At 41.9% G+C, this 57671-nt stretch carries 51 protein-coding genes and 5 pseudogenes (2 of these 56 only partly in view); 28 read left to right on the top strand and 28 right to left on the bottom strand.

Going from position 1 to position 57671, the window contains the following annotated elements:
* The 10 genes from BTA30_RS05245 to BTA30_RS05200 all read left to right on the top strand — a co-directional run.
* Positions 1-551 carry the 3' portion of a two-component system regulatory protein YycI gene (locus BTA30_RS05245; protein ID WP_076760110.1) on the top strand. The gene continues 298 nt to the left of window position 1, outside the view, so only the last 551 of its 849 coding nucleotides appear in the window; its start codon lies beyond the left edge, outside the window; the stop codon is at positions 549-551.
* A gap of 14 nt (positions 552-565) precedes the next feature.
* The gene (locus tag BTA30_RS05240; RefSeq protein WP_076760108.1) at positions 566-1360 is read left to right on the top strand and encodes an MBL fold metallo-hydrolase; all 795 of its coding nucleotides are present in this window, start codon (positions 566-568) and stop codon (positions 1358-1360) included.
* Positions 1361-1442: 82 nt separating this feature from the next.
* A complete protein-coding gene (locus tag BTA30_RS05235; RefSeq protein WP_076760106.1) occupies positions 1443-2657 on the top strand; it encodes a S1C family serine protease in 1215 nt (404 codons plus the stop codon).
* A 336-nt stretch (positions 2658-2993) separates the two neighbouring features.
* A complete protein-coding gene (locus BTA30_RS05230; RefSeq protein WP_076760104.1) occupies positions 2994-3848 on the top strand; it encodes an SAM hydrolase/SAM-dependent halogenase family protein in 855 nt (284 codons plus the stop codon).
* A 256-nt stretch (positions 3849-4104) separates the two neighbouring features.
* Entirely contained in the window at positions 4105-4575 is a 471-nt protein-coding gene (locus BTA30_RS05225; RefSeq protein WP_076760101.1) for a hypothetical protein, read from the top strand.
* Positions 4576-4605: 30 nt separating this feature from the next.
* Positions 4606-5124 (top strand): GNAT family N-acetyltransferase, encoded by a 519-nt coding sequence (locus BTA30_RS05220; RefSeq protein WP_076760098.1) that lies wholly within the window; start codon positions 4606-4608, stop codon positions 5122-5124.
* A 420-nt stretch (positions 5125-5544) separates the two neighbouring features.
* Positions 5545-6021 (top strand): hypothetical protein, encoded by a 477-nt coding sequence (locus tag BTA30_RS05215; RefSeq protein WP_076760096.1) that lies wholly within the window; start codon positions 5545-5547, stop codon positions 6019-6021.
* A gap of 195 nt (positions 6022-6216) precedes the next feature.
* Positions 6217-6375 (top strand): CxxH/CxxC protein, encoded by a 159-nt coding sequence (locus BTA30_RS05210; RefSeq protein WP_003177948.1) that lies wholly within the window; start codon positions 6217-6219, stop codon positions 6373-6375.
* Positions 6376-6455: 80 nt separating this feature from the next.
* Complete coding sequence (gene rlmH, locus BTA30_RS05205; protein ID WP_076760093.1) at positions 6456-6935, top strand: 23S rRNA (pseudouridine(1915)-N(3))-methyltransferase RlmH; 480 nt, start codon at positions 6456-6458, stop codon at positions 6933-6935.
* Positions 6936-7083: 148 nt separating this feature from the next.
* Positions 7084-9027, top strand: a complete 1944-nt coding sequence (locus BTA30_RS05200; RefSeq protein WP_076760090.1) for a hypothetical protein — start codon at positions 7084-7086, stop codon at positions 9025-9027.
* Here BTA30_RS05200 and BTA30_RS05195 read toward each other — a convergent pair.
* The 3 genes and pseudogenes from BTA30_RS05195 to BTA30_RS05185 form a co-directional block, all read right to left on the bottom strand.
* Positions 8996-9343 (bottom strand): annotated as a pseudogene (locus tag BTA30_RS05195) (ATP-binding cassette domain-containing protein); the annotation flags it as partial. The gene BTA30_RS05200 and the pseudogene BTA30_RS05195 sit on opposite strands and share 32 nt — an antisense overlap.
* 282 nt (positions 9344-9625) lie before the next feature.
* Complete coding sequence (locus BTA30_RS05190; protein WP_076760088.1) at positions 9626-9937, bottom strand: nucleotide pyrophosphohydrolase; 312 nt, start codon at positions 9935-9937, stop codon at positions 9626-9628.
* Positions 9938-9939: 2 nt separating this feature from the next.
* The gene (locus BTA30_RS05185) at positions 9940-11577 is read right to left on the bottom strand and encodes a DUF2075 domain-containing protein (protein WP_076760086.1); all 1638 of its coding nucleotides are present in this window, start codon (positions 11575-11577) and stop codon (positions 9940-9942) included.
* Between the two features lie 158 nt (positions 11578-11735).
* Here BTA30_RS05185 and BTA30_RS05180 point away from each other — a divergent pair, with 158 nt between their 5' ends.
* On the top strand, positions 11736-12953 hold the full coding sequence (locus BTA30_RS05180; RefSeq protein WP_076760083.1) for a YecA family protein: 1218 nt from the start codon (positions 11736-11738) through the stop codon (positions 12951-12953).
* A gap of 7 nt (positions 12954-12960) precedes the next feature.
* Positions 12961-13102, top strand: a pseudogene (locus BTA30_RS05175) (23S rRNA (pseudouridine(1915)-N(3))-methyltransferase RlmH); the annotation flags it as partial.
* Positions 13103-13306: 204 nt separating this feature from the next.
* Here the strand turns inward: BTA30_RS05175 and BTA30_RS05170 are convergent.
* From BTA30_RS05170 to BTA30_RS05155, 4 genes and pseudogenes are all read right to left on the bottom strand, one after another.
* Positions 13307-14311, bottom strand: coding sequence for a FecCD family ABC transporter permease (locus BTA30_RS05170; protein WP_076760081.1), 1005 nt, complete (start codon positions 14309-14311; stop codon positions 13307-13309).
* Entirely contained in the window at positions 14308-15318 is a 1011-nt protein-coding gene (locus tag BTA30_RS05165; protein ID WP_076760078.1) for a FecCD family ABC transporter permease, read from the bottom strand. Before BTA30_RS05165 ends, BTA30_RS05170 begins: the two co-directional genes overlap by 4 nt.
* 86 nt (positions 15319-15404) lie before the next feature.
* Positions 15405-16325 carry an iron-hydroxamate ABC transporter substrate-binding protein gene (locus BTA30_RS05160; RefSeq protein WP_076760075.1) on the bottom strand — a complete coding sequence of 307 codons (921 nt, stop codon included), beginning with the start codon at positions 16323-16325 and terminating at the stop codon, positions 15405-15407.
* Positions 16276-16890 (bottom strand): annotated as a pseudogene (locus tag BTA30_RS05155) (ABC transporter ATP-binding protein). Before BTA30_RS05155 ends, BTA30_RS05160 begins: the two are co-directional and overlap by 50 nt.
* 240 nt (positions 16891-17130) lie before the next feature.
* On the opposite strand from BTA30_RS05155, the pseudogene BTA30_RS23685 reads away from it, so the two are divergent.
* Positions 17131-17449 (top strand): annotated as a pseudogene (locus tag BTA30_RS23685) (thioredoxin reductase); the annotation flags it as partial.
* A gap of 241 nt (positions 17450-17690) precedes the next feature.
* On the opposite strand, the gene ahpF reads toward BTA30_RS23685, so the two are convergent.
* The 12 genes from ahpF to BTA30_RS05095 all read right to left on the bottom strand — a co-directional run bounded on the left by ahpF (position 17691) and on the right by BTA30_RS05095 (position 31742).
* On the bottom strand, positions 17691-19220 hold the full coding sequence (gene ahpF / locus BTA30_RS05150; protein WP_076760073.1) for an alkyl hydroperoxide reductase subunit F: 1530 nt from the start codon (positions 19218-19220) through the stop codon (positions 17691-17693).
* 13 nt (positions 19221-19233) lie between these two features.
* The gene (gene ahpC, locus BTA30_RS05145; protein WP_076760071.1) at positions 19234-19797 is read right to left on the bottom strand and encodes an alkyl hydroperoxide reductase subunit C; all 564 of its coding nucleotides are present in this window, start codon (positions 19795-19797) and stop codon (positions 19234-19236) included.
* Positions 19798-20044: 247 nt separating this feature from the next.
* Complete coding sequence (locus BTA30_RS05140; protein ID WP_076760067.1) at positions 20045-21340, bottom strand: chloride channel protein; 1296 nt, start codon at positions 21338-21340, stop codon at positions 20045-20047.
* 13 nt (positions 21341-21353) lie between these two features.
* Complete coding sequence (locus tag BTA30_RS05135) at positions 21354-21971, bottom strand: DUF421 domain-containing protein (RefSeq protein ID WP_491523022.1); 618 nt, start codon at positions 21969-21971, stop codon at positions 21354-21356.
* A 146-nt stretch (positions 21972-22117) separates the two neighbouring features.
* The gene (gene adhE / locus BTA30_RS05130) at positions 22118-24721 is read right to left on the bottom strand and encodes a bifunctional acetaldehyde-CoA/alcohol dehydrogenase (RefSeq protein WP_076760062.1); all 2604 of its coding nucleotides are present in this window, start codon (positions 24719-24721) and stop codon (positions 22118-22120) included.
* Between the two features lie 418 nt (positions 24722-25139).
* Entirely contained in the window at positions 25140-26546 is a 1407-nt protein-coding gene (gene gnd / locus BTA30_RS05125) for a decarboxylating NADP(+)-dependent phosphogluconate dehydrogenase (protein WP_076760060.1), read from the bottom strand.
* 61 nt (positions 26547-26607) lie between these two features.
* Positions 26608-27954: a GntP family permease gene (locus BTA30_RS05120; RefSeq protein WP_076760058.1), complete on the bottom strand. Its 1347-nt coding sequence runs from the start codon at positions 27952-27954 to the stop codon at positions 26608-26610.
* Between the two features lie 22 nt (positions 27955-27976).
* The gene (gene gntK / locus BTA30_RS05115) at positions 27977-29518 is read right to left on the bottom strand and encodes a gluconokinase (RefSeq protein ID WP_076760056.1); all 1542 of its coding nucleotides are present in this window, start codon (positions 29516-29518) and stop codon (positions 27977-27979) included.
* Positions 29511-30242 (bottom strand): GntR family transcriptional regulator, encoded by a 732-nt coding sequence (locus BTA30_RS05110; RefSeq protein WP_076760053.1) that lies wholly within the window; start codon positions 30240-30242, stop codon positions 29511-29513. Before BTA30_RS05110 ends, gntK begins: the two co-directional genes overlap by 8 nt.
* Before the next feature lie 232 nt (positions 30243-30474).
* Positions 30475-30897: an EVE domain-containing protein gene (locus tag BTA30_RS05105; RefSeq protein ID WP_076760270.1), complete on the bottom strand. Its 423-nt coding sequence runs from the start codon at positions 30895-30897 to the stop codon at positions 30475-30477.
* A 5-nt stretch (positions 30898-30902) separates the two neighbouring features.
* A complete protein-coding gene (locus BTA30_RS05100; protein ID WP_076760051.1) occupies positions 30903-31295 on the bottom strand; it encodes a rhodanese-like domain-containing protein in 393 nt (130 codons plus the stop codon).
* Positions 31296-31307: 12 nt separating this feature from the next.
* Positions 31308-31742 (bottom strand): MarR family winged helix-turn-helix transcriptional regulator, encoded by a 435-nt coding sequence (locus tag BTA30_RS05095; RefSeq protein WP_239695194.1) that lies wholly within the window; start codon positions 31740-31742, stop codon positions 31308-31310.
* A gap of 142 nt (positions 31743-31884) precedes the next feature.
* On the opposite strand from BTA30_RS05095, the gene BTA30_RS05090 reads away from it, so the two are divergent.
* Positions 31885-33057 carry an ROK family transcriptional regulator gene (locus BTA30_RS05090; protein ID WP_076760047.1) on the top strand — a complete coding sequence of 391 codons (1173 nt, stop codon included), beginning with the start codon at positions 31885-31887 and terminating at the stop codon, positions 33055-33057.
* A 33-nt stretch (positions 33058-33090) separates the two neighbouring features.
* Here BTA30_RS05090 and BTA30_RS05085 read toward each other — a convergent pair whose 3' ends face one another.
* The 5 genes from BTA30_RS05085 to ald all read right to left on the bottom strand — a co-directional run bounded on the left by BTA30_RS05085 (position 33091) and on the right by ald (position 39877).
* Positions 33091-34578 carry a UDP-glucose--hexose-1-phosphate uridylyltransferase gene (locus tag BTA30_RS05085; protein WP_076760045.1) on the bottom strand — a complete coding sequence of 496 codons (1488 nt, stop codon included), beginning with the start codon at positions 34576-34578 and terminating at the stop codon, positions 33091-33093.
* A complete protein-coding gene (gene galE / locus BTA30_RS05080; RefSeq protein ID WP_076760043.1) occupies positions 34575-35576 on the bottom strand; it encodes a UDP-glucose 4-epimerase GalE in 1002 nt (333 codons plus the stop codon). Before galE ends, BTA30_RS05085 begins: the two co-directional genes overlap by 4 nt.
* Entirely contained in the window at positions 35573-36760 is a 1188-nt protein-coding gene (locus tag BTA30_RS05075) for a galactokinase (RefSeq protein WP_076760040.1), read from the bottom strand. The genes galE and BTA30_RS05075 overlap by 4 nt, the downstream gene beginning before the upstream one ends.
* Before the next feature lie 321 nt (positions 36761-37081).
* Positions 37082-38593 carry an alpha/beta hydrolase family protein gene (locus tag BTA30_RS05070; RefSeq protein WP_076760269.1) on the bottom strand — a complete coding sequence of 504 codons (1512 nt, stop codon included), beginning with the start codon at positions 38591-38593 and terminating at the stop codon, positions 37082-37084.
* A gap of 153 nt (positions 38594-38746) precedes the next feature.
* Positions 38747-39877 carry an alanine dehydrogenase gene (gene ald / locus BTA30_RS05065; RefSeq protein ID WP_076760037.1) on the bottom strand — a complete coding sequence of 377 codons (1131 nt, stop codon included), beginning with the start codon at positions 39875-39877 and terminating at the stop codon, positions 38747-38749.
* A gap of 316 nt (positions 39878-40193) precedes the next feature.
* Between ald and BTA30_RS05060 the strand changes: the two genes are divergently transcribed.
* Both BTA30_RS05060 and BTA30_RS05055 read left to right on the top strand, forming a co-directional pair.
* On the top strand, positions 40194-41621 hold the full coding sequence (locus BTA30_RS05060) for an alanine/glycine:cation symporter family protein (protein WP_192855966.1): 1428 nt from the start codon (positions 40194-40196) through the stop codon (positions 41619-41621).
* A 235-nt stretch (positions 41622-41856) separates the two neighbouring features.
* Positions 41857-43542, top strand: a complete 1686-nt coding sequence (locus BTA30_RS05055) for a methyl-accepting chemotaxis protein (RefSeq protein ID WP_076760035.1) — start codon at positions 41857-41859, stop codon at positions 43540-43542.
* A 61-nt stretch (positions 43543-43603) separates the two neighbouring features.
* On the opposite strand, the gene BTA30_RS05050 is transcribed toward BTA30_RS05055, so the two are convergent.
* On the bottom strand, positions 43604-43969 hold the full coding sequence (locus BTA30_RS05050; protein ID WP_076760033.1) for a YxeA family protein: 366 nt from the start codon (positions 43967-43969) through the stop codon (positions 43604-43606).
* A 185-nt stretch (positions 43970-44154) separates the two neighbouring features.
* On the opposite strand from BTA30_RS05050, the gene BTA30_RS05045 reads away from it, so the two are divergent.
* From BTA30_RS05045 to BTA30_RS05025, 5 genes are all read left to right on the top strand, one after another.
* Positions 44155-44862, top strand: coding sequence for a response regulator transcription factor (locus BTA30_RS05045; protein ID WP_076760031.1), 708 nt, complete (start codon positions 44155-44157; stop codon positions 44860-44862).
* The gene (locus BTA30_RS05040) at positions 44859-45866 is read left to right on the top strand and encodes a sensor histidine kinase (RefSeq protein ID WP_076760028.1); all 1008 of its coding nucleotides are present in this window, start codon (positions 44859-44861) and stop codon (positions 45864-45866) included. Before BTA30_RS05045 ends, BTA30_RS05040 begins: the two co-directional genes overlap by 4 nt.
* Positions 45867-45957: 91 nt before the next feature.
* Positions 45958-46722, top strand: a complete 765-nt coding sequence (locus BTA30_RS05035) for an ABC transporter ATP-binding protein (protein WP_076760025.1) — start codon at positions 45958-45960, stop codon at positions 46720-46722.
* Entirely contained in the window at positions 46697-48580 is a 1884-nt protein-coding gene (locus BTA30_RS05030; RefSeq protein ID WP_076760023.1) for an FtsX-like permease family protein, read from the top strand. Before BTA30_RS05035 ends, BTA30_RS05030 begins: the two co-directional genes overlap by 26 nt.
* Before the next feature lie 583 nt (positions 48581-49163).
* On the top strand, positions 49164-49502 hold the full coding sequence (locus tag BTA30_RS05025) for a hypothetical protein (RefSeq protein ID WP_076760021.1): 339 nt from the start codon (positions 49164-49166) through the stop codon (positions 49500-49502).
* Between the two features lie 40 nt (positions 49503-49542).
* On the opposite strand, the gene BTA30_RS05020 is transcribed toward BTA30_RS05025, so the two are convergent.
* The gene (locus BTA30_RS05020) at positions 49543-50682 is read right to left on the bottom strand and encodes a hypothetical protein (RefSeq protein ID WP_076760018.1); all 1140 of its coding nucleotides are present in this window, start codon (positions 50680-50682) and stop codon (positions 49543-49545) included.
* Between the two features lie 76 nt (positions 50683-50758).
* On the opposite strand from BTA30_RS05020, the gene BTA30_RS05015 reads away from it, so the two are divergent.
* The 6 genes from BTA30_RS05015 to BTA30_RS04990 all read left to right on the top strand — a co-directional run bounded on the left by BTA30_RS05015 (position 50759) and on the right by BTA30_RS04990 (position 56511).
* A complete protein-coding gene (locus BTA30_RS05015; RefSeq protein WP_076760015.1) occupies positions 50759-51877 on the top strand; it encodes a DNA cytosine methyltransferase in 1119 nt (372 codons plus the stop codon).
* A 73-nt stretch (positions 51878-51950) separates the two neighbouring features.
* On the top strand, positions 51951-52373 hold the full coding sequence (locus BTA30_RS05010; protein ID WP_076760013.1) for a very short patch repair endonuclease: 423 nt from the start codon (positions 51951-51953) through the stop codon (positions 52371-52373).
* 472 nt (positions 52374-52845) lie between these two features.
* Complete coding sequence (locus BTA30_RS05005; protein ID WP_076760011.1) at positions 52846-53931, top strand: acyltransferase family protein; 1086 nt, start codon at positions 52846-52848, stop codon at positions 53929-53931.
* Positions 53932-54099: 168 nt separating this feature from the next.
* Complete coding sequence (locus tag BTA30_RS05000; protein WP_076760009.1) at positions 54100-54327, top strand: FeoA family protein; 228 nt, start codon at positions 54100-54102, stop codon at positions 54325-54327.
* Positions 54324-56336, top strand: coding sequence for a ferrous iron transport protein B (gene feoB / locus BTA30_RS04995; protein ID WP_076760007.1), 2013 nt, complete (start codon positions 54324-54326; stop codon positions 56334-56336). Before BTA30_RS05000 ends, feoB begins: the two co-directional genes overlap by 4 nt.
* 16 nt (positions 56337-56352) lie before the next feature.
* Positions 56353-56511 (top strand): FeoB-associated Cys-rich membrane protein, encoded by a 159-nt coding sequence (locus BTA30_RS04990; protein ID WP_076760267.1) that lies wholly within the window; start codon positions 56353-56355, stop codon positions 56509-56511.
* 15 nt (positions 56512-56526) lie between these two features.
* On the opposite strand, the gene BTA30_RS04985 is transcribed toward BTA30_RS04990, so the two are convergent.
* Positions 56527-56901 (bottom strand): VOC family protein, encoded by a 375-nt coding sequence (locus BTA30_RS04985; RefSeq protein ID WP_076760005.1) that lies wholly within the window; start codon positions 56899-56901, stop codon positions 56527-56529.
* A gap of 167 nt (positions 56902-57068) precedes the next feature.
* On the opposite strand from BTA30_RS04985, the gene BTA30_RS04980 reads away from it, so the two are divergent.
* Entirely contained in the window at positions 57069-57500 is a 432-nt protein-coding gene (locus BTA30_RS04980) for a DUF6773 family protein (RefSeq protein ID WP_239693598.1), read from the top strand.
* Positions 57501-57541: 41 nt separating this feature from the next.
* Here BTA30_RS04980 and BTA30_RS04975 read toward each other — a convergent pair.
* A pseudogene (locus BTA30_RS04975) lies at positions 57542-57671 on the bottom strand (glycosyltransferase family 8 protein); its annotated part runs 374 nt beyond the window's last position; the annotation flags it as partial.

Here is a 57671-nt window from a genome sequence, read left to right as displayed (position 1 = left end):
AAATAAAAATGGAATTTGACAAACCCATTGCACTTCCGAAAACGGATATCAAGACAAAGGCAAGGGAAATCGTCAACCAGGAGATCATTGACGGCAGCAAGTATAAGTTCTGGAAGATCGATAAGGCTCAAAATCAGATCATCTTCTTCCAAACTTATAACGGAAATTACATTTTTCAGGATCGGCAGAATAATGCCAACAATGAAATGGGCGAAGTCGTTCTTTATTTCAATGATAAAAACGAAGTCGTTTCCTATAAGCAGTCAATGCTGCAAGAAATAAAAGAAGTCAAAACAGAAAATCTGATTTCTGCAGTCGGTGCGGTTGAAGCTTTATACTACCCGGATTATCTGAAGAAGTACAGCAAAATTAAATCCGCTGAGCTTGGATATTTCACGCAGTATCCTTTGGCAAGCGCACAGATTTTCGTGCCGGTCTGGAGAATCGAAATCCAGCGCAAAACGGACGACAAAACGATACATGAAGAATTTATCGTGGATGCACGGGACGGCGCTGTTCTTCAAACACAGGAGAAAAAGGAAAAATCATAATGGAGTGAGAAACCATGAGCCTGCAATTTAGCGTACTTGCGAGCGGGAGTACCGGAAATGCATTTTATTTGGAAACCGATGACCACGCTTTTCTAGTTGACGCAGGACTTAGCGGGAAGGCAATCGAAGGGCTGATGGCGCAGATTGACCGCCATTTGGACAAGCTCGACGGTATTTTTGTCACTCATGAGCACAGTGATCATATTAAAGGTCTCGGCGTGCTGGCAAGAAAATATGAGCTGCCCGTCTATGCCAATGAGAAAACGTGGACGGCGATGGAAGGGCATATCGGTAAAATAGACAGCGGCCAAAAATTCGTATTTCCAATGGAATCGGTAAAATCGTTCGGTTCCCTTGATGTTGAATCTTTTGGCGTCTCCCATGATGCCGCAGAGCCGATGTTCTACGTGTTTCATTACAATGGACGAAAGCTTGCGCTGATTACGGATACCGGCTATGTCAGCGACAGAATGAAAGGCATTATTCGATCAGCCAATGCCTTTGTCTTTGAGAGCAATCACGATGTGGGTATGCTGCAAATGGGCCGTTATCCATGGAACATTAAGCGTCGAATTTTAAGCGACATCGGCCACGTGTCAAATGAAGACGCAGCACTGGCTATGACAGATGTAATCGGAGATGAGACGTCTCGCATTTACTTAGCCCATTTAAGCCAGGATAACAATATGAAGGAACTGGCTAGAATGTCAGTTCAGCAAACCCTTGCAGCTAAGGGTTTGCTAGCTGGAGAAACGTTTGATTTATTCGATACAGATCCCAAAAAGCCAACACCTCTTGCAGCGGTGTGAATTTTCCTGAATCAGTGATTATTCTGGCGGCATATGATCCACACTATATACATATATCGTTCCTTGAAAGGATTTGAATATAGTGGAGTTTAATCATGATGAGGAAAAATACGTTCGGGAAAAGCCGCAAAGAAATTGGAGAAGCTTTTTATTTTCAAGTTTGATCGGTGCTGTGATCGGCGCCCTGCTAACAGTTTTTGCACTGCCTTATCTGTCAGAACAGGGGATGCTGCCATACAGCCTCCAAGTGATTGAGTCGCGGGGAGGACAGAGGGCGGCTGAACAAGGCGGTGCTGTTCGTAATGTTTCCGTCAATGTGAATAATGAGGTGACTCAAGTCGTCTCCAAAGTATCGGATTCCGTTGTCGGCGTCATCAATATCCAAAAAACAGGGGTTTGGGATGAGGACAGTGAAGCGGGAACCGGCTCAGGTGTCATTTACAAAAAGAACGGCGCAACATCCCATATTGTGACAAACCACCATGTGATTGAAGGAGCATCTCAAATTGAAGTCAGCTTGAATGACGGGACAAGAATTCCTGCAAAGCTGATCGGCAGCGACAAGCTGATGGATCTTGCCGTTCTGCAAGTCAACAGCAATAAAATAAAAGCGGCTGCTGATTTTGGGAACTCCGATAAAGTCAAAACGGGTGAACCGGTTATTGCGATTGGAAATCCGCTCGGTCTGCAGTTCTCGGGGTCTGTCACACAAGGTATCATATCGGGAACCGAACGGGCTGTACCCGTCGATTCGAATGGAGACGGGCAGCCGGACTGGAATGCAGAGGTTTTGCAGACAGATGCCGCTATCAACCCGGGAAACAGCGGAGGCGGGCTGTTTAATATTGATGGAAAAGTAATCGGCATCAATTCGATGAAGATTGCAGAATCGGCCGTTGAAGGAATCGGACTGAGCATACCAGCAAACCTTGCGATTCCGGTTATTGATGATTTAGAAAAATACGGCGAAGTCAGACGTCCGTACCTCGGAATCGAGATGAAGTCACTTGGTGACATCGCCAGCTATCATTGGCAGGAAACGCTTAAACTGCCGAGCAATGTGACTTCAGGTGTTGTTGTGATGGGAGTGCAGCCAGTGTCGCCTGCAGGAAAAGCGGGGCTGAAAGAGCTTGATGTGATCGTTGAATTTGACGGCGACCGAGTATACGATATCGTTGATCTGCGCAAAAAGCTTTATACCAAGCATGTCGGCGATACAGTCAAAATAAAATATCTGCGCAGCGGCAAAGAGAAAACGACAGAAGTGAAACTGTCGCTATCCAAATTGGGCAGTTGATCAAAAGCAGTCTGGCGTATGCAGCCAGGCTGTTTTTGTATGTGTTCATTATGATCTGGTCAAAGAATTTCGTCAAAGCGCTAAAAACAGTTTTTTAACAGCAAAATAAGAGGGCGGAAGACTCAACTATCGTTTTTTGCTTAAGCAATTTATCATTTCAAGTCTTTAAAAAGCAATGATTAAGAAGAAATGGACAAGCGGCCGTATTGCGTTTCACTTCTTCGTACTGTATGATGATCTTAATATTTCGACATGGGAACGAGTCCCCATGCCGATACCGATTTAATGAGAGCGTTATGGAAGGCTTTATGAAATCAGGATGGAAAGGGAGATGGGATGAGTCAGCATGCACTAGTGTTACAGTCGGATTTTGGCATTGACGACGGGGCGGTCAATGCCATGTACGGAGTGGCCTATTCGGTTGACAGTTCGATCCGGATTTTCGATTTAACGCATAATATCCCTGTCTTTCACATTTGGGAAGCTTCATATCGGCTGCTGCAATCCGTTTCTTATTGGCCTGAAGGAACGGTATTTGTGTCCGTCGTCGACCCTGGTGTCGGCTCAGAGCGGAAAAGCATTGCAGTCAGAACCTCAACAAATCAATATATCATCACACCGGACAACGGTACACTCACCCATATCAGCCGGCAAAACGGCATCGCCGAAGCCCGCCAGCTCGACGAAGTGCAAAACAGGCTTCCGAGATCAGGTGAATCACACACGTTTCATGGCCGTGATATATACGCATTTACCGGAGCCAGGCTTGCAGCCGGCGGCATTTGCTTCGAGCAGATCGGCCCGGAAATTTCTCTGGATTCTCTGATTACACTCCCTGTCATGGACGCTTACATAGAAAATGAGTGGATAACAGGAACGATTGATATTTTAGATATACGCTTCGGGAATCTTTGGACGAATATCAGCCGGACACTTTTCAAAACATTAAAGATTCATTACGGTGATGCCTTAGAAGCCGTCATTATGAATAATGATATCGAAATTTACCGCCAAATCATTCCATTTGTACGTTCATTTGCCGATATATCAGTGGGCAAACCGCTTGTGTATGTCAACTCATTAGACAATTTAGGCATTGCAGTCAATCAGGGATCTTTTGCAGAGGCGCACCATATTGGAACTGGAATCAAGTGGCGGATTTCACTTCGCAAAAAGAAGTCAAAACATTGATAAAACCGTTATGTAACAACTTGGAAGGAATCCAGGTTGTTTTTTTGTCGTTCTAATTTCATAAAAAATCAAAAAACAATTTTTTCAGCTGATCAAGAAGAGAGGGAAAACTTCAAAAAATGGGTCAAATGTCATCTTAGTACATAAGACTTATTGTCTAACATCCGAGAAAAGAATATATTGGTGGGGTGTGCCGCTATTATGAAAATATTCATTCAATTCATTTGTTTGGAAAAAGAATATCCGGAGGAATGATATGAACGACAAATTGCAAATGGCCGTGAAAACGCTGTCTAATGAGAAAAACAAAAGTATAATGTCCGTTTTTGTACTGTGTCTTGTCACTCTGGGGATTTACATCCCATACTGGTTTCTGTCCAGAAAAAAAAGCTTCGATTTGCTGCCTTATCATGATATTCCCTACACCACGTTAAAAGCAATTATATTTTATCATTTATTTTCTATCCCAATGAGAATATCAGCTGCAATCACATTTTCGGAGATACACTACAGCCTCTACATACTGATGGACAGAATCATTTTGATCTTGTCCGTAGGCGTTCTGATTTACTGTGCGCTTGTCGTGACGGCTTCTTTAAATAAGCTCTCAGGAAAGGAACCTGCAAAAGGCTCTGTCTTGGCGTTTCTTTTAAATGTCGTATACATTCAGCACAGAATCAATAAACTCTCTGAACCAAAACACGAATATTTAACAAGAGCTTCGTAATGAACAAACAAGGAAGTGAAGTACAAATTGATGTTGAAGCCGAAATTAAAAATAGACTTGAATAAACAAAGAAAAAAGCCGGCGATTCTTCTGACTCCGATGTCACAAGAAGATTTTAGAACCTATCAAACATACTCAATCGAACATTACGCCATTGAAAAAGTAAAAGCGGGCACATGGACGGTGGCGGATGCTCTGGAGAAGTCGGAAGAACAGTTTAAATCGCTATTGCCGGACGGAACTGCGACCATCAATCATTACCTTTGGTCGATCGTGAATGACAACAAGGACGTTATCGGCTGGCTTTGGATCTACGCTGATCCGCATCACCCCCAAAAAGAAGCGTTCATTTATGATTTTGGACTTTATGAAGCATACCGCGGACAGGGAAACGGCCAGCAGGCTTTAAAAGCGTTGGAAGAAGAGGCGCAGCAGCTGGGAATCAAAAAACTGTCCCTTCATGTATTTGCCCATAATAAAACGGCAAAGCGCCTATATGAAAAGATGGATTTTGAGATCACTGATTTGCAAATGAGCAAGCGGCTCTAAAGAAAGGATCAAAGCTTTTAAAGCTTTGATCCTTTTTCATGCCGGGAAACGGCAAGTCCTTTATTCCTATTTAAAGCTGCTGAAACATAACGAAAAAAAGACAAAATGATCATAATGAATCACTTTATGTTACAAAAAGCAAAATATAATATTACAAAGTAAAAAATATGACGATCAATGACCTATTGATTGTCAGTTTCCGAAAAATAAACATGAAATAAGAATCGATCTAAAAGGCCTGTTTTATTTATCACTATCAAAAAAAAGAATAAATATACCTAAAATTATTCCATTTTATAACTTGGACTGGTTTTGATTTATCAATTGCTTTATAGTACCTTTTGTTAAGGAAAGTGGAAAAGTATAGATGTAAAGAATAATCTGGAAAGCCAATGTATTTAAAGAAAGAAGTGTTTAACAATGAATGAAGAACGATTAGGAGACTTTCCGAGACTGAAGGTCATATCAGCCATTTTATTAACGATCTCAACTTTTGGAATGTATATCCCATATTGGTTTCTTTCAAGAAGACAAGCGCTTGAAAAATGCCGGATCAAACTTCCGTATGTTGCAATTAAAGTAACGGTGCTCTTATTTGCTTTTACAATACTTGAGTCATTCTGGGTATCATTTTTATCTTTAGGAGATCCTTTGCCGTATCATCATATCCTGCTTCTCCCTCTGCATCCGGAGCGCAGTTTTTTGCCGCAGTTCTCATTTCTTCTATTCTGCTCCGTCAACATATTCAGCAGCTTTAGAATTCGAAAGGCTTTTCAGAGGAATCGCTTAAAGATAAATGGATTATGGACCTTCTTGTTCAACATATCTTATTTACAGCACATCATGAACAAGCATATTTCTGCAGCCGGACTTGATGAGACAAGAAAAGCGGTATAAAGTGTGAAGCATTGACTTTAGCGGTCATTGCTTTTTATTTTGAGGATAAAATAAGTTATCCAGAGAAATCATTTTACCTGTGGATAAATAAGCTAAAGAAGGATAAAACCTATTAACATGTGCATAAATAGGGTATATTGGATAAGGAGCTTTTTGATAAAAGAGCCCAATGATACAGATATTGGAGGGACTTTTATGAAGTCTTGCGAGGAACATATTGAAACCGTCATCGACATGTATGTAGATGAGGAAGAATTGGCCCCGGAAATCAGAAAAATCGAACATACACACAGTTTATCCACAACCTGTGAATTGTGTGATAAGCCTGCGGTATATATAGTGGGGAACGAATGATCGGACACAAAATACACAATCTTTATCCACAGTTGTGGATAATGCATATGAATAACTTGTTCTTAAAGTGGGGATGACCTGTGAATATATCAATCGTAGCAATCGGAAAACTGAAAGAAAAATATTTAAAACAAGGAATCGACGAATACATCAAACGGCTTTCGGCATATGCAAAAGTCGAGATCATCGAACTGCCCGACGAAAAAGCGCCGGAAAACTTAAGCGAACAAGACATGAAAATCGTCAAAGACAAAGAAGGCGAACGAATTCTCTCCAAAATCAGCCCCGACGCCCACGTCATCGCCCTGGCAATCGAAGGAAAAATGAAAAGTTCGGAAGAATTAGCCGATAATATGGATAGACTCGCCACATATGGAAAGAGCAAGGTAACCTTCGTCATCGGCGGCTCCCTAGGCTTGAGCGACGCCGTCTTGAAGCGCGCGGATGAGAAGCTGTCGTTTTCGAGGATGACGTTCCCTCATCAGCTGATGAGGCTGATTTTGCTGGAGCAGGTATATCGGGCGTTTCGGATTAATCGGGGGGAGCCGTACCATAAGTAAATGAGGTTTTTTTGGCAAAGAATTTATTTGCTAATAGGAACAGTAATGACGAAAAAAGAATCTTCCCGATTCGACTTTGGAAATCAAAAGAGAAGGCAACGTAGGAGTTTGTAAAAGAATATTAAAATTAAAGAAAGAAGAGGGAAGCATGGTAAAAAAAAGATATAGAGGTGTGGAGTACTACAAAGGGCCAGATTTGGCAAAAGGATATATGCTAGATAAGGCTAAAGAAGTTTATGAGGAGTTGGCGATAGGTCTTGCAATAGAGAATATCAATGATGCTTTAGAATTATATAATATAATCAAGTATGTGAAGGACGATACGTTCCTATTATATCTTGGTGAAGATAAAGAGGAATGGATTAAAGAAAAAAATGGTATAGCTGATTCGTTAGTAGGTAAATATATCAATCAGCATTCAGACATATTAGCTGAATATGAAGAGGTAGATTTCAGGTATAAGGAATCCTTTTGGGAAATAATAGAAAAGAGAAAGTTGAGTGATATTACAGAAAGCAGATTTAAGATGTTTCTTGATAAACTTGATGTATTTGCATGGCAAATATTTAAGCAATATAAACTTGTGATGAAATATGATGTGGAATTAAGAGAATACATGCTTATTTATCCAGAAGGAAGTACAAATTTACTTTTGGATAAATATTTATTAAAGCATAGGAGCGAACGAGAGGAATCTTATTTGCCACAATCATTAACTATAGAAGATAAAGAGCAGATTATTAGCACCTATATAGATTTAGACAAGCCTAATTTAAATTACACCAGGCTTCTTAGTAATGTACAGAATACGAAAGAGTTTGCTTTGGATACTAGAGTTAAACTGAAAGCGAAAAGAGTAAGCGAAAGACTTGAGAGAGAACTCTTTAAAGATGGTAGTGGGCAGGGAACGGATATAGTAGTCGAGTTCAAAGAAAATGTAGAGGGTACTGTAAAGCAACATTTCACATTAAGTAAAGTTGGAACAGAAGTTGATAAAGAATGGTTAGAATCAAATCTTGATAACCCAACATTATTGAACAACTTTATATACATATTTGAGTTCGTAAATAATGATATGGTCTCTAAATTCCCATATAATGAAATATATGCAAGTATTTTTGAAAGATTTGGTTTTGCTCATGAAAAAGAATACAAGACCTGTACAACTTTCTCAATAAGAGAATCTTTATCCTTAGCACAAATGCATGTATATTGTTCATTTTTAAAGAGTAAAAACAAAGATTTAGAAGCAATAATTGAATGGTTCTTCAAGGTTTATCTAAAAGAGGAATTCTATATTGAGGACTTCAACATTAAGCTACCGCCTATAGATAATCCGAATTTTGAAAAGTGCAAATCTATATTTCCAACTATTGAAAGCATAATCAAGAAGTATAAGTTTTATTTAGAGGATGGTTACATTGATGAAGAGCTTGTACAAATGGAAAGCAAGCCTTTGCCATTTTCTGAATGCCCAAGCATGACAAATGACAGATACGTGTATATAGCGCCAAATAATGATGAGGCTAGAATATTGAGAAGTATTATGTTTTCTGACCAAAGTAATATTACTTATTTCCCGAATTATGGTGATAGTCAATATAATACGCTCTTTGAAAGGTTGGATGCTGATAAGCTGTATTTACATGACATAGAGGACTATCAAAAATCGTCTTTTGATTGGCTTGTTGAAAATGATTATGTAACGTTAAACGACGATAATGAAGTAGTGTTGGTCAATAGGAATCGAACACTTATATATTATTATATCCATATAAACGGTGTAGTTGTAACTAGTAAGCTATCTAATGCTCTAAAGCAAGAGGTTGATAAGTTATTAAATGAAAGAGCTTTAGTTTCTGAAAATACATTATTAACAAGGCAAGAATCTGATTATATAGATTACTATCTGAATAAAAGAAATTTTATCAATGGATATGACTTGAGGAACAAGTATTTACATGGTACATCTTCTGGCTATGAGAATGAAAATGAGCATTATGTGAATTATCTGCATGCTCTTAGATTATTAATAACGATTATGATAAAGATAAATGATGATCTTTGCACAGCGAAGGTTGAGGGTAATTAATATGAAAACAGTAGCTCCGGATGAGTTCAATGATTTCACCTGCACGCAAACCAGGCATGACGCTGACTTCTTGGAGCATCGTGCCGCTTTTTTCACGCACCCGTTTTTCATGCGGCATGGAATCGAATAATGTGATGTTGCCTGCCGTCGGTTTTAACAGCCCCAATATCATTGAAATCGTTGTTGTTTTCCCGGCTCCGTTTGGCCCTAGAATGGCTACAATTTCTCCTTTTTTAATTGAAAAACCTATCTGATCAACCGCCGTTTTTTGGCGAAATGTCTTTGTCACATTCATCAAGCTCACAACATTGCTCATGGCTTACCAACCACCTCCTGATTTACTCATTTCATTGTATAAGCTGAGGGAGGCGGATTTTAGTAAGTGATGTCATGAAAATCGGATGACAAATGTCATTTTTTTAAATATAACAGGAAGCTAGCGAACGGTGCAGAAAGAATCGAAGGGGGTTAAAGCAAATGAAGTAGGGGGATTACGGTAAGATAACCGAGCAGAGCGCCATAATAATCAACGCATCATGGAGATAGAGAGAGCGGTCTTCAATTGTGAAAGAAGCTCTCTCTACTTAAAAGGAGAGTCTTAACCATTATTTTTAACCGGATACTTCCTCCCATTCTTCACAATCTTCTCTTCCACAATCTCTTTGACATCCAGTCCAAGATCGTTACATAACATGAATGAGTAGATTAAAACATCCGCGATTTCTTCACGGATGTTTTCTTTATTGGTTTTGAGTGCTTCTTCACTGCTGATCCATTGGAAGTCTTCGAGCAGCTCGGCTGCTTCGATAGAGATTGAGATGGCGAGGTCTTTTGGGTTATGGTATTGTCTCCAGTTTCGTTCATCTCTGAATTCGTTGATTGCGTTGATTAGGCTTTGGATATCATTCATGATCATTTTCCCCTTTCTAACTCGAGTAGTCTCTTTCTTAATTTATGGTCTGTCGCATAAATATAGAGGCCGTGTATGCCCCGTTTCATCAGGACATTTATTGAATTTAAGATGATTTGTTCTTTGATTTGTCCATTCTTTTCTGGCGACAAATCTGTACGAGAAATGAATGCCCCTGTATCTTTGTATTTAGAAGTATCAATTACTAGTTCGTCGTTGTCTTCATCATAGCTTACGGAAGGGCCGAGAACGACGCCGACGTAATTTAGATCAAACCCTTGAACGGTATAAATGGAGCCGACTTCTTTAATAGAATTCGGGTTTTCGGCCCATGTCACTTTATCCTGGGTGCTGTTCCAGGGCATGTTAATCCCTTCTTCATCAACAATGTAAGTCTTTTTATCTTTTTTATGTAAATAATCAAAGGTCGAGACAATCCGAGAGAGCCCGTCTTTGTTATTTTTACGTTCAATAGCCTTTTTAAACGCAGCAGCATCTTCGAATATTTTAAGCTGGAAGGAGGAGTCTTCAGTCGGCAAAGAAAGAATTTTCTTTTCAACAAAGCCGTCAATCCACTTCATCGTTTCTGGATTGGCGTTCATTCTCATTTGGTCTGTAAGTTTTACGGTTTTCGCATCATACTGATTGATGATTTCTTCGAGCAATCTTTCGTTCCAATAACTTTTAATCTTTAGGACTTGTTTTGGATCAAAGATCACAACAGTGATTTTACTTCGCTTAATGATCTCATCCAGCTGGTTTTGGTAGCGGAAATGGTTATAAGAATCTTCCTTTGTCAGAAGCAGGTGAGCTTCGTCTACTAATACGATATCCGCTGTTGCTCCCGTCTTTGTTTTCTCGTTAATAAATGGTGTTGGCTTCATGAGACTCTTTTTCTTCAAATTCGGTAAGCTGTTGGCGATGCTTTTATAAGTCTTCAGCATTTCGCTGTGGTTTACCAGCAAGTAATTATCTGTTTCTCCCAAAAAAGGGTCTTCGCTGTTAGCCGAATCTTGAATCGTATTAAACAGAGAGCTTAATAAGACACTTTTACCTGTGCCGGCGTCTCCTTCAATAACAATGACATGATTTCCTTCTTTTTGTATATGTTCTTTACAGAAATCAAGGATCTTATTTTTTATATCAAGCTGCTGAGGCGAGAGCTCTTTATAGGGAGATAGTTTATAAATGTCTTTGTTCCTAAGATTTTCAAGGGGATCGCTGACAATTTTCTCTTCTCTAAGTTTCTCCCAAATGACTTGAAAGATCTCTTCATTATAAAAGGGTTTCTGATAGTAATTGTGCATTTCCCTAGACCTGGTCTGGCTCACGTTTTGAAGCTGATAGCGGTTATCGGCGATAAAATAGTTAATTAGATTCGACTCGATATTGTACGTCGCAGACTGATGAAATTTCTCATGGCCGATTAAAATAAAGCGATTCAAACTTTTTCGCTTTTTATCATCTATATGATTCTTCAAACGCCGTGCAGCTTGAACCGTTTGCCCAATATATGCAGTCGGTTTCTTTTTCTCATTATAAAGAATATACAGAATCGGATAGTTATTTATATGCATTGCTTTTACAACATTCACATGGTCTGGAGTAAATTCTCTCTTTTCAAACACAAGTTCATTCATTGTTTTTAGCCTCTGAATCTCTTTTTTAAAATAATAGTACCATATTTATGGTAGCCTATTTATATAAGTTTGCAAATATCTTCCGGAGGAAAGGTCCGAAAAATCAACGTTTTTGTTAAAATGAAACGAGTAGCAAGCCTAGATAGGAGGTGGCTGTATTGGATTCTAAAACGTTGAATAGGATCAGAAATGCATTGGATCAAGGAATTAAACATGACCGTGAGCTGCGGGAAAAAAGGGATCAGAAGTTGTGGAAGAATGTTAGTGAGCCGTATCAATTGGAAAGCTTGCTCCATTCTCTCTCAAAAATTGAATTGGATCAAATACGTAAGAGTCTTGAGTTAAAAGGGATAAGCAATTTAAAAAAAGCGGATTTAATACAGGAACTGGTTGTCGCGATTCCAAGTCATTTACGCAGAATTCTTTCGACATTTGACCGGGAAAGGTATGGTCTTTTTAAAAAAATCGTCAGTCATTCAGGTAAGATTCAGGTGCCAAGGAATGTATCCATTGAACAAATTAAGTCATTGATGGATTGGGGAATCATCTTTCCGATTTGTTTAGATGGGAAGCAGGGGTTAACCGTTCCTATAGAACTTGTGGAACAGTTATCTGCTGTAGAGGATCAGGAATTACACAAAATGATTGATCGAAATACGGAGTGGATTCAGCTCACTCAGGGTTTACTATATTACTATGGGGTTGTGCACACGTCAGTTCTAGTTGATATGGTGAGTGACTTGTTGAAGCAGGAAATAGATTTCCAAGAATTTTCAGATATATTGACCAGTGCGAGCGATTATTATCAGCAAATGGCTTATTCACTTTATGGTTTAGTAGATAAAAGGGTGTACAACGTGAAGAAGACTTTTGAAGAAATCAAAAAGCGGTCAAGCATTGGATATTATCCTTTTACAAAACAGCAACTTTTAAAAGCGGGCAAGCCAGGGTACGTGGAAAAAACGAGAGACATGAAAAACTTCATTCAGTTTTTACAACAGTATTATCATTTGACTACTGAGGATATTGAGGATCTTACAAACCAGTTAAATACCATGATCCTCAATGATGCCAGTTTGAACCAAGCTGTAGAGTATTTTCAGCTTCAATTTGAATTTCCGGATCTTGAATTTATTGATGAGATCACCTATCATCTGACAGAATTGTTTAATCACTCTAGAAGGTGGATGTTGAAAGGTCACACACCAAAGGAAATTTCTCAAGGAAGAAAATCAATGAATGACTCAGCTTCAGTTCATCCTCAACCATCATCCAATGTGATCGACTTCAAAAGCCGAAAAACGATCGGCCGTAATGATCCTTGTCCATGCGGAAGCGGAAAGAAATATAAGAAGTGTTGCTTGAATTCATCATGATATGGTCGGCTCGCTCGGCCTGAGTGATGCCGTCTTGAAGCGTACGGATGAGAAGCTGCCGTTTTCACGAATGACGTTTCCCCATCAGCGCATGCAGCTAGGTTTATCGGGCATTTCGGATTAATCGGGGGGAGCATTATCAAAAGTAAATGAGGTTTTTATAGATTTCACTTTAATAGATAAAAGAGGTCGTCTGAAAAGAGAAAACTCCTCCCTTTCATACCACCTCCGCAAAATGGACTTTATGAAGATCAACAATACCAAGGGGTTTGATTTAATGGGTCCATTTTGTCATCAAATATAAAAATGAATTTTTAGAGACTTATTGGGACAGCCTCGTTTTTATGGATGTTTTACTTTTTCAATAACAAATAAATAAAGTAAGGTGCCCCGATTAATGAGACCATAATTCCAGCTGGTATAGTGGTTTCAATGATATTACGTCCGATTGTGTCGGCGAATAATAATAGCCAACCGCCAAGTAGAATAGCAACAGGGATAAATTGTTGATTTCTGGGTCCTACCAAAGTTTTTGCGATATGTGGGGCCATTAATCCGATAAAGGTAATACCTCCAGTGACAGAAACAGCAGCAGCCGCTAATGCGACAGCTGTTAAAAGTAAAACGATCCGCTCCCTTTCAATGGAAACCCCAACTCCAATGGTAACAGGCTCGCTTAATCCTAATAGATTTAGTCGATTTGCTTTGTACAAAGTAAACGGAATCAAGATGACTAACCAAGGAAGGAGAGCCCAAATAAATGGCCAATCTGTTCCCCAAATATTTCCTGCCAGCCATTTGGCGATGAAATCAACTTTTGTTCGTTCAGCAGAAGAAATAATGACAATCATAGCTCCGGAAAGTGCAGTTGAGAATCCGACTCCGATGAGGACTAAGCCTATAGGCTGCATACCACTATTTTTGTTATAGGCTAACAGATAAATGAAGAAGCCCGTTATAATTGCTCCTATAAAGCCAACAAGCGGAATCATATAAACAAATGATCCGGCTTCAGCTGGGAAAAATAAAAAGAAAACGGCAATGGCAACCCCAGCACCGGAATTAATCCCAATAATGCCTGGATCAGCTAAATCATTTTTTGTGATTCCTTGCAAAATAGCACCTGACATAGCTAGTGCCATCCCAGCTAATAAAGTAATCAATATTCGAGGCAATCGAATAGAATATAATATAAATTCCTCTTTAAAGGTTCCTTGACCTAGTAGAGTCTGGATGAGTCTGTCAAAAGATAAACTAGCAGACCCTATCCCCATCCCAATTATAGCTGTAGCTATGATAAGTATTAGAGAAATCGATAAAATAATTCGCTGTTTTTTGATTAATGCTGAATGTATCATGAGAGTGTTTTTCCTCCCTTTCGGACAATGATCAGGAAGAACGGTAAACCAAGCATAGCGACAATGGCTATAACAGGTGTTTCATATGGTGCATTTAAGGTACGGCCAAGTGTATCAGCAAATAGCATAAAAGTAGCTCCGCAAGTTGCAGACATTGGTAAAATAAAACGATAATCGGTTCCAACAATTGCCCGAACAATATGAGGAATCATAAGACCGATAAAGGTCATATTCCCAACCAGAGCAACAGATGCTCCCGCGAGAATGATAATGACAATAAATAGAAGGATTTTAATTCTGATGATATTTTGGCCTAAGCCAACTGCAACTTCTTCATTTAAGCTGAGAATGGTAAGTTGTCTCGAAAGGAAGAAGGAAACAACAATTCCAATTATAATAAAAGGTACGATGATTTGCAGTTGATTCCAAGTCGTTCCGACCATCCCTCCTGCTGTCCACATCGAGATATCTTTAGAAATTTTAAAATAAAGGCCAAGCCCTTCAGCAATGGCGTATAAAAAGGCGGAAACAGCAGAACCCGCTAATACAATACGGAAAGGAGAGAATCCGCCTTTTTTCATCGAACCAATTCCAAAAACCAACAAGGCACCGATTGCGGCTCCAATAAAACAGGCAACCATCGTCAAAAAGTAATTGGCTGATGGAATGAAAGCGATCGTAACAGCCAATGCTGCATAAGCCCCGGCAGATAATCCTAGTAAACCTGGATCAGCAAGTGGGTTTCTTGTTATACCTTGCATGATTGCACCAGAGACAGCAAGAGCTGCGCCAACAAAAATGGCAGCTATTTCACGAGGTAACCGAATATCACGGATAATCGAAATATGGTCACCGGTTGCAGAAGACGAAAGAGCCAACCATACATCTTCAACTGAGACGGCTGCAGCTCCAAATACCATTGCCATAAAAAACATACCAATAAAAACTAGAATTCCTAAGATCAGTTTGAAGGCAAATGGGGTAAAAGATTGAGTTTTTCTTATCATAAAGCTCGTAATTTTCCTTTCTTAGAATGGGAAAGGGGCTGCCCTTTCCGGTCAACCCCTTTCAATAGACCTCTACTTTTCTAGTTTTAGTTTCCTAGAAACGCTTTTTTAAAGAATGCTAGTTGCTTTTCAAGTGTGATTGGGTCAGTGAATGATGCGCCTTCACCTTGCATTTCAATGACATGTCCGTTTTGGACAGCAGGAATGTTCTTGTATGTGTCTGTTTCTTGGAAAGATGTATTCGCATCAGAGTACTTACTTAAAATGACATAATCTCCCGCATATTTTGGAAGCACTTCAGCTGATAACGTATAATACCCTGCTTTTAACGCGTCTTCCTTTACTTTTTCAGGCATATTTAGTTTCATTGTTTGATATAAGATTTCTGTACCGCGCGCCCAGTTATTACCGTAAACATAAAGGTCTTTCCCATATGCTTCAATAACAGATACAGTTGAATCCTCGCCAATTTTTGTACGAATATCTTCTCCAATTTCTTCTGCCCGGTGTTTAAAGTCATTAACCCATGCTTGGGCTTCTTTTTCTTTGTTTAGTAGCTTGCCAATTTCCACGTGTTGAGTTAAATAATCTACTTTACCCCATGTATAAGTAACAGTAGGTGCGATTTCATTTAATTTGTCTAAATTTTTTACCGTTGATAACGCGATGATTAAATCTGGCTCTAATTCAATAATTTTTTCTAGGTCATCTTCTGAAACTTCTTGAACATCTTTTAACTTTTCTTTAAAGGTTGGATTGTTTTTAGACCAAGTGTCTACACCGACAACGTTGACTCCTAAATCTAAAACATTTCCAGTGTAGCCTGAAAGCATAACAACTCTTTGTGGGTCAGCTGGAACTTCAATTGGCCCTGTTTCCGCTTGGTATGTAATCGTTTCAGATTCTTTTTTTGTTGAGCCGCTATCCTTTGTTGTTGACTCTTCATTGCCGCATGCACTAATAATAAGAGTCAGCAGTAGCAAAAACGGGATTAATAGTTTCTTCATGCTCATTTTCACCTCTTAATAAGTTGTAAGTAACACACATCGGGTTATTTGTTCTCGGGTCACGGCCAATAACGGCATCAATTTGAAAGACTTCCCGCAGTACTCATCTCTTCACAAGCCCGGCCTTCACGACTTCGCCGCCTTTTAATGCAATGATATAATCTGAAAAACGAGCAGCTCGATGTAAATCATGAAGTACCATCATCAAGAAAAATAATGCCCGTCTCCCGTACAAGAGCCATAGCAATTCAAACACGTTGACGCTGACCTCCGGAAAGGGTGTCGATCAGGCGATATTTATAGTCCGATGTGCCAGTATGGCCATTTTTCGCCAAGGCTTTTGTGTCTTCTTTTGAAATGTCTTTTCCATCTAAAAGGACTGAGCCTGATTGATGTGGAATAATATGCGTAATGGTCTTCAGTAGATGTTGATTTTCCACAACCATTGGATCCGAGAGATGGTTTTTACCTTTTATCTGGAATCGTTACACTGAGATTTTTTACAATCAAATGTTCCCCATAGCCAGTACTTTAATTCTTCAGTAAATAGCCAAATTACCTTTATGGCCCGCAGAATGAAAAACAAATAAATGATCGATAATGATTATCAATATCAATAATAAATATATATTTCATTTTTCAATATGTCAATACAGCAATTCGATGTGTCCTTATCATAGTACCCTCATGAAAATGAAAACTTTTAGAAAGATAAAATTAATTATTATGAAAATAGGTTTAATAACTTATCATTGATAAGCAATTACGAATGATGTTTGGGAATGAACGGTGATGAATCAACAGGATGATTTCAACCTTTTATAGCGGGTTAAGAGAGATGAAGCTAATTGAATATTGGCCGAAACTTGGCGGGGAAATCCTTGTTTACCCGGAGAAAATAATTTGGGATGTTAGTTGATTGACCTTTGATCCAACAGCGGTGTTGAATGAAAAAATAGAATCGATACCCATTTTTGCTAAGCGCAGCGTCAGGTCAAAATCATTATACAAAGACAGTGATTATTGCTGTTGGGAGTTGAATTTTGCATTTTAAAAAGCTCGAAATTGAAGGAGCAGAAGAGCGGTTTAAAGTCGCTAATTTTCATTATACGATGACTTCGCTTTTATAAACATTTCGTCTCGCCTGAGAACGCTCCTAATTGAAAATGTTATGACTTGGCAGCAGTCCTTAGGTGAATTATTGAATCACTTTAGAGTGGTGAACCATATCAGGTCCTGTATATTGTGTATGATCATTACTTTTTAGAGGGGGAGGCAACTTAAAATGAACAACTGGACAAGGTTTATAGAAAGAAAAAAGCCGCCACACTGCCATTTAAGCAGTACAGCGGCTTTGTATACTAGTTAGTTGCGGATCAGGTAATCAAACGCGCCTAGAGCAGCGTTCGCTCCAGATCCCATCGAAATAATAATTTGGTTATACGGGCTGTCTGTGCAATCGCCGGCAGCGAATAGGCCAGGGATGGTTGTTTCGCCGCGTTTATCGACTGCGATTTCGCCGATGCGGTTGCGTTCGACGGTTTCAGGCAGCCATTCCGTGTTCGGCACAAGACCGATTTGGACGAAGACGCCTTGGAGCTCGACGTGTTTTTCTTCTCCTGTTTCACGGTCAACGTAAGTGATGCCGTTTACGTTTTCATCACCCGTGATTTCTTTTGTTTGGGCGTTTTTCACGACAGTCACGTTAGGGAGGCTGTAGAGACGTTTTTGCAGAACTTCGTCAGCTTTCAGCTCCGGTGCGAATTCAAGAACAGTAACGTGGTTGACGATGCCTGCAAGGTCAATCGCTGCTTCGATACCGGAGTTGCCGCCGCCGATGACGGCTACGTCTTTGCCTTCAAACAATGGCCCGTCACAGTGCGGGCAGTATGCGACACCTTTGTTTTTGAACTCTTGTTCACCAGGTACACCGACATTGCGCCAGCGAGCGCCAGTTGAAAGAATAACGGTTTTGCTTTTCAGCACAGCGCCGTTTTCGAGTTCTAGATGGAAAAGATCTTTTTTCTCGAGACCTTTTGCGCGTTGCAGGTTCATGACGTCGATCTCGTAATCCTTCACGTGTTCTTCAAGGCTTGCCGCAAGCTTAGGCCCTTCGGTGCGCTTCACGCTGATGAAGTTCTCGATGCTCATCGTGTCAAGGACTTGGCCGCCGAAGCGTTCGGCAACGATTCCCGTGCGGATGCCTTTGCGCGCCGCATAGATTGCTGCGCTTGCGCCGGCAGGTCCGCCTCCGACAACGAGTACATCGAACGGATCTTTATCAGAAAGCTCAGACGCATCTGTGCCGCTGCCCATCTTCGCAAGAATCTCTTCGAGCGTCATCCGGCCGCTGCCGAACGGTTCACCGTTCAAGTATAGGGTCGGCACCGCCATGATGTTTTTGCTTTCGACTTCTGACTTGTATGCCGCACCGTCGATCATCGTGTGCGTGATGTTCGGGTTGAGCACGCTCATCATGTTCAATGCCTGCACAACGTCCGGGCAGTTGTGGCATGTGAGGCTGATATAAGATTCAAAGCGGTATTCGCCGCTGATGTTCTTGATTTGATCGATGATTTTTTGATCGACTTTCGGCGGTCTGCCGCTTACTTGCAAGAGTGCCAGCACCAAAGATGTGAATTCGTGACCGAGCGGAACCCCGGCGAATGTCACGCCTGTTTCTTCTCCGGCACGATTGACGCTGAAGCTTGGCGTTCTGTCGAGCTGCGCCTTTTCAACAGTGATTTTTGATGACATGGAAGCCAGCTCTTCTACAAGAGCCAGCATATCCTTAGAGACACTGTCATCGCCTGTACTGACTTTAAGGACGATGTCATTTTCAATCATCTGCATGTATTGGTTTAATTGTGCTTTGATATTTGCTTCAAGTACCAATTGAATGCACTCCTTAGATTTTGCCTACTAGGTCAAGGCTTGGTGTCAGTGTTTCAGAACCTTCTTCCCATTTAGCCGGGCAAACTTCACCTGGGTTTTGGCGGACGTATTGAGCCGCTTTTACTTTATTGATCAGAATGCTTGCATCACGGCCGATACCGCCTGCGTTGACTTCAACCGCTTGGATGACGCCGTCCGGATCGATGATGAATGTTCCGCGGTCAGCAAGACCTTCTTCTTCGTTCAGCACTTCAAAGTTGCGGGAGATGGTTTGAGATGGGTCACCGATCATCGCGTAAGTGATTTTGCCGATTTTTTCAGAGCTGTCGTGCCAGCCTTTATGTACGAAGTGAGTATCTGTGGAAACAGAGTATACTTCTACACCAAGTTCTTTTAGGGCAGCATATTCGTTTTGCAGATCTTCAAGTTCAGTCGGGCAAACGAATGAGAAATCTGCCGGATAGAAGCAGAAAATGCTCCATTGACCTTTCAGACTTTCGTTTGTTACATCGATAAATTCACCGTTTTTGTAAGCTTTTGCTGTGAATGGTTTTACTTCTTTTCCGATTAGAGACATAATACATCTTCCTCCTGAATGTGGTTTAAGAAAAATAAAATAATAAACTTTACTTTTCTAGAATTATTATAATTATATATAGATTATTAAATAACAAATATTTTTTGTCAAGAACTTTGTTTTTTATAAGATAAGCTAGTTGAAAATTGATTTTACTAGTGAGAAAGATGAGAATGAAAAGTTCTAATTGAAAATCAAGCATGTACGGTAAATAGAAAAGCCATCCGCTAAAAGGATGGACACAGGTCTAAGACTTTTTCTTTTTTTCAACATTTTTGATCGTTTCTCCGTTAATAACACTGTATAATCGGCTCTTTGGTTCATATATTTTTTGAGACGGCCATAGTCCATGATGGCCGGAACATATATAGCTAACGAGACAAGCAACAAAAAAGTACTCTAATCCTTTTCCATCAAACATTTCCAGTGCTAACAAGAACGCTGTGATAGGGGTATTAGCACCGCCGCAAAACGCAGCAACCAGTCCCAATGCTGCTAAAAATGAGAGAGGTAAATGGACAATGGAGTGTAAGGTATTACCTAGTGTTGCGCCCATGAAAAATAATGGTATAGCCTCACCGCCGACAAAGCCCGTCCCCAAAGTAACGGCTGTAAAAATGAGCTTGGCGAGGAAGGCAAAAGGAGGCACCTCTTCTTTAAAAGCCTGCTCTAACATGTTCAAACCGCGGCCATTGTAATCTTGTGAACCAGCCATTAAAAATAAACATACAATGATGATTCCTCCAACAAAGGCTCTTTTCATATGGTTTTGATTAAAAATTCTCTCGGTGAATGTTTCTATCCCGTGTCTCAATTGGCAATATGCGACGCTTAATAGGCTGAACATAACAGAAACAAGAAGAATTTTTACAAATGTGATGAAAGATAACTCTGGTAGAGCATGGATCAGAAATTCTTCGTGCTTAACTCCCCAAGCGGCAGTCGTGATATAGTGACCGGTGAAGCTGGCCACAAAACAAGGGACAAGCGCTTCAAATTTCAACTTTCCTAAAGCAGTCATCTCCATTCCAAATACAGCGCCGGTTACGGGTGTACCAAATGCAGCACCAAACCCGGCACTAACACCGCTCATCATTAAAATTTTAGTGTCTAAAAAATCGACCTTAAACAACTTGTTTACCATTGCAGCTGCACTGCCTCCCATTTGGACAGCAGCCCCTTCTCTCCCGGTCGATCCGCCGAAAAAAACCGTTATAAAAGTTCCGAGATAGACAATAGGTCCCATTCTCTGCGGAACTTGTTTTTCTCCATTCACAGCGTCAATCACAAGATTATTTAATTGGGCGGTGTCGTTTAAGGTGTTATGTAAGACTACTTTTCCATAGTTCATGTATATGTAGCCAATGACGATTCCTCCAAGCGGCAGGAGGTATATGAGCCAGCCGTTTTGTTCTCTTACTTCACCCAGATAGTCGTTTGCTTTTATTAGGAAGGCTGTCGTTGACCCCACAATTCCGCCAATGATGCCTCCATATAATATCCACTTACCAAGAATCTTTAAAAAACTAGTATCCTGTATCACTTGATCTGTAACCTCATTTCAATTCGTTTGAATGCTTTTTGGCATGCATAGGGTTTTTGATTTCCGTAAAAATGTTATCTGAGGCATTTGCTTGTGGTACGGGGGGTTCAATAGGAGGTTGATTGAGATTCATTTCAATCAGCGATTTCAACTGTTGAATATCCTCTTTAGTAGCATATTGTTTATTCGGTTTTAACATATATCCTAACTGACCGTTCGATTCGATTGTCGCCCATTGTAAATCCTTAAATGTTTGAATATTTTGTTGTCTCAATCTGACTTCAAGCATATCAACAGTTAAGCGCAGTTTTTTTAAATTCCTTATATTAATTTGCCCATTTTCGACTACCAGAACTGATTTTCCATAAATAAAGCTCTCTAAAGCATCAAATTTTAAAGCGATATACTCAATCAAAAGAAGAGTGAGAATCATTAAAAATGTGACGAGCATTGTAATCCAAATATTTCTGTCATTAACGGGTTGGATAATTAATGAACCAACAGCTATCATGATGACAGTCTGTGCAACAGTAAGCTGTGAAATGGATTTTCTGCCGGCTAACCGTAAAATGAGGACTCCTCCTATGACAATGACAACAGCTTTCCAGATGAAATGTAAATCCAAGAACATTCCTCCTTCCAAAACACATCGAATAATTATATGTTGTAAAAGAAATATAAAATTATTCATGGCTGAACCGCCTAGACTGCAATTAAAGTGTTTTAAAAACGGCAAAAAGCCATCCCTTGCAGGATGGCTTTTCACTGAATCGATGATTAAACTCCTTTAAACGCAGAACGATAAATCTCAGCCAGTTCAGACACCAATGGAAGCTTCGGATTTGCTGTTGTGCATTGGTCTTCAAAGGCGCGGTCTGCCATAAGATCTACTTTGCTTTCGAATGTAGCGGCATCAATGTCGTTTTGTTTGAGGCTCATTGGAATTTTAAGCTCTCTGGCAAGCGAGATGATGGCCTGAATCAGGCTTTCAACGCCTTCCTCCGTTGTCTTTGCCGGCAAGCCCAGCATTCTGGCAATGTCCGCGTAGCGCTGATCGGCTACGAAATGGCTGTATTTCGGGAATGCCGCGAATTTCTTCGGTTTTGCTGCATTATAGCGGATGACGTGCGGCAGAAGAATGGCGTTTGCACGTCCGTGGGCAATATGAAATTCCGCCCCCAGCTTATGCGCTAAACTGTGGTTAATCCCAAGGAATGCGTTGGAAAATGCCATACCGGCAATCGTTGATGCGTTGTGCACTTTTTCTCGGGCCAGCTCATCGCTGCCGTTTTTGTACGCTCTTGGCAGGTATTCAAAGATAAGCTGGATGGCTTTCATGGCTAAGCCGTCTGTATAGTCGTTGGCCATGCAGGATACATAGGATTCGATCGCATGTGTCAATACGTCCATTCCTGTATCTGCTGTAATATGTTTCGGTACGGTCATGACAAACTGCGGGTCAATGATCGCCACATCCGGCGTTAATTCATAATCGGCGAGCGGATATTTCGTATTTGCCTCTTTATCTGTAATGACAGAGAATGAGGTGACTTCAGAACCGGTTCCGGATGTCGTTGGAATCGCAACGAATTTTGCTCTTTCTCCCAATTTCGGAAATTTGACGATGCGTTTGCGGATGTCTAAAAATTTCTGCTTTAATCCGAAGAATTCAGCATCAGGGTGCTCATAGAACATCCACATCCCTTTAGCGGCATCCATTGCAGAACCCCCGCCGAGTGCAATAATGACGTCGGGCTGGAATTTAGCCATCATCTCGACGCCGTTCATGACCGTTTCAATCGATGGGTCAGGTTCTACATCAGAGAAGATTTCGCAATGAACGTAGTCCGGGCGTTTTCTTAAGTAGTGAAGGACGCGGTCCACATAGCCCAGTTTTACCATTCCCGGGTCAGTCACAATAAACGCTTTTGAGATATCAGGCATCTTCGCTAAATACTGTGTTGAATGTTTTTCAAAATAAATTTTTGGCGGTACTTTAAACCACTGCATATTGACATTCCTTTTTGCCACTTTTTTAGTGTTGATTAAGTGAATCGCACCCACGTTTGTCGATACAGCGTTTCCTCCATACGTACCACAGCCAAGTGTTAAGGAAGGCATATAGGCATTATAAATATCGCCGATCGCTCCTTGGGAAGAGGGGGCATTGACGATGATCCGCCCTGCTTTCATCCTTAATCCAAACTGCTCAATGGCTTCCTGGTCGGTTGTATGAATGACCGCAGAGTGGCCTATGCCGCCGAACTCAAGCATCTCTTCGGCCCGCTTTAATCCTTCTTGGAGTCCGTTCACCTTATAACAGGCTAGAACGGGACTTAATTTTTCCCTTGAAAGCGGATATTCCGGCCCGACCCCTTTTAATTCTGCCACAAGGATTTTTGTGTCTTCAGGAACCTTTATGCCTGCCATTTCGGCAATTTTACAGGCTGACATGCCGACAATATCAGCATTGACCGCACAGGTATTTTCGTTGATGACCAATTTTTCAACCTTTGTTCTTTCTGCCTCATTGAGTAGGTAGCAATTGTTGACGGTCATTTCCCTTTTCACGTCTGAATAAATGTCTTTATCGATGATGACTGCCTGTTCTGAAGCGCAAATCATCCCGTTATCGAATGTTTTGGATAAAATCAGATCATTTACGGCTTGTTTTACGTTTGCAGATTTCTCGATATAGCATGGCACGTTTCCCGGTCCAACGCCAAGGGCCGGTTTGCCGGAGCTGTAAGCGGATTTCACCATGCCTGCGCCGCCAGTGGCAAGAATCAGAGAAACCTTCGGATGGGTCATTAAGGCTTGGGTTGCTTCAAGTGATGGCGTTTCGATCCATTGAATGCAATGTTCAGGCGCCCCTGCCCTGACAGCCGCATCTTTAAGGATTCTTGCAGCCTCACTGCTGCATTTTTGTGCGGATGGATGGAATGCAAAAATGATTGGATTTCTTGTTTTAATCGATATCAGGGACTTGAACATGGTGGTGGACGTCGGGTTCGTCACTGGTGTCACCCCGGCGACGACACCGACAGGCTCCGCAATTTCAATGACCCCGTCATGTTCGTTTTCATGGATGATTCCAACTGTTTTATTGTATTTAATATTGTGGTAGACATACTCTGTGGCAAACATGTTTTTGATGATTTTATCTTCGTATACACCGCGTTTTGTTTCCTCGATCGCAAGCTTTGCAAGGGGCATATGCTGATCAAGTCCGGCAAGCGCCATCTGTTTGACAATTTCATCAATTTGTTCCTGATCAAAGCTGCGGAATTCTTCCAATGCCGTAAGACTTTTTTCTACTAAACGATCAATCATTGTTGAGACATTTTGCTTCTGTTTCATTTCCTTTTCTTCGACTGCCATTGTAAACCCTCCAATGAATTGATAGGAATTCTACAAACAGGATTTCTTGGGATTATCTCGAAAGAAAAATGTCGCCGGTAAGTTTGTGAATAATTTCACAATAAAGACTAAAAATTTTTATGCTGATATGGGAATTTTTATTTTTGATGAGATAATAAATGTTCTCATCCCGATCTCATCTCCTTGTTTTTATGAATGAATTTATCTTATCACGGAATTAAAAATAGTAATTTGTGAAATGTTGAACAAAGTATGAATCATGATAAAAATAGTAAATATTTCTTATGCGTACTTAGGCAGAAAAGTCTCTGAATGCTAAGACTAGGGGGGGACGGGGAGGCAGATCGGGCAATTAGTCCCAAAAATACTTTTTAAAAAGAGAAAAACTGCACCTCCTATTGGGATGCAGTTTAAACTTTTAGTGATACCATTCAGTGTGAAAAACACCTTCCATATCTGTACGTTCATACGTATGGGCGCCAAAGTAATCACGCTGCGCCTGCAGCAGGTTTGCGTTTGAACGGCCTGTCCGGTAGCTGTCGTAATAAGATAGGGACGTGCTCAAGCATGGGAATGAGATGCCGGAGCTGATGCCCTCACAGACTACTTTTCGCAAGCCTGTCTGATATTCTGTGAGCTTTTCTGCAAAGAAAGGCGCGATCAGCAAGTTCGACAGGTTTGGCTGTTCTTGGAATGCTTTACTGATGAGATTTAAGAATTCGGCGCGGATGATGCAGCCGCCGCGGAATATTAAGGCGATATCCTTTAAAGGTAAGTCCCATCCGTACAGCTCAGACGTCATTTTGTATTGGGCGAAGCCTTGTGCATAGGCGCAGACTTTTCCCATGTATAACGCCTGTCTGACGTAGTCGATCCACAAGTTTTTATCCAAGTGCCGCTCTTCTGTTTCAGGTCCGGCTAACACCTTTTCCGCAGCCATCCGCTCATCTTTTAACGATGATATATAGCGGGCAAACAAGGATTCCGTGATAATCGAAGATGGGATGCCGTTGTCAACGGCTTGCATGCTTGTCCATTTGCCTGTGCCTTTTTGACCTGTTTTGTCAAGGATGACATCGATCAGCGGCGCACCCGTTTTTTCATCCTTTTTCCTTAAGATTTCTGCGGTGATTTCGATTAAATAGCTTTTCAGCTCGCCTTGATTCCACGATTCAAAAATGTCAGCGATTTCATGAATAGGCAAAAGCAATCTTTCTCTTAAAAATGTATAGGCTTCTGCGATTAGCTGCATATCAGCGTATTCAATCCCGTTGTGCACCATTTTGACAAAATGCCCGGCACCTTTTGGACCGATATACACACAGCATGGATCATCTCCGACTTGCGCTGCGATTTTTGTCAGGATTGGAGCGGCTTTTTCATAGACATCCCGATCTCCGCCAGGCATGATGGAAGGGCCTTTTAAAGCGCCGACTTCGCCGCCGGAAATGCCGATTCCCAAGTAGCCGATTCCGTTCGCTTTCAGCTTAACATATCTTCGTTCTGTATCTTCGTAATGGGAGTTGCCGCCGTCCATGATGACATCCCCTTCTTCAAGCAAAGGGAGGAGGGAGTCGATCACTGAATCAACCGGTTTTCCTGCTGTCACCATCAGAAAGATTTTTCTCGGCGTTTCTAAAGACTGAACAAAATCTTGAAGCTCATAGTACGGATTGACAGTCTGTCCTTCAGTCTTTTGTACGAGCTGGTCGGTTAAATCCCTTGTGTAGTTATAGACAGCGACCTGTTCCCCTTTGCTGGCCATGTTTAGGGCGATATTGCTGCCCATTACCCCTAAACCTATGACACCGATTGTATTCAACATTTGGTACCTGCTCCTTCATCAATTTAATCGTTCATTTTATACTGCGAGAGTGAGTAGTGTGTTATACAACTAAACTCATCAATAGAATAAATCCAAGTCCGGCTACAGAGATGAACGTTTCCAGCAATGTCCATGTGGCAAATGTTTCTTTCATACTTAAACCAAAGTACTCTTTGAACATCCAGAAGCCGGCGTCATTGACATGGGAAGCGATTACACTTCCGGCCCCTGTTGCCAGCACCACCAATGCGAGATTGGCATCCGTTTGTCCCAGCATTGGAATGACGAGCCCCGTCGTGCTTAATGCAGCAACTGTGGCAGACCCCAAGGAAATGCGCAGGATTGCTGCGATCACCCAGGCAAGCAGGATAGGAGACATTGACGTTCCTTTGAATAATTCGGCCACATAGTCGCCTACCCCGCCATTGATTAATACTTGTTTGAAGGCGCCGCCGCCCCCGATGATTAAGAGCATCATCCCGATTTGTGTAATGGCTGAAGAGCAAGAGTCCATCACTGTTTTGATTGGGATTTTTCTGGCGATTCCCATCGTATAGATCGCGACTAATAAGGAGATCACCATTGAAGTAGATGCATTACCGATTAAACGAATTGCTGCCAGTACGCCATTATCTTGCAGCCCGGTCGTTTCTTGAAGCAGCGTAATAATCGTAGAGATGGACATGATGATAACCGGAAGCATCGCCGTAAATACACTGATGCCGAAGCCTGGCGTCTCTTCAAGCTTGAATGTTTTTTGTTCCCCTAAAGATGCAATATTGCCGGTTTTCGTAAATGATTGCGGTACGATTTTTTTAGCAAGCTTCGTAAATAAAGGCCCGGCTACAAGCACTGTTGGAATTGCAACAATGAAACCGTAAAGCAAAACTTCACCAATGTTGGCGCCGTATTCCCCAGCGATCGCTGTCGGTCCCGGGTGCGGAGGCAGGAAGCCGTGTGTGACGGATAAAGCTGCGACCATCGGGATACCGAGGAAAAGAATCGAAATCTTTAATTCTTTTGAAATAGCAAATACAATTGGAATTAATAAGACCAGTCCGACTTCAAAGAATAAAGCAACACCGATAATGAACGAGGCAATGACGACCGCCCATTGAATGTTTTTTTCGCCGAATTTGTTGACGAGGGTCATCGCAATACGCTGCGCTCCCCCCGAATCTGCGATCAGCCTGCCCAGCATGGCGCCGAGTCCAAAAATTAATGCGATGTGGCCGAGCGTTCCGCCCAATCCTTCTTCAATCGTTTTCACAATGTCATCCAACGGCATTCCGAGTGCTAAAGCAACGCCGAACGAGACGATAATCAATGAAACAAACGTGTTCAGCTTTAACCCCATAATTAACAGCAATAATGCGACAATCCCGATTGCTACAATGAATAATGGCATGATAACGCCTCCAATTCTTCCCCTATTTGTTGTTGGTTATGCTTCTTTGATAATTTGCAATTTGTGTATACTCATGTTCCAATGCCCTCGATAAGTTGATAAAGATCGGCATCAGCTTTCTGTATTCTTTGGCCGATTCTTCTTTGGGCGCATGTCGGTGAGTGCTGCCGATCATGTCAGAGACGACATCGAAAGATTCGATTTTTCCTGTCGCATAAAGACCTAAAATACAAGCGCCCAGACATGAGCTTTCATAGCTTTCCGGCACGACGACTTCAGATTCGAATATATCGGCCATCATTTGCCGCCAGACATCCGATCTTGCAAAGCCCCCTGTCGCTTGAATTCGGGTGACAGGCCCGTCCATGCATTCTGTTAAAGCCAAAAAGACGGTGTATAAGTTGTAAATAACCCCTTCCAATGCCGCGCGAATCATGTGTTCTTTTTTATGTGACATGGTGAGGCCGAAGAATGAGCCGCGCACATCCGGATTCCATAACGGAGCGCGTTCGCCTGCGAGATATGGGTGGAATAGCAATCCATCGGCGCCGGGTCTTACGCGTTCGGCGATTTTTGTTAAGACATCGTACGGATCAATTCCAAGGCGCTTTGCCGTTTCGATTTCTGAGGAGGCAAATTCATCTCTGATCCAGCGAAGAACGATTCCGCCGTTGTTGACGGGTCCGCCGATGACCCAATGCTTCTCCGTTAAGGCATAGCAAAAGATTCGTCCTTTTTCATCGGTTTGAGGCTCGTCGATAATCGTCCGAATTGCGCCGCTTGTCCCGATCGTGACGGCAATTTCGCCTTTTTTAATGGCGTTGACACCGAGATTGGACAAGACGCCGTCGCTTGCGCCGATGACAAATGGCGTTTTCGGATCGATCGCCATCATCGCCGCTATTTCCGGATTGCAGTTTTGAAAGATCTCAGTTGTCGAAACCAGCTTAGATAAATGATCCCGCGTGATGCCGGCAATTGATAAAGCTTCATCATCCCAATCCAGTGTTTTCAGATTCATCACGCCCATGGCTGAAGCTAAGGAATGATCGACAACATATTGATCAAAGAGCTTTTTAAAAATATATTCTTTGATCCCGATATACTTTTTTGCTTTGGCAGCGGTTTCAGGATGCTCGTTGACAATCCAGGCGATTTTGCTCAGCGGCGACATCGGGTGGATCGGAGTTCCCGTCCGCTTGTAGACGTCGTGCCCGTTCAATTCTTCTTTGATCTTGTGAGCCCAGCCTTCACTTCGGTTATCCGCCCAAGTGATGCACGGTGTCATCGGCTCGTCGTTTTCATCCATGGCAATGACGCTGTGCATGGCGCTGCTGAATGAAATGAATGACAGCTTTTTTTCAGGGTGCTGCTGCATGATTTTTGCCGCTGTTTGGATGACGGCTTGAAAAATTTCATCCGGGTTTTGTTCAGCCGTTGAGATGTCCGGTGTGTAAAGCGGATAACCGATGCTTTCTTTTTGGATAACGTCCCCTTTTTCACTGAATAAAACGGCTTTCGTACTTGTCGTACCGATATCTATGCCTAACATATAACTAGTCATTTTCTTGTTCGGCCCCTTTCGTCAGCATTTGTTGCGACAGCCAAAGATCTTCAACTTTATCTTGTACGTCATCGAAATTTTGATGTAGGGACTTGATCATCAGGGCCCTGTCTTTCGTTTTGATCGCTTGAATATAAAGTTCATGGTTATCGAGAATTCTTTCAAAGTCTTCGTATTTTTCTTTTAAGCGCGCCCGCATGGATAAAAGAATAAAGCTTTCCATAACGGGTTTAAGGTTGTTCCATATCATCAGAATGTAGGAATGGTTGATGGAGCGTACAATCGTTTCATGAAATAAGACATCTTGAAATGAGAATTCATCAGCATCTTTGTATTTGATGGAGATTTTCATCATTTCCAATATTTTGCTTAGGTCTGTTGCCAGTTCGTCTACATTTGCTTTCCCAAGCCGTTCAAATACGAATGTTTCCATCAATAAACGGACATCATAAATTTCTTCAATTTCTTTTTCGGTCAGCCCGATGACAACGGCGCCCATCCGTTCCAGGCGGATGATTTTTTCTGATGCCAGTATTTTTAAAGCCTCGCGGATGGGAGACCGGCTCACCGAAAATTCCGCAGCCAATTTATTTTCAGACAAAATGGTACCGCTTTCAATCATGCCGGAAATAATGCGCATTCTGAGCTCGGATGCGACGCGAACACCAGTTGAAGCCCTTGAAAGCCACTTTTCCGGGTATAAAAAACCTTTAGATTCGCTCATACACTCACCTTCCTAGTTATACGAGTATACTTGTATACAAGTATGATAACGCGATTATTTTGATTATGCAAACACTTTCATTTCAAATTTTACAGAAAATTTTTCCATTAAAAAACACTTTGTCTATGTTAAAGCGCTGTTTAAAGAATCGAACGCAATGTAGAACAAGGGGAACCGGATAATCGGCGAAGGTCCTGCCAAGGCAAAAAAATATAAAGGGAGTCACCGCCCTTTATATTTTGATCATTTGTTTAAAAATGAGTTTGAAGTCTTGTTCGCTGATTTCTGTATGTCCAAATCGGAAGGAATAGCCCCAGTGCTTTTTGTTTTTGATGAAAGAGAGGGAAGAAATGAATGGGTGGATGGACATTTCCAAACATTTCAAAAAGACGATTTTTCTTCTGTAGGGCATGAATCCTTCTCCTGCTTCAAATTTGTACACCCTGTCATCAGCCACTTTTCCTACAGCTGTAAATTTTTGATAGGGTGCATGATCTTTTAGATTCTGCTTTGGAGAGTAATAAATGATCCAATCACCAGGATTCATTCTTTTTAGAGGGGCCTCTTTTCCGTGGCAAAGCTGGGCAAAGCCTCCGGATACCCCCTTCAAGACATGATCGCGGGAAGCCACACCAATCCAATACTTTGTTTTCATCTGCTTCAGCACCCGCAATGATCCTTGTCAGTAGCCCCTTCAGTACATGCTGACACAGGAAAATTCATTTCTCTCCATGCCGCAATGCCTCCGGTCAACTCTTTCACTTGATAACCATTTTCTAATAAAAATTTAGCCGCTTTAGCTGCTGTATTACACCAGACATCCCAGCAGTACACAATGATCTCTTTATCTTTTGGGATGTCGTTTAATCGATTAGGGAGATCCTGTTCAGGTATCATTTGAGCATCTTTTATCGTCACTTTCTTGAATTCGCTTGGTCCGTTTCTTACATCCACTAAGAAATATTTCTCAGGGTGGAGCTTTGCTGATTTGACAAAATCCATCGGACTAATGGTAGCTTCTAAACGTGCATTGAAAAAATCGAGTGAATTCATGCGGCACTCCTCCTAGTTTTTATATTTGCTCCATACTTTCAAAAGCAAATCTTTCAATAATTTTTGTTCATTTTCATTTAGGGGGGATAAAACTTCATATTCTGTTTGTACTAAAACCTGTTTGCATGATGACAGTACATCACTGCCTTTTTCAGTAATGAGCAGGCTGTATGCTCTGCGGTCACTTGCATTTTTGGTCCGTTCCACAAAGCCTGATCCCTCTAAATGGTCAACATGGCTCACCATTGTGGTACGGTCGATCTGCAATTTCTCGGAAATCAGCTTTTGCGAAGAGTAGGGGTTTTCTTTAATAAATATAAGCACTCCGAATTGCCTGGCACTAAGATTAAACGGAGTCAGAACGTCAGCGAATTGATCCTCCATTTGCTGAAGAATCTTTCCTAACAAAAACCCATAAAACTGGTTTAATTGCTCCAAAATCGTCACCTCCTGAGATAGTCAACAAATAATATAGTCAGTTTAACTGATTATTATACCGAATGCAACCTTTCTTATTTTCGTTTGTTAATTTAATTAACTAACCGTGATAAAATAAAACCTACTATATGTTTAAAATGGAGGATTCCCCATGCAGCGAGGAACATTTCAATTAATGAAGTCGGTTAACAAATCCATTATTCTAAATAAGATTAGAACATCAGAGCCGATTTCCAGAGCGCAAATCGCCAAAGAAACAAGGATTACGCCGCCTACGGTCAGCAGCATTGTCAAAGAGCTTATAGATCAAGGGCTGGTAAAGGAAAGCACGCTCGGCCACTCCAGCGGGGGAAGAAAACCGACAATGCTGCACATCAACACAGGTGCTTTTTATGTGATTGGCGTTGATGCGGGGCCTGAGACGGTGGAATGTATATTAACCGATTTAGCTGGAGGCATTTTTCAGCGGACATCCAGTTTGCTGGAAAAACCGTTAACGAACGATATGTTCATGGCTGTTTTAAAGGAGAATATAGATACAATTTTAAGCCAGTCCAGTGTCGACCAAGAAAAAATCATCGGCATCGGAATCGCGATGCACGGGGTGGTCGATGCGGAAACGGGAACGTCTCTGATCGCACCCATTTTAAACTTAACCAATATCCCCATAAAAGAAGCGCTGGAAAAAGAATTCAACTTAACGGTAAAAGTTGAAAATGACGCTCGCGCGATGGCGCTGGGCGAATCATGGTTCGGCGGCCATGGCGATGTTGACAGCATGGCTGCCGTTAATATTGGCAGGGGCGTGGGCGCCGGTATCGTGATCAGCGGGAAATTATATCACGGGGCTCAAGGGATCGCCGGAGAATTGGGACATATGATCATTGATATGAACGGTGAAATGTGTGAATGCGGAAACCGAGGGTGCCTGCAAACATTAGTGAGCGGACCTGCTATTGCCGAACGGGGGAGAAAACAGCTCAAAGAGCGCGCGGGCGGACTGACGGCTCAAGACATGTTTGAGATGGCGCAAAGCGGAAACCAAACCTGCATCGATCTATTTCATGAAACGGGCAGCATCATCGGAATCGGATTAACCAACTTCATTCATCTTGTCAATCCAAGTAAAATGGTGTTGGGAGGCGGGGTCATGAAGGGCGAAAAATTCATGATGCCTGCCATTGTGGAAACGATACAGAAAAAAGCTCTGACAGCTGAAGCGAGACAGACAGATGTGGCTGTTACCCGGCTTGGTGACGAGGCGACGTTATTGGGCGCTGTTTCGTTACTGCTGACGGAATTATTTGATCCGGTGCTGAAATAGGCTGAACCCTTTTGGAACAGCCTATTTTCATCCTTAGTTTATCTGTTGATTCACCGCATCAATAAAACGCATAAAAGCTTTCCGCTCTTTTAATACTCCGGCATCTTCAAGGGCTTTGACAAATTTATTTCCGAGTTCCTTCTGTAAAACCAATTCAGCATGCTCCGGGCTGGAAATTTCTCGATACTCGGATTTAAGGTGTTCTGCCCATTCTTGATGATGGGCTTCGATCCGGCTTGGACGGCCAAGCAGAAACTCTTTGATTGCCGCCAGTTCAGCCTTTAAACGAGGCGGCAGGATGGCCAGCCCCATTACCTCAATTAATCCGATATTTTCTTTCTTAATATGATGCACGTCTTCATGCGGATGAAAAATGCCGAATGGATGTTCAGCAGATGTCCGGTTGTTTCTGAGCACAAGGTCAATTTCAAAGATGCCATTGCGATTTCTGGCAATCGGCGTAATCGTGTTATGTGGCGTGTCATCAGTAAAAGCGATGACATCTGCTAATTGATCCGAGTAGTTTTTCCAGGTTTGAAAAATATCATCCGCCGCCTCAACAAGGCTGTTTATTGTTGTTCCTTTCAGGCGGATCACGGACATCGGCCATTTTAATACGGAAGCTTCAATTTGCGGATGGCGATGTAATTGAAATGAAAAAGCATCTTCCGCGCGCGTCATGGCAAACTCATAACATCCGGCCTGATAATGGTCATGGCTTAAAATAGATCCGCCGACGATCGGCAAATCGGCATTTGATCCGATAAAATAATGCGGAAACATCTCTGTAAAAGTGAGAAGCCTGTGAAATGCCTGTTTGTCGATTTTCATGCGGCGGTGTTTTTCCGAAAACAAAATGCTATGCTCACGGTAATAGACATAGGGTGAATATTGGAAATACCAATTTTCATCAAGAAGCGGTATTTGGATGATCCTGTGATTAGCCCGTGCCGGATATCCGATCCGCCCTGTGTAGCCTTCGTTTTCCTTGCACAACAGGCATTTAGGATAGCTGTGGGTTTGTTTCGCTTCGCGTTCCCGCTTGATTTGTTCGGGATCTTTTTCAGGTTTTGATAAGTTGATTGTAATATCCATTTCGCCATAGGCAGTATCCACCTTATACGAAATATTTTTCTCGATCTGTTTTGTCTGAATGTAATGGCTGTTTTGGCTGAGCCGATAAAAATACTCGGTAGCTGCACTCGGAGATTCATGATATCTCTGGTTGAAAACCGCATTGATGACAGACGGTCTTGCAACAAAGCAATTCATGATATTGGCTGATAAAATCTCCTTGTCATCTGAAGCGTCTGTTATGATGCCGTGTTTGGCAGCATAGCCGGTCAGCTTTTCAAGCAGGTCGGGGATGGATTCATCGGTTGTTCCAACACCCTCTTCAGGAAATAACTCCAGCCCCAGCAGGTGCATCAATTGGTTGCGGGCGTAATTCACATCAGCCGATTCAATTAAATCCGCTTCCAGCGCTTTTTGAATGAGGCCCGCTATATCTTTGTAAATCATGTTGACACTTCCTTCCGATACCCGTTTGGATGTGAGGAGTGCCATTTCCAAGCGTCTTCAATGATCTTTGCCACAGAAGTGCGCGCCGGTTTCCAGTCTAGTACTTGTTTTGCCTTGTCTGAACCGGCAATCAAAATGCTTGGGTCGCCGTCTCTCCGCGCACCGATTTTAGCAGGAATTTCTTTTCCAGTGACGGATCTTGCCGCATCGATCATTTCTTTCACCGAAAACCCCTGGCTGCTGCCAAGATTGAAGACATCGCTTTGGCCGCCGTCTCTTAGATAATCTAATGCCGCCAGGTGGGCATCGATGAGATCCTCCACATGGACGTAGTCGCGGATGCAAGTTCCGTCAGGCGTATTATAATCGTCACCAAAAATGGTGATGTGCGATCTTTGTCCGAGAGCCGTCTGCAATATAATGGGGACAAGGTGTGTTTCCGGACAATGATCTTCCCCGATCTCTGCCGTTTCTCTTGCCCCTGCTACATTAAAATAACGCAAGGAGACATAATTGACGCCATAGGCTTCATCAGTCCGTTTCATTAACTTTTCCATGATCCGTTTCGTTTCTCCGTAAGTGCTCGTCGGAAGCGTCGGCATCGCTTCTGTAATCGGAGTGGATTCGGGTTCTCCATAGACGGCCGCGGTCGAGGAGAAAACAATTTTTTTCACATCGTGTTCGATCATGGTCTGAAGTAAAACCTGGGTTCCGTACACGTTGTTGTTATAGTACTTGAGGGGATTTTTCATGGACTCGCCGACAAGTGAATTGGCGGCGAAGTGGATCACTTCTTCAATCGGTTCCTTTTCAAAAACAGAGCGAAGAAAATCGATATCACGGATATCCCCTTCATAAAAGGCTGCATCAGGATGTATCGCCTGCCTTTGACCGGTTTCGAGATTGTCAACGATGACGACAGTTTCTCCCTTGTCGATTAATTGATACACGGCGTGTGAACCAATATAGCCGGCTCCGCCCAACACCAGCACACTCATATAACCACTCCTCTCTCAATTTCTTTTGCACCGTCGCCTATAGCTGCAGTATAAAACGTTGCCTCATAACCGACTGTTTTCCGGTAGACGGCACTTACGTTTTTCTTAACATCATCTGCACTCTCCTTTTCAACGATGGCAATCGCACAGCCGCCGAATCCGGCCCCGGTCATACGGGCTCCCAAGACGCCGTCTTGTTCCCATGCGGTCTGTACGATCGTATCAAGCTCAAGGCCTGTGACTTCATAATCATCTCTTAATGATAGATGGGATTCATTCATCAGTTTGCCAAAGCCGGCGAGGTCGCCTTGCTGAAGTTTTTCCCGCGCTTCTAGCGTCCGGGCATTTTCGTAGACGACGTGCTTGGCGCGCTTTTGATTCAATTCATACTGTATGAGATGTTTATTTGCTTCGAATGCCTCTATTGTCAAATCGCCGAGGCATCTGAGCGATATTTCCCTTTGTAAATCGCTCAGCGCTTCTTCGCATTGGGCGCGTCTTTCATTGTACTTAGACCCGGCTAAAGTGCGCTGTTTATTTGTATTGATGATGATCATCACGTGATCCTTCAAAACGAATGGTGCATATTTGTATTCTAACGTTTTGCAATGTAACAGGATGGCATGATCTTCCTTCCCCATGCCGATGGCAAATTGGTCCATAATGCCGCTGTTTACGCCAATGTACTCGTTTTCAACTTTTTGTCCAAGCTTTATCATGGGAATGGATTCCATTTCTAAATCAAAAAGCCCTTTTAATAAAACGCCTGTTGCAAGCTCAATAGATGCAGAAGAAGAGAGGCCGGCTCCGTGCGGGATATTTCCATAAAACAAAATATCGGCGCCGTGTACAATTTGATGTCCCGCCTCTTTCATAAAATGAAACATTCCCTTCGGATAATTGACCCAGCTGTGGGATTGGGCAAAAGCTAAATCGGATAAGCTGCATTCAATAACCCCCATCTCGGGGAAATTCATTGAGTAGAATCGAATGATTTGGTCGTCCCGCTTCACGCCCAGCGCATATGTACCATATGAGATAGAGGCGGGGAACACATGTCCTCCATTGTAATCCGTATGTTCTCCAATCAAGTTGATTCTTCCGGGAGCAAAAAAGATTCTTGGTGTCTTTGCCGTATTGAAAATCGAACGAAATTCATTTGATAAAGCGGCTAAAGAATTCATAAGTCCTCCTATACATTTGAGACATTGGCCAAACTTAATAAATTAATTTAATTAAGTTAATCCAAGTGTACTATGGCTTTTTTCTTGGCGCAATAAAAAGTATGTTTTCAATTTTGAAGGATGGCTAAACTTTTGCACACTTTCTCAGGTAAACTCTCTCTATATACGTCTTATAGAATTGAGAACATAGAAACATCTTTGGCTGAAAGTGCGGAGAACACTTCCATCACATAAATAATGTATAGTGAACGTGAATTTTTTTAGCGTATCACTCGAGTTTTTTCAACAATCTGATGCCCAGACAAAGCCTGGGCATCTTTTTTATTTCTTTCTCTCGTCAAACAGAGAATCCACAAACTTCACTTCCGGGAACTTTTCATCCGGCCCTTCAAGCAGCCGTCCGTCTTTGTTTTTTAAATGCTTGTCAAAAAAGCTTAAAGTATAGGCGTTGATGATGGATGCGGCTCTTGATGGATCGATTTGACCTGTCAGCCCGATATGCCGGAGAATCGGAGTGAGAAACTGTACATCGGCAAAGTTGTAGTGCTCCATGTCTTTGACATATAGAATGCGGCTGCCCCTGCCCCGGCTGGCTGCATATCTAAAATGTGCGATCTCGGCTTCGGCGTCTTTAGTCTCCTTTTTGATTTCTTCTCTCGTTGCTCCCATTGTTTTTAATTCTTCATCAGTATAGACGTGATGCTGTCTGACTTTATTGAAGCGGTCAAATGTGCTTTCAGAGAAAATAAACATAAATGGCTTTGTCGTGCCAGGACGATTATGGTAACGGTACAGGCCGCCGTCAAGATCAATTCCCGCCGTGATTCTGCCGTCATAAGAAGCATCGTATGAGGCGGCCCCGCCGAAGGAATGGCCGAATACACCGATATGATCCAAATCGATTCTTCCTTTAAACTGGGTGCGAATTTGCCCGGAATTGATAAGCTCAAACTGATCGAGAACGAATGCGATATCGTCTGTCCAAACTTTTCCTACCATATTACGGTAGTCTTTTTCAGCGATCAAATACTCATCTGTTTTCATCGTAGCTGTTCTCCCATCAGGAAATACGGTGGCAAATGCACTGTATGTATGGTCGATTGAGGCGACGATATAGCCATGACTAGCAAGGTTTTCTGCTTGTGAAGCATGATAGATCCGCGATGACTTGTAGCCGTGGTTTAAGATAATGAGTGGATAAGAACGGCTTTTAGTGGAAACCTCTGCTCCTCCATAGGAATGGCTCGGAATGTATTTTAGGTAGTTCATGACAATAGACGGAAAGCCTAGGGTTTTGGAGAGCGGTTCTTCCTTCAGAACAGGACCCTCTTCTATAAAAGGGGCGGGCTGTCCATTTGCATGTTTTGCAGGATACCAGATTTGAACCATTAATTCTCTTTTTCCCTTTTTTTTCTCATCAAAAATCTCATCTCTGCCTTTATCGACTAAGTGAAAAATCTGTGTGCCCACTTTGTGTTCTCCCGTCGGTTCCGGCAGCTGAAACACAGGAAATGCATACATGAGGCATGCCGTCAGCGTCAGCATGACGGCGCTCACGGTATAAGCCAGTCCCAATATGAAACGGGGGATATGTCGAAAAGCAGTCTTTTTAAAACAGCCATAAATTGATCCGGCCAGAAACAAGATCGTCAGTACGTAAGGGAAAAGCAATTGCACCCTTAAACCCTCGACTTTCCAATGAATGGCCAGCACAAGCAGGGTAATTCCGCTTGCAATGAAGATCGGAACCCTGCGTCGTTCTTTTTTCAGCAAAACAGTTAATCCCAACAATCCTATATTCGATATCAACAGCAGCAGCTCAAACAGTCTCAGGATCAATTCCCCCTCTTTCAAGTCGATCATTCTGTAATGTCACCTTAACTTGTCCGGCCGCTTCTGAGCTATCGATTTTCCTTACATCCCGGTGACAATTTTGTCACTTAAAACAGAAAAGACCCCTCCGTCAATAGACAGAGAGGGCTGGGATTATACAGCCGTTACTTTGCGAAGTGCATTCTCTACAGTTTCGTATTCATATCCGAGGTCACGGGCTACTGCCTCATATGTGATGCTGCCGTTTGCAACGTTGACTCCGCGAGCCAGGGCTTGATTATCGGCAACCGCTTTTTCGACGCCTTTGTTTGCGATTTGCATGGCATAAGGAATGGTGACGTTTGTTAATCCGATCGTTGATGTCCGCGGAACGGCGCCAGGCATATTGGCTACGGCATAGTGGACAACACCGTGTTTCGTATATGTCGGGTTATCATGTGTAGTGATATGATCAACTGTTTCGATAATGCCGCCTTGGTCAATCGCTACGTCAACGACGACTGAGCCTGGCGACATGGACTTGATCATGTCTTCTGTGACAAGCTTAGGCGCTTTTGCTCCGGGGATTAAGACGGCGCCGATCACAAGGTCTGATTCTTTTACAGATTCCGCAATGTTGAGCGGATTGGACATCAGCGTTTGAATGTCTTTGCCGAACATGTCATCAAGCTGGCGCAGACGCTCTGCGCTCAGGTCAATAAGTGTGACGTCAGCGCCAAGACCGACGGCGATTTTAGCTGCGTTTGTACCGACCACACCGCCGCCGATGATCGTCACTTTGCCGCGTTTCACACCTGGTACGCCAGATAAAAGAATACCTTTCCCGCCTTTTGATTTTTCAAGGAACTGTGCGCCGATCTGCGATGCCATGCGGCCTGCCACTTCACTCATCGGAGTCAGCAGCGGCAGCGTCCGGCTGACTTCGACCGTTTCATAAGCAATTGCAGTGACACCGCTGTCGGAGAGCGCTTTGGCAAGCTTCGGCTCGGCAGCTAAGTGCAGGTACGTAAATAAGATTAACCCTTTGCGGAAGTAGCCGTATTCAGAGCTGATCGGTTCTTTAACCTTCATGACCATCTCCGCTTTTGCCCATACATCTTTGGCGTCAGGAATAATTGTCGCTCCGGCTGTCGTGTAGTCGGCATCTTCAAAGCCGCTTCCGATTCCGGCGCCTTGTTCAATTAAGATTTGATGGCCGCTCTTTGTCAGCGCCACTACACCCGCTGGAGTAATGGCTACGCGATTCTCGTTATTTTTGATTTCCTTAGGAATACCAATGATCATGTTGTCGTCCCCCTAAACAAGTAAATGTGATTCTATCGCTAGTATAAATCTCCGAACAAAGAACGACATCGTGTGTAAAATTAAAAATGTAAGCGCTTTTTTGTGAAATTTAACAAATTAGTGAACATTGAAGGAGATTGAAAGTATGAAAGGTTTATTTGTATATTAAAAAAATTTTTCTTCCCAAAATAGGTTTGTTAAAAAAACAAAGGAAAGCGCTTATATTTTGTGTTGTTTCACAAACATAAGTTTTTTTCGTTATGATAGAATATCTCTTGCAACTATGAAAGCGTTATCTTTGTCAGGAGTGAGTCGTGTGGATATCTTAGAGATACTAGGCAAGATTAATAAGGTATTATGGGGGCCGCCCAGTTTAATTTTATTATTTGGGACAGGCTTATTTTTAACGATTGTTTTAAAAGGATTGCAATTTCGCCGCCTGATCTATGCGTTTAAGATTGGGTTCGGGAAAGAAGATAGCAAGGATGCAGCCGCTGAAGGGGATGTGAGCCACTTTAAAGCCCTTATGACCGCGCTCGCTGCAACCATTGGAAACGGCAACATCGCCGGTGTCGCAACTGCCTTGACGCTCGGCGGCCCAGGTTCAATTTTTTGGATGTGGATTGTTGGTTTACTAGGGATGGCTACTAAGTATGGGGAAGCATTGCTTGCTGTGAAGTACCGGGTGAAAAATGACAGGGGCGAATATTCAAGCGGGCCGATGTATTATATCGAACGCGGGCTCGGCCGCAGATTTAAAGGGCTTGCGATCGCCTTTGCCCTGTTTGGCGCCTTTGCCGCGTTAGGGATAGGCAACAGTGTACAGTCCAATACGATTGCCGATGTGACAAAGAACAGTTTTGGCATGGACAATTGGGTGACAGGCTTGATTTTAGTCATCCTTGTCAGTGTGATTATTTTCGGCGGCATCCAGCGGATCAGCACCGTTGCCAGTTTCTTTGTGCCGATCATGGCTTTCTTGTACATGGGCGGGGCGGTCTTAATCCTCATTTTAAATTATGATATGATCATCCCGGCTTTTGAGCTGATTTTCAATTATGCTTTCCACCCTGTAGCGGCAGCTGGCGGTTTTCTTGGAATTGTCGTCTCTGAGGCCATTCGCAACGGGGTTTCCCGCGGCATTTTTTCAAATGAAGCAGGTCTTGGGACAGCGGCATTAATCGCAGGCAATGCCCGTGCTGATCATCCGGTTAAACAAGCCCTTGTGGCGATGACTGGTACATTTATTGTAACGATTGTCGTTTGTACGATGACCGGTTTAACCCTTATCATTACGGGATTCTGGGACCCGTCCGGCGGCTTGATTTCAGGTGTGCCGCATGACGCCGCTCTGGAGGGCGGGGCATTGACAAGTGCAGCTTTTGGCTCTGTTCTTGGTGCAGCCGGTGAATATATCGTGGCGCTTTCCGTTATCTTCTTTGGCTTTTCTACGATTGTAGGCTGGTATGTATACGGAGAAAAATGTTTTGAGTATCTGGCCGGATCTAAAGGAATTGCAGGCTATCGCCTCGTCTATATTATGGCTTGCGGAATAGGGACGGTTGCCAATCTTGTAACTGTATGGGCGTTTGCCGATATGGCCAATGCGCTGATGATGATTCCCAACTTAGTTGCGCTTCTTCTTTTGTGGAAAGTCATCGTAGCGGAGACAAACGATTATTTTCATCATTTCTATAAAAATTCCAAAGCGGCAGGTTCAATAAATCAACCAACCGACCAATAAATCACAGGGCTCTGCTGGCAGGCAGGGCCTTTTTGGTTCCTCATCTCGTCTTCATCTAAACTTTTCTCTATAAAACTTCTTGGCTTATACCATCATTTCCAAACTAATCGACCTAAAAAAATTGACGAAATATGTCGATATTAATGGCAGTAAGCATTTTGTAATTGCACATCGCAGACATTTGCTTGGACATGCTTTGTTTCATAGATGACATAGATCAGAAAGGATAACCATAATGAAAGTGAAAACGAAATTGCTAGGGATTATTTCAATTTTAGTCGTTTCAATCGTTGGAATCGGAGGCTCCTCTGTTTTTATGATTACTTCTACTGTAAAAAAGAATGAAGTGCTTAAAGACAAAATGGAATTTCAAAAAGAGATTAAGCACATTCAATATCGATTGACGGGTTTATCGAATGATGAAAGAGGTTTTATTATTACCGGCGACAAAGACTATGGCGAGGGGATGGAGGAGAAAGCTGACGATGTCCTGAAGAGCCTCGACCGAGTCAATGACCTGATTCATGATGAGAAATATCAATCGAATGTTAAAGAAATTAAAAAAAGTTTCACGAAGTATTGGGATTTAAATCAACAAGTATTGCAGGCATATGCAACAAGCCCGGAAAAAGCTGAAACCATCCACTTCGGAGATGAAAGAACATTAAGAAAAGACGTCTTGGATCCGTCTGTCAATAAGCTGGTCAAAAGCCTGGACCAGGAGGTGGAGGGTCTAAAAGCGGAAATCCGCGACAACGGAAAGATGAGTGAATGGTTCATCATCACCGTCACAGGCGTTTCCGCCGTTTTAGGGATTATGTTAAGCCTATTGCTGTTAAAGTCCATTATGGTGCCGCTCAGAAGCCTTAATAAGCAGCTTGAGGAAATTGCTCATGGAGAGGCCGATTTAACCAAAAAAGTCATCGTCAAAAATAAAGACGAGTTTGGACAGCTGGCGCAGTCTTTCAACGCTTTTGTTCATTCATTGTCGCAAATTGTAAAGCAGATTAGCAGCTCGTCTGAACAAGTCGCCGCATCCTCAGAAGAATTGTCGGCAAGCGCGGAAGAATCGAAATCAACTTCTGAACATATTTCCAACGAGATGCAGACGATTGCCGACAGCAATACGGAGCAAAGCTCGATGACAGAACAAAGCTCACAATCCATTAATGAGTTATTGGAACGTTTATCATCTGTTGCTTCAAACACAGGCAGCATAGCAGATCTTTCTTCTTCGATGAGAAACAAAGCCGAAATAGGGTCTAAGTCCGTTCATAAAATGCTGGACCAAATGAATTTCATTGATAAATCTGTCGATTCCGCCGGGAATGGTCTGCAGGCATTGGTGTCCAGCACTGCGGAGATCAGCGATATTTCTTCGCTTATCACAGATATTTCAGAGCAGACGAATTTATTGGCGCTGAATGCGGCGATTGAAGCGGCCAGAGCCGGGGAGCAAGGAAAAGGGTTCGCAGTAGTAGCGGAAGAGGTTCGGAAATTGGCGGATGAAACGAATCAATCTGCCAATCACATTCAATCATTGGTATCGACCATCCAAAATGAATCGGTTGAAACGGTCAATAACATAAAGGTTGTTCAAGAGAATGTAAGCTCTGGGATCGCTCTTTCACAAGAGACAACCGGGAATTTCAATGAGATTCTGAATCTGGTGGAACAGGTTGCTACTCAAATACAAGAAGTGGCAGCATCCACTCAGCAGCTTACATCAGGTGTAGAAATGGTTCAAAACGCCATTCATACATTGGATGTTGGAACAAAGGAAACATCAGCAAGTACACAAGCGGCCGCTTCCTCGACACAGGAGCAGCTGGCTTCAATGGAAGAAATCTCATATGCAGCAGAATCATTATCTCAGCTGGCAGAAGAACTTCAAACCATTATCAATCGCTTTAAATATTAATTGATCATCTGCGTTTAAAGCCCCATCATGACGATGGGGTTTTATTTGACTTCAAGCTAAATCATTCCATTTCCGCCAGAGCACCTTCAGGAACCTCTTCTTTTGTTACTTCAACCCAGCCTTTTCCCTTGGCTCCGGCAGCATAAATCTTAATGAAAGCGCCGGGGTGCAGTTTTTTGTCTATTTCTGTTTTGATTTGCTGCTTGTTTCCGCTTGCATCATATCCGGTGAGTGTATAACTGTATTTTCCATTGCCTAACATTTCGGCATTGTCTGTGGTTTTGACGTAGTATGCTTCAGACTGTTGAAAGCTTTGGATCACTTCATCGGCCAGCGGTACAAGCCCTCCCGTCAGCTTTTGCAATGCAAATACTGCGGCAACAGCGATAAGAACCGCGGCAATAAGTCCCATTTTCGGCTTTCTCATTGTATCTTTCTCCTCTTTCGGTTTAGTTCATCAGTCATCTGGCATCATTTTATAAAAAAGGACTGAAAGAAGATATTGATTCATATTACAGTACACTTACATGATTGTAAGGTTGGCCGGCCAAGGGGTTTTGTGTATCTGCTTGCTTCATGTCATAATATATCCAAACGAAGGAGAGACGGAAAATGCAAAAAATCATGATAGTAGAAGACGATCCGAAAATTGCGGATTTATTAAGATCCCACATCGTAAAATACGGGTATCAAGTAAGCGTGGTCGAAGATTTTGACCATGTCATGGATGAATTCAGGAGCGAACAGCCTGATCTTGTGCTGCTTGATATCAATCTGCCAAGCTTTGACGGCTATTATTGGTGCCGGCAAATACGGCAGGAATCGATTTGCCCTGTCCTGTTTATTTCAGCGCGAACGGGGGAAATGGATCAAGTCATGGCATTGGAAAACGGCGGGGACGACTTTATTACGAAGCCGTTTCACTCTGAGATTGTCATGGCGAAAATCCGCAGCCAGCTTCGCCGCGCTTACGGGGAATATGCGGCAAAGGCCGAGGAGCGCCTGCTTGAAAAAAATGGACTTCGGCTGTATTCGGAAAGGCTTGAATTGACTTTCGGCGGCAAGGTGGCGGCTTTAACGAAAAAAGAAGCCGATATTATAGAAAGCTTAATGGAACGCCATCCGCGGATTTCGGGCCGCGAAGACTTGCTTGCAAAGCTGTGGGATGACCAGGCATATGTTGACGAAAATACGCTGAATGTCAACATTACCCGCGTCAGAAAAAAATTTCAGGAGCTGGGTATCGAAGATGCGGTGGAAACTGTCAGAGGCGCCGGCTATCGCCTGAATGTATCCTGGGTGAAGGCGGGAGAGGAATGAAGCTTTTTTTTAGAGAGCATTATCTGTTGATAGCCGTTCAGGCGCTGCAGTTTTTCACGATGCTGCTGATCTACTGGCTTGATGGGTACAGGCACATCAGGCCTGCTTTGTATGCCGTTTTTCTCGGTTTTTTCCTTCTCGGATGCTACCTTTTCTACCATTACTATACACGCCGCAAGTTCTATCAGCGCATCAACAGCCGGCTGGTGTCATTGGATGACACCTTTCTAAAAACGAACCAGCCCCAGTCTCCTCTGTCCGAAGCGCTTGAACAGCTGCTGAAAAGTCAGTACAGGCATTATCGGCATGAACTAAAAGCGCTGGAGAGCGGAAAAAAAGAACATCTGACCTTTATGGATCAATGGGTTCACCAGATGAAAACGCCGCTGTCCGTGATTGAGCTGACAGCTCAAAACTTGGATGAACCGGAATCATCCAGCATCCGTGAGGAGACGGAGCGGATCAAAACCGGGCTGAATACCATTCTCTATATGGCTCGACTCCGCACGATCGAACAGGATTTTCGCGTCAAACCGGTCGTTTTGGCGGACATTGTTCATGAGGTCAACCAGGAGAACAAGCGCTTTTACATTCGCAGCCAGGTATATCCTAAATTCGAGGAACAACAGAATGGCATCATCGTGGAAACAGATGAAAAGTGGCTGTTTTTCATGCTTTCACAGCTTATAAACAATGCCGTGAAATACTCAGCGGGAAAAAGCAATACCATCATGATTTCCCTTTATGAAAAAGAGGGTGAAGCAGTTTTGGAAGTGCAGGATTTCGGTGCAGGCATCCCGGATATCGACCAAAAGCGCATTTTCGATCCGTTTTTTACAGGAGAGAACGGCCGCAGGTTCAGAGAATCAACGGGGATGGGCCTTTATTTGACAAAAGCGGCGGCTGATCATCTCGGCCATCGAATCGAACTCGATTCGGAGGAAGGGAAGGGCACGACAGTCAGATTGATTTTCACAGCGACGCAAAACCTTACATCGATGTAATGAAAGTGAAAGAAGAATCGATAGTTAATATTCCGGATATTTAGGTAAACTGATCACAGATCGAAAGTGAAATGTGAAAGGAGATCTTGTGATGCTTCATGTCAAACAAGCAAGTAAAATCTATGAAGGTAAAATTGCATATCGCGCATTAACGGATATTAACTTAACAATTGATAAAGGTGAATTTGTCGGAATCATGGGTCCTTCCGGAAGCGGAAAAACGACCCTTTTAAATATGATTGCAACAATTGATGAACCGACTACCGGGGAAATTCTGATCAACGGAGAAAATCCGCATTTGCTTAAAAAAGAAAAATTGGCCAAGTTTCGAAGAAGAGAATTGGGATTTGTGTTTCAGGACTTTAATCTTTTGCCTACATTAACGGTTGAAGAAAACATCGTTCTGCCTTTGACGCTTGATGGAGAAAAGGTCAGGGAAATGAAGCGGAGAGCGCAGGATTTAGCCGAGAAACTCGGGATTACGCAAATCATGAAAAAACGCACATTCGAGATATCAGGGGGGCAGGCACAGCGAGCCGCTGTGGCTAGAGCAATGATTCATGCGCCTAAGCTTTTGCTTGCCGACGAACCGACGGGAAACCTCGATTCAAAGTCATCAAAAGACGTCATGGAAATGCTTGAATCGATCAACCGGAGCGAGAAGACGACGATGATGCTTGTCACGCACGATCCTCAGGCTGCAAGCTACTGCAATCGGGTCGTCTTTATTAAAGATGGAAAGCTGTATTCGGAAATAAACCGCGGCGATAATCGCCAGGCCTTTTTCCAAAAGATTCTCGACACACTTTCATTGTTGGGAGGGAATGCAAATGACCTTTCGTCAGTTCGCGTTTAATAACGTCATTCGCAATAAAAGGCTTTATGCCGCTTATTTTCTCAGCAGTTTGTTTACAGTGATGGTGTTTTTTACATTTGCGATTTTTGCTTTCCATCCGGCTTTGGGCGGTGATTCCTTTAGTTCCGGTTATGGGCAGAAAGCCAACGGGGGCCTTTATGTGGCCGGGGGCATTATCTTTGTCTTTTCTTTCTTCTTTGTATTGTACTCGATGAGTTCGTTCCTTCAATCAAGAAAAAAAGAATTCGGCGTATTAATGATCCAGGGAATGTCCATGCGCCAAATTCGCATGATGGTGTTTCTTGAAAATATGGTGATCGGGTTTTTCGCGACGATCGGAGGCATTGTGCTTGGATTGGTATTTGCAAAATTGATTTTGCTTGCCGCCGAAAATGTCCTGATTATTGGAAATAAGCTCGATTTTTATTTTCCGCTGATGGCGATGGCCGTGACATTTGTTTCTTTTACTGCTCTGTTCTTATTTATATCTTTCCTCGTTTCGTTTGTGCTTCGCAGTGAGAAGCTGATCAATTTGTTAAAAGGGAATAAGAAATCAAAAGGAGAGCCAAAGGCGTCCATCCTGCTGACGCTGCTTGCGGCTGTATTGCTTGCATCAGGCTATTATGCTGCATTGTCTGCAAAGGGAAACGGCGTTTTTATAGCGATGCTGCCGGTGACAATTGTCGTTATTCTCGGAACATATTTGCTGTTTACGCAACTAAGTGTTTATGTCATTCGCCGGCTCAAAAAACGGAAAAACCTGTTTTGGCGAAAAACGAATATGATATTATTTTCCGACCTTTCTTACCGAATGAAAGACAATGCCCGTACGTTTTTTATGGTGGCGATCATATCTACCGTAGCGTTCAGCGCGATCGGGACTTTATACGGTTTTCAAACGCTTTTGACCGGCGGGACAAAAAATATGAATCCCCATACATTCACTTATAGCTCTGGGGAAGATAACAAAAACACCGAAAAAGATGTAGCTTTCATTAATGAAACATTGAAAGAAAAAAACATTAAAACTGAAAAAGCCGAAACGGTACTCAAGTATTTCGACATCAACGGCGAGAATGAGCTGATTGCCAAACAATCGGATTATAACCGGTTCGCCGCTTTGATCGGTGCGGAGAAAATCAAGCTTGCGGAAGGAAAAGCCGCAGCAGTCGATTTTGACGGACGAACGGACCGCGAAGGAAAAGAGCTGCTCAAGCAGCCGATCACCCTTGCATCAGGCAAGAAAATTCATGCTGATCAAGTCATCCAATCAAAAGCATTGCCTGAAACAGGCTCTTATTATGTTGTGACAGACAGTGACTATGAACAGCTGAAAAAACCAAAAATCGAAACATGGTTCTATGCATGGCAGGCTCAAGACAAAAATGACAAGCATGTAATTGAAGCCGGAGAAAAGCTGACAGAAAAACTCGAGCCTTTTCAGTTCTTTGCTGTAGATTATGAAGTTTATAACCTCAATAGGGGATACGGCCCCATTTTATTCATAGGATTATTTATCGGAGTCGTCTTTTTCGTATCAGCAGGAAGCTTTCTGTATTTTCGCCTATATGCTGATTTGGAAGATGATAAGCAGAAATTCCAATCAATTGCCAAGATGGGCTTGACAGACCGTGAACTGAAAAAAGTACTGAGCAGACAAATCGGGCTTCTTTTCTTTGCACCGATCCTTGTCGCCCTCGTTCATGGAGCGGTGGCGCTGACGGCATTGTCACATGCGTTTCAGTATGACCTTTTTAAGGAATCTGCAATGGTGCTCGGCATATTCTTTGCGATCCAGTTGTTCTACTTTTTCATTGTTCGTTTCTACTATACAAAACAGATTAAAGCGGCGATTTAGCCAGTCTAGGCTTTCCGTAAAAGTTTAAAAGGCTTATGAACAAGTTAGATGGTTTTCCATATACCCACCTCAAGCAGACTCTATATGATAAAAATTCTGAATATAATACGTGTTTGGGAATCGCTCTATGAGTGAAACTGTAAAAAGAATCGAGAACTAAATGCAAAGAAATGATCAAAAAGTTTAACATGGCCTGCTAGACTTTCTTATGGAAGTTAGTCCCTTGCAGGCCATGCTTTTTTATTGAATTTTAAAAAACTGAATAGGATCTTGTCTATATCCAAAGTGGATAAAAGATCAAAGAATTTATATTTTTTTTCGCCGCTCCTTATAAATAGAATAAACGTTTTTGAAATGAACCTTTTGCTTTTTCACTTATAAAATAGTGCGTTTCTTACTAATATTTTGAATTTTTTCTTAAAGTTTAAATTCTTTTTATATACAATCGGTATTATTTTCTAAGGATCTTAAACAAAACAAATTGCGTATTATAAGGTTAATTATGGATTGACAATACTTCAAAATAAACTTATAATAAATTTAATAAAACTTTATAAAAGTTTACAAAGTCAGGAGGATACGGTTGTACAAGTACACTGATGTAGAATTCAAAGATAAAGTTGGCGATAAAATTGGTAATGTTCGTTTTTTTAAAAAACATTTAAGGAAAAAAGGTTTGATAGGTAATAGACAACAGCTTTCAGAGAAACACATTCAAATGTTTGAGGAAGTTCGCAGATATAAAAGTGAAAACCATACTACTTGGGATGTTGCTTTTAAATATGGATTGAAAAGTGACATACATAAAAGTGTTCCAACTTCTTTCTCAAGAACTTTTATTGAAGAAGGATCTAATAATTACATTGAAGGTATACTTTCTGAGATTCTAGAGACGCTTAAAATGATAGAAAAGAAACTTTAATAAAAACACCCAACTATAGAGTTGAGTGTCTTTAAATTTATCAAATCAATTCTAAATGATAAAACTTGGACAAATCAATATAAACGTTACGCTTATCATTTGTTTTCATATCTTCTATTTCAAGCTCTGGTTTAAAATTCTTAATAATTTTTTCGAAGGAAAATTCAAGATCAGCTTCCTTATTAAGTGATATTTTGGGGTTGTGATTTTCGTTTAAAGCTTTTCCCCATGATTTATAACAGTCTCTTTCAAAATTTTCAGATGGTGGGTTTCGTAATACCTCCTTTATCTTCATTTTATGATTGTAAAAAGTCATTAATATGTGTGGATATTTGATGTCCTTCTCTAGAATAATCGTTTTTCCACTTGCTGAAAATGGATCTCTTAATGCTGTGCTGTAAACAAAGTGTTTAGAGATCATGTAGGAAGCTACATTAATGTAATCAGCTCTCCTTTTAAAGAGATCAAAAGGGAATAAGATGAAAGATTCAGCGATTATTTGCTGTTTTTGAGCGTTATTCAATGATGAAAAAAGCAAAGGTTCAACACTCAGGTCTTCGTCTGCCAAATTTGGCATATACCACTTGTCAGACGCACTTTGTTTTGTGACTTTTTGGAAATACATTCTTAGCAGTTTATTTTTCTCTTCATTTGATTTTACACGAAAATCCGTATAAGTATTATCTAAACCAAATAATTTCGTTAAATCACTCTCTTTTTGGTTCATATTAATAGAAAATCTGGGCGAGTGTGTCACCTCAATTTTGTCAATGCTTGATCCATAAGTAGCGAATTTAATTTCTATATTTTGTATATCTTCCTTTGTTTTTGGTTTTCTACCAAAAAACACAAAAATATCTTTGTAAGCTGTATCATCTGACTCTTTGTTTGAAAGACTCTCAAAAACACTGTTTCCTTTTGACTTCCAATTCCCTGACGCCGAAAATTTAATTTCAACGCCATATATGGTATTATTAGAAAAGGTAACTTTCAAATCGGGAAAAGAATGAGAACCGTTATGTTCTACATTTGAAACGTTGAATTTATTAGCGGTTAAAGAGACTTTCTTCATTTCTTCATAAACATGTTTTTCGAAAGAATCTCCATCCTTGATTCTGTCTTTCAAAGATTTATTTTGTTCAATTCTTTTAGCGATAATATTTAAAAATTCATTAATCATATAAGTTCCTCCTCGGGATATTTAAACAGAAATCATTTACAAAAATTATACTATATGTGTAATGAGGTGACTATAAATGACTACTTTTTATGAAAGTAATCCTTTTGAAATAGATGTCGATACTTTGAATTTGAAAAGTGAAAAAAAAATAAATGTGGTATCTCTATTTAGTGGTTGTGGGGGAATGGATCTTGGGTTTACAGGAGGGTTTGAATACTTAAATAAAAAGTACTCAATCAATCCATTTAACATTATATTTGCAAATGATATTTTTGAGGCTGCCATGAGGGTTTATGAACATAACTTTAAACATAAAGGTGTAAATGAAAGTATAGCTGAAATAGATTTAAGCAAAATACCTAAAGCTGAAGTAGTTATTGGTGGTTTTCCGTGCCAAGATTTTAGCCTTGCTGGTAAAAGAAAAGGCCTTACCTCTGAAAGAGGTCGACTTTACGAGCATATGATAAGGGTTATTAAACACTGTGACGCAAAGATGTTTGTGGCGGAAAACGTCGATGGTATTAGAACTAATAAAGCTGATAAAACTTTAGATGTTTCCGCACTAGATACCATTTTAAGCGATTTCGAGAAGAGTGGATATGAGGTTCAGTATAAAGTACTGAATGCGGCTGACTTTGGTGTTCCTCAAATTAGAAAAAGAGTGATTATTTTTGGTGTTAGAAAAGATATTTATGAAGCTATTTATTATCCAAAACCTACCCATTCTGAATTCGAAACGCAAGGAAAACCATGGGTAACCTCTGAAGAGGCGTTAGATGACATATGGGATAAAATAGACGACCCGAATGTATTGAATCATACTAGTAAAGATTATTCTAAAGCGAAGTTTTATCCCGGTAGGAAAATGCAAGGCAATAATAGAATACCTAAAAATCGACCAGCGGGGACAATCAGAGCGGAACATCATGGTAATATTGAGGCCCACTATAATACCATCTTGCCTGATGATAATGATATGAGAGGGTGGAGAAGACTTTCGATAAGAGAGTGCGCAAGAATTCAATCGTTTCCAGACGACTTTAACTTTGTGGTATCAGCATCCAGCGCTTATAAAATGATTGGTAATGCTGTTCCACCTGTTATGGCTTGGCATATAGCAAGAGCGGCTTACTATACCCTGTCGATCAGTAAAAAAGATCATCAACTGAAGTTTCAACTTGAAGGAGTTAAATAAAAATGACTGACCACCATTTATCTGAATGGTGGTTTTAAATATTTAAAGAGATTTAAAGTAAGGAGGGCGACTTATGGATAACGTAAATAATGAAAAGAGAAGTGCTACTATGAGAGCGGTTAAGTCAAAAGATAGTAAGATAGAGTTAATGGTAAGGAAGGAATTATGGAAACGTGGATTGAGATTTAGAGTTAATACTAGAACTCTATTTGGAAAACCCGATATTTCTATAAAAAAATTAAAATTAGTAGTGTTTATCGATTCTTGCTTCTGGCATGGATGTCCAGATCATAAAAGAATACCTAAAAGCAATATTGTTTTTTGGAAAAATAAAATTGAAAGAAATATAGAAAGGGATAGAATTGTAACTGAATTTTATAGAAACAAAGGGTGGAATATAATAAGAATTTGGGAGCATAGTTTAAGAGAGGATTTTGAAGGGACTGTGAACAAAATTTATAAAAAAATAATGAAATTAAAAAATGAGAGAAAGTAAATATAAGACCACAATGCTCAACACCAAGTTACAACTACGGTTTTTTTGATTTTACCAATTTTTTATAGATTATCTGTAAAGTCGCAAATTAATCGAAGCTATGTCATTAAATAAATTAATTTTTTTATGTTATCCTTTTAAACGAACGAAAATATTGTCCAAAATTATATAGAATTTGTTCGGTAATATATATCAAGAGCAGCCGTTTAATTTAATAAATAATCTATTAATCCAAAGTTTTAGGATAGGGAAGGCAGTCCAGTTTATCCTTCGCTCCTGTTAATTCTAATAGCTCAACTAGACAACACTGAGTTTTAAAGATTTATTTATCTCTATTGTTTTTTAAAAACAAGTTTTACTCTTGCGCCATTTGATTAAATAAGGAAGAGAACTTAAGTACTTTGCCTCTTCCTCTATTTGGATTGTTATGTTAATTTGAAATTATTTCAAATTCGAAAGAGGAGTGGTAGTTGTGCAAGTGAAAGAAATTTTCGTGATTCGCTGTATCTCCTGCTTGAGCGTTGTTTTACTTCATGCGATATCCATGGTCCTTGTCATACGGGGGGAATTGCTTGGTGATGCGGTTCGCGTGATTGAGTCTTTCCGGACCCTCCTGATGTTCAGCACCCCGGCGTTTATTTTTATTTCCGAATTTTTGCTGGCACACGCATACTCCGGCGGTGTTCCGGAAGGTTTTTTGAAAAAGAGATTGAAAACGATATTCATACCTTTTCTATTTATTGCTGTTCTGGATGCCTTTTTAACGGCCGGCCTGATGATGCAGCAGTTTCATGCAGCCGCTATTTTAAACAAGCTGTTGGCCAACATTTTTTTGGGGAATTTCATCGGCTATTTTATCCTCGTGATCTTTCAGTTTTATCTCTTGCATATGTGCTTCCATTCTTTTTTGCAAAAAGCATCGCCAAAATGGGTGCTTTCCATATCTTTTCTGGTCACAGCCGCTTATTTAAGCTATTTTACGTTTGTGAATCCGCCCGTCGTACATGAGCAGGCGCCGTTTCCATTTTCGTGGGTGCCGTTTCCCGGCTGGCTTTTCTATTTTTGTTTGGCATATTATTGCGGGAAAGACTATAAGCGCTTTTTGGCGCTATTGGATAAGCACCGCTATAAGGTTTATGCAGCCGCTATCGTGTCGGCCGTCTCTATTGTTGCGATATCCTACTTCAGCCAAAGTCTAGCGATTTCTTCCAAACGGCCGGATATCTTGTTTTACTCGACAAGCATCATTTTCTTATGCTTCCATCTGTTTTCCAAGCTGAAGTCCGTTCCAAAACTGATCATGTTTATCAGCAACTATTCTTTCTCTATTTATTTGCTGCATGCTTTCTTTCTGATTATCGGAATGGTCATATTAAGCGGTATCGACAGCATCAGTACAGTGCCGGCCGTTGTGCTGCTTTTCTTCGTTTGTACGGGCGGTGCGATTGTCGTTTCTTGGGCCGCCAATAAGCTTAAATACGGCTATATGTTTGTCGGGAAAATTTATCAGCCGAAGCAGAAGAGGCCAGAGCCAAAAGCCCACCACCATGCAGGCTAAAATAGACGAAAGCGAAACATCAGCTCGGCGGAAATCCCGGCCTGATGTTTCGCTTTTTTGTTTAAATTGTTCTCATTTTGACACATGTCAGTTCTATTAAAAGGTGACTTGTTACCTATAATCATAGTATGATAACGATTCTCATTTTCAGATGTGGAGGCATCGACGATGGTTTTAGCAGATTTAAGACAAAAAGAGAAAGCAAAAATCATAGATTTTTCAGAAGTGAATGAATTGGTACAGCGGAGGCTCATTCATCTCGGCATGAAAGAGGACGCGGAAATTTGTGTGAAGCGAAAGCTGCCGTTTGGCGGTCCGTGCATGTTTGAAACAGGCGGGCAGTGCGTCAGTATACGGCTGCATGATGCGAAACAAATAAGGATTGAAAAGCTATGACCCACCAGGAAATTGCACTTTTCGGAAATCCGAATACGGGAAAAACCTCATTATTTAATGCGTTAACAGGCTCCTATGAATATGTGGGAAACTGGAGCGGTGTAACCGTAGAGAAAAAAGTGGGCATGCTCCGCCATAAACAAGGAATGATGATTGATCTGCCGGGGGTTTATACATTGAGTCCTCTATCGCGTGATGAAGGTGTTGTCACCGATTTTTTATTAAAAGAATCGTTTACAGAAGTGTTAAATATCGTAGATGCTTCACAGTTAAAGCGGAATCTTCATTTAACGGTGCAGCTGCTTGAATTCGGACATCCGCTGACGATCGGATTAAATATGACAGATGTGGCCAAGCAGCGCGGCATTTTCATTGACCACGAGGCCATGTCGGAAGCACTGGGCGTTTCCGTCATCCCGATTGTAGCCCGCAGCGGCAAAGGGTGTGATGAACTCAGCCGTCATCTGTTATCACAGAAAGAGAAACGGAAAAAGCCGCTGAGGATGGACTATGGCAGCATATTGGAGCAGGCGATAAGCGAGCTGGCCTCCATCATACCGGATCGTCCCGGCGTACAAAAGCGCTGGATGGCCCTTCAATATTTAGAAGGCAACTCAAAAATGAAGGAACAGCTGGAATCAACGGTTGAGCAAGCAAGATTACAAGAGATTTGCCAGACGGCTGAAGAACGCCTCATCCGAGAAAACATAGCGAAATCTCTGCATCAGCATATTTACAATGTCAGGGAACAGTACATCGATGAAGTGGCGTCGTCTTCTGTTCAATTTCCACAAGATCGCAAGCAGACGTTAACTGAGCGTGTTGATGCCGTTGTGACGCATAAAGTACTGGGAATTCCGATATTTCTGGCATTTATGTATCTCATGTTTATGCTGACATTTGACTGGCTCGGCGTTCCGTTGTCTGATGCGCTTGACGGATTTATCGGCGGCCCCTTGACGGAGTGGACGGCTTCAGGATTGACCGCGATGGGAGCCAGCCCGTTTATCGAAGCGTTGATTCTCGATGGCATCATTGCCGGTGTGGGCGGTGTTTTAGTATTTGTGCCGCAGATTTTTATTTTATTTTTCTTTATATCGCTGCTTGAAGATTCCGGTTATATGGCGCGGGTCGCGATGGTGATGGATCGTCTGATGGAGGCGATCGGTTTAAATGGTAAAGCATTTATTCCGTTAATCATCGGTTTTGGATGCAATGTCCCCGGCGTCATGGCAGCCAGAACCGTTGAACAGCCAAAGGAAAGGCTGCTGACGATTATGCTGACACCTTTTATGTCTTGCTCGGCAAGACTGCCGGTCTACGCTCTGTTTGCAGGGGCCTTTTTTGCGGCGCATCAGGCTTTAGCCGTTCTTTCCTTATATGTTCTTGGAATCGCGGCGGCATTGGCGCTGGCCAAATTTTTATCATCGTCAAAGCTGAAAGAAGAAACATCATTCTTTGTCATCGAGCTGCCGCCGTACCGTTTGCCTCAAGCCCGCACATTATGGCGCTCGACATGGGAAAAAGGAAAAGGATTCGTCCGCAAAGCCGGGACCTATATTTTTGGCGGGTCTGTCCTCATTTGGCTCTTATCCTATACGGGATCGGGCGGAACGGGTGTAGAGATGGATGACAGCTTTTTGGCGATGATCGGCGGTGTGCTGGCTCCATTGCTGATGCCGCTGGGGTTTGGTACATGGCAGGCAGCCGCGTCGCTGTTAACGGGCTTTCTTGCAAAAGAAGTCGTCGTCGCCTCAATGAGCATTATCTATTTTGTGCCTGAAGCCCAGCTGCAAGGCATGATGGCACAACAATTTACACCGCTGGCCGCTTATGGATTCATGGCTTTTGTTCTTTTATATGTTCCTTGCTTGGCGACAGTAGCCGTGATTAAAAAAGAAACGAACTCGAAAAAATGGATGTTCTTGTCCATTGCTTACGGCTTGGTGATTGCTTATGCCATCGCGTTCCTGATTTATCAGGGCGGCAGACTGCTTGGATTTTCATAAGGAAGGGTGTGGCAGCATGCTTTTTAATATTACGATCGGGGCGCTTATCTTCGGATATGCGGCATGGACGCTTTTTAAGCTTGTTAAAAGAAGCCGGAAAGGTAAATGCGCCGCCTGTGAATTGAATCGTTCCTGTCCATCCGCTTGTGATGATGGGAAAATGAAAAACAGCTGAAGTGATCAGCTGTTTTCATTTTGATATCAACACTTCACTCATCAAAGCGTGGGTATTTCCTTCGGTATCTTTAAAAAATGCCATCCACGTTTCCGTTTGCTCCATTTTGGCCACAATATGCGGCTTACCGAGGAAGGAGACGCCTTTACCCGTCAATTTTTCATATGCTCCTGCCAAATCTTCAACTTGAAAATAGATGATAGAACTGGAGTGGGCAAATTCTTCTTTTTCCGGAAGGCTTAGCAGAAGGCGAAGTCCATTGCATTCAAAGAAAGCCATGCCGTCTGTCCGAAATAAAAGGGACAGGCCCAATACATCTTGATAAAATCTCGCCGCCCGGTCCAAATCTTGAACAGGCACCCCGATTTGTCCAACCTTTTGGATTCTCATCGACCATCTCTCCCTTTTTTGTCATTATTAACATTTTACACAATTGATCCCAATATATCGATTTTTTCACAGCATATTTTGTTTCACGTGAAACGGGAGTGGTGGTGTTCTTGTTCAATTATTGTTTTCATGGATGTTTATTGGTAATATGACTTCTGTTGGCGTAAATGGAAAACAGTAGAAAGGGGGCGAAAGTAATGCGAGATCATCAAAAGGCTGAGCAGGAACGAAAAATAGGAATGGAAGGGTTTGTGCACCTTCTCTCACTGATCTTTATTTCCATCTTTATCATGACTGCATACGAGATACCGAGCAACCTGCTCTTGATCATCCTATTTTTTATTGGCAGCGGCTATTATTCTTTTAGACTCGTGAGCAAAGGTTTGTTAAGAAAGAAGAGGGGGCTTGGCTTAAAAGCGGTGTTTCCTACCTTTATCGTGTGGATGATGTTATCTTTTCTCCTTGGTGAGATTTCATATCCATTTACTTTGAAAGGATTATTAAATCAAATATTGATGTTTATTCTATTCTTCGCTCCTTTCTGTTTCATCTTTAATTTTGCTTTTAAGTTATCGAACATCCAAGAAAAAAAACAATAAAAAAGCTGGGATTCCCAGCAATGTTCGTTAGAACATGCTCAGGCTTCCATATCGATGATCATTACGCCCGAGTTAAAATATTTTGCTTCATCACTGATGTTCATCTTTTTCAGCCGTTCATGCTGGCCTGCATCTTCAACCGCCGCTGCGAAATAAGGTGATATGTCCTTG

The sequence above is a fragment of the Bacillus swezeyi genome, from assembly GCF_001969815.1.
Lineage (GTDB): Bacteria > Bacillota > Bacilli > Bacillales > Bacillaceae > Bacillus > Bacillus swezeyi.
This window is presented reverse-complemented; position numbering and strand designations above follow the sequence as displayed.

Excerpts from the sequence above, each read along its gene's own strand:
- BTA30_RS05240 (WP_076760108.1), top strand. The coding sequence starts at position 566 with ATGAGCCTGCAATTTAGCGTACTTGCGAGCGGGAGTACCGGAAATGCA.
- BTA30_RS05230 (WP_076760104.1), top strand. The coding sequence starts at position 2,994 with ATGAGTCAGCATGCACTAGTGTTACAGTCGGATTTTGGCATTGACGAC.
- BTA30_RS05225 (WP_076760101.1), top strand. The coding sequence starts at position 4,105 with ATGAACGACAAATTGCAAATGGCCGTGAAAACGCTGTCTAATGAGAAA.
- BTA30_RS05220 (WP_076760098.1), top strand. The coding sequence starts at position 4,606 with ATGTTGAAGCCGAAATTAAAAATAGACTTGAATAAACAAAGAAAAAAG.
- BTA30_RS05215 (WP_076760096.1), top strand. The coding sequence starts at position 5,545 with ATGAATGAAGAACGATTAGGAGACTTTCCGAGACTGAAGGTCATATCA.
- BTA30_RS05210 (WP_003177948.1), top strand. The coding sequence starts at position 6,217 with ATGAAGTCTTGCGAGGAACATATTGAAACCGTCATCGACATGTATGTA.
- BTA30_RS05200 (WP_076760090.1), top strand. The coding sequence starts at position 7,084 with ATGGTAAAAAAAAGATATAGAGGTGTGGAGTACTACAAAGGGCCAGAT.
- BTA30_RS05190 (WP_076760088.1), bottom strand. The coding sequence starts at position 9,937 with ATGAATGATATCCAAAGCCTAATCAACGCAATCAACGAATTCAGAGAT.
- BTA30_RS05185 (WP_076760086.1), bottom strand. The coding sequence starts at position 11,577 with ATGAATGAACTTGTGTTTGAAAAGAGAGAATTTACTCCAGACCATGTG.
- BTA30_RS05170 (WP_076760081.1), bottom strand. The coding sequence starts at position 14,311 with ATGATACATTCAGCATTAATCAAAAAACAGCGAATTATTTTATCGATT.
- BTA30_RS05165 (WP_076760078.1), bottom strand. The coding sequence starts at position 15,318 with ATGATAAGAAAAACTCAATCTTTTACCCCATTTGCCTTCAAACTGATC.
- BTA30_RS05160 (WP_076760075.1), bottom strand. The coding sequence starts at position 16,325 with ATGAAGAAACTATTAATCCCGTTTTTGCTACTGCTGACTCTTATTATT.
- ahpC (WP_076760071.1), bottom strand. The coding sequence starts at position 19,797 with ATGTCTCTAATCGGAAAAGAAGTAAAACCATTCACAGCAAAAGCTTAC.
- BTA30_RS05135 (WP_491523022.1), bottom strand. The coding sequence starts at position 21,971 with ATGTTCTTGGATTTACATTTCATCTGGAAAGCTGTTGTCATTGTCATA.
- adhE (WP_076760062.1), bottom strand. The coding sequence starts at position 24,721 with ATGGCAGTCGAAGAAAAGGAAATGAAACAGAAGCAAAATGTCTCAACA.
- gnd (WP_076760060.1), bottom strand. The coding sequence starts at position 26,546 with ATGTTGAATACAATCGGTGTCATAGGTTTAGGGGTAATGGGCAGCAAT.
- BTA30_RS05120 (WP_076760058.1), bottom strand. The coding sequence starts at position 27,954 with ATGCCATTATTCATTGTAGCAATCGGGATTGTCGCATTATTGCTGTTA.
- gntK (WP_076760056.1), bottom strand. The coding sequence starts at position 29,518 with ATGACTAGTTATATGTTAGGCATAGATATCGGTACGACAAGTACGAAA.
- BTA30_RS05110 (WP_076760053.1), bottom strand. The coding sequence starts at position 30,242 with ATGAGCGAATCTAAAGGTTTTTTATACCCGGAAAAGTGGCTTTCAAGG.
- BTA30_RS05105 (WP_076760270.1), bottom strand. The coding sequence starts at position 30,897 with ATGAAAACAAAGTATTGGATTGGTGTGGCTTCCCGCGATCATGTCTTG.
- BTA30_RS05100 (WP_076760051.1), bottom strand. The coding sequence starts at position 31,295 with ATGAATTCACTCGATTTTTTCAATGCACGTTTAGAAGCTACCATTAGT.
- BTA30_RS05090 (WP_076760047.1), top strand. The coding sequence starts at position 31,885 with ATGCAGCGAGGAACATTTCAATTAATGAAGTCGGTTAACAAATCCATT.
- BTA30_RS05085 (WP_076760045.1), bottom strand. The coding sequence starts at position 34,578 with ATGATTTACAAAGATATAGCGGGCCTCATTCAAAAAGCGCTGGAAGCG.
- galE (WP_076760043.1), bottom strand. The coding sequence starts at position 35,576 with ATGAGTGTGCTGGTGTTGGGCGGAGCCGGCTATATTGGTTCACACGCC.
- BTA30_RS05075 (WP_076760040.1), bottom strand. The coding sequence starts at position 36,760 with ATGAATTCTTTAGCCGCTTTATCAAATGAATTTCGTTCGATTTTCAAT.
- ald (WP_076760037.1), bottom strand. The coding sequence starts at position 39,877 with ATGATCATTGGTATTCCTAAGGAAATCAAAAATAACGAGAATCGCGTA.
- BTA30_RS05055 (WP_076760035.1), top strand. The coding sequence starts at position 41,857 with ATGAAAGTGAAAACGAAATTGCTAGGGATTATTTCAATTTTAGTCGTT.
- BTA30_RS05050 (WP_076760033.1), bottom strand. The coding sequence starts at position 43,969 with ATGAGAAAGCCGAAAATGGGACTTATTGCCGCGGTTCTTATCGCTGTT.
- BTA30_RS05045 (WP_076760031.1), top strand. The coding sequence starts at position 44,155 with ATGCAAAAAATCATGATAGTAGAAGACGATCCGAAAATTGCGGATTTA.
- BTA30_RS05040 (WP_076760028.1), top strand. The coding sequence starts at position 44,859 with ATGAAGCTTTTTTTTAGAGAGCATTATCTGTTGATAGCCGTTCAGGCG.
- BTA30_RS05035 (WP_076760025.1), top strand. The coding sequence starts at position 45,958 with ATGCTTCATGTCAAACAAGCAAGTAAAATCTATGAAGGTAAAATTGCA.
- BTA30_RS05030 (WP_076760023.1), top strand. The coding sequence starts at position 46,697 with ATGACCTTTCGTCAGTTCGCGTTTAATAACGTCATTCGCAATAAAAGG.
- BTA30_RS05020 (WP_076760018.1), bottom strand. The coding sequence starts at position 50,682 with ATGATTAATGAATTTTTAAATATTATCGCTAAAAGAATTGAACAAAAT.
- BTA30_RS05015 (WP_076760015.1), top strand. The coding sequence starts at position 50,759 with ATGACTACTTTTTATGAAAGTAATCCTTTTGAAATAGATGTCGATACT.
- BTA30_RS05010 (WP_076760013.1), top strand. The coding sequence starts at position 51,951 with ATGGATAACGTAAATAATGAAAAGAGAAGTGCTACTATGAGAGCGGTT.
- BTA30_RS05000 (WP_076760009.1), top strand. The coding sequence starts at position 54,100 with ATGGTTTTAGCAGATTTAAGACAAAAAGAGAAAGCAAAAATCATAGAT.
- feoB (WP_076760007.1), top strand. The coding sequence starts at position 54,324 with ATGACCCACCAGGAAATTGCACTTTTCGGAAATCCGAATACGGGAAAA.
- BTA30_RS04990 (WP_076760267.1), top strand. The coding sequence starts at position 56,353 with ATGCTTTTTAATATTACGATCGGGGCGCTTATCTTCGGATATGCGGCA.
- BTA30_RS04985 (WP_076760005.1), bottom strand. The coding sequence starts at position 56,901 with ATGAGAATCCAAAAGGTTGGACAAATCGGGGTGCCTGTTCAAGATTTG.
- BTA30_RS04980 (WP_239693598.1), top strand. The coding sequence starts at position 57,069 with ATGGAAAACAGTAGAAAGGGGGCGAAAGTAATGCGAGATCATCAAAAG.